This is a genomic window from Rubrobacter marinus, from assembly GCF_011492965.1.
Taxonomy (GTDB): domain Bacteria; phylum Actinomycetota; class Rubrobacteria; order Rubrobacterales; family Rubrobacteraceae; genus Rubrobacter_F; species Rubrobacter_F marinus.
Genome location: NZ_CP045121.1, coordinates 675,937 through 732,025 on the forward strand (window position 1 = coordinate 675,937; position 56,089 = coordinate 732,025).

Annotated in this window: 60 protein-coding genes and 1 pseudogene (2 of these 61 running past the window's edge); 41 read left to right on the plus strand and 20 right to left on the minus strand. The window is 68.7% G+C overall.

What is annotated here, in order from left to right:
- Window positions 1-599, minus strand: the beginning of a protein-coding gene (locus GBA65_RS03385; protein ID WP_166395378.1) for a glycoside hydrolase family 31 protein. Its footprint begins 1,519 nt before the window's first position; only the first 599 of its 2,118 coding nucleotides appear in the window; its start codon is at window positions 597-599; its stop codon lies beyond the left edge, outside the window.
- Between the two features lie 212 nt (window positions 600-811).
- Here GBA65_RS03385 and GBA65_RS03390 point away from each other — a divergent pair, with 212 nt between their 5' ends.
- From GBA65_RS03390 to wecB, 7 genes are all read left to right on the plus strand, one after another.
- Window positions 812-2,023 carry a lipopolysaccharide biosynthesis protein gene (locus GBA65_RS03390; protein WP_166395379.1) on the plus strand — a complete coding sequence of 404 codons (1,212 nt, stop codon included), beginning with the start codon at window positions 812-814 and terminating at the stop codon, window positions 2,021-2,023.
- A complete protein-coding gene (locus tag GBA65_RS03395) occupies window positions 2,020-3,192 on the plus strand; it encodes a glycosyltransferase (protein WP_166395380.1) in 1,173 nt (390 codons plus the stop codon). Before GBA65_RS03390 ends, GBA65_RS03395 begins: the two co-directional genes overlap by 4 nt.
- A gap of 79 nt (window positions 3,193-3,271) precedes the next feature.
- Complete coding sequence (locus tag GBA65_RS03400; protein ID WP_166395381.1) at window positions 3,272-4,231, plus strand: NAD-dependent epimerase/dehydratase family protein; 960 nt, start codon at window positions 3,272-3,274, stop codon at window positions 4,229-4,231.
- A gap of 10 nt (window positions 4,232-4,241) precedes the next feature.
- Entirely contained in the window at window positions 4,242-5,471 is a 1,230-nt protein-coding gene (locus GBA65_RS03405; RefSeq protein WP_166395382.1) for a glycosyltransferase family 4 protein, read from the plus strand.
- 2 nt (window positions 5,472-5,473) lie between these two features.
- Window positions 5,474-6,442 carry a dTDP-4-dehydrorhamnose reductase family protein gene (locus tag GBA65_RS03410; protein ID WP_207956116.1) on the plus strand — a complete coding sequence of 323 codons (969 nt, stop codon included), beginning with the start codon at window positions 5,474-5,476 and terminating at the stop codon, window positions 6,440-6,442.
- A complete protein-coding gene (locus tag GBA65_RS03415; RefSeq protein ID WP_166398313.1) occupies window positions 6,351-7,415 on the plus strand; it encodes a polysaccharide biosynthesis protein in 1,065 nt (354 codons plus the stop codon). The genes GBA65_RS03410 and GBA65_RS03415 overlap by 92 nt, the downstream gene beginning before the upstream one ends.
- An 8-nt stretch (window positions 7,416-7,423) precedes the next feature.
- Window positions 7,424-8,539 carry a non-hydrolyzing UDP-N-acetylglucosamine 2-epimerase gene (wecB, locus tag GBA65_RS03420; protein WP_166395383.1) on the plus strand — a complete coding sequence of 372 codons (1,116 nt, stop codon included), beginning with the start codon at window positions 7,424-7,426 and terminating at the stop codon, window positions 8,537-8,539.
- 326 nt (window positions 8,540-8,865) lie between these two features.
- Here the strand turns inward: wecB and GBA65_RS03425 are convergent, their stop codons facing one another.
- Complete coding sequence (locus tag GBA65_RS03425) at window positions 8,866-9,996, minus strand: S8 family peptidase (RefSeq protein ID WP_166395384.1); 1,131 nt, start codon at window positions 9,994-9,996, stop codon at window positions 8,866-8,868.
- Between the two features lie 389 nt (window positions 9,997-10,385).
- Window positions 10,386-11,135 (minus strand): phosphoadenylyl-sulfate reductase, encoded by a 750-nt coding sequence (locus tag GBA65_RS03430; protein WP_207956118.1) that lies wholly within the window; start codon window positions 11,133-11,135, stop codon window positions 10,386-10,388.
- A 412-nt stretch (window positions 11,136-11,547) separates the two neighbouring features.
- Here GBA65_RS03430 and GBA65_RS03435 point away from each other — a divergent pair, with 412 nt between their 5' ends.
- From GBA65_RS03435 to GBA65_RS03450, 4 genes are read left to right on the plus strand one after another with little or no spacing between them, the layout of a single operon-like run.
- The gene (locus GBA65_RS03435; RefSeq protein ID WP_166395385.1) at window positions 11,548-12,513 is read left to right on the plus strand and encodes a UDP-glucose 4-epimerase family protein; all 966 of its coding nucleotides are present in this window, start codon (window positions 11,548-11,550) and stop codon (window positions 12,511-12,513) included.
- Between the two features lie 9 nt (window positions 12,514-12,522).
- Entirely contained in the window at window positions 12,523-13,092 is a 570-nt protein-coding gene (locus GBA65_RS03440) for an MraY family glycosyltransferase (protein ID WP_166395386.1), read from the plus strand.
- Complete coding sequence (locus tag GBA65_RS26050) at window positions 13,053-13,547, plus strand: MraY family glycosyltransferase (protein WP_166395387.1); 495 nt, start codon at window positions 13,053-13,055, stop codon at window positions 13,545-13,547. Before GBA65_RS03440 ends, GBA65_RS26050 begins: the two co-directional genes overlap by 40 nt.
- A complete protein-coding gene (locus GBA65_RS03450; protein ID WP_166395388.1) occupies window positions 13,544-15,454 on the plus strand; it encodes a polysaccharide biosynthesis protein in 1,911 nt (636 codons plus the stop codon). The genes GBA65_RS26050 and GBA65_RS03450 overlap by 4 nt, the downstream gene beginning before the upstream one ends.
- 142 nt (window positions 15,455-15,596) lie before the next feature.
- Here the strand turns inward: GBA65_RS03450 and GBA65_RS03455 are convergent, their stop codons facing one another.
- Entirely contained in the window at window positions 15,597-15,791 is a 195-nt protein-coding gene (locus GBA65_RS03455; protein ID WP_166395389.1) for a hypothetical protein, read from the minus strand.
- 163 nt (window positions 15,792-15,954) lie between these two features.
- On the opposite strand from GBA65_RS03455, the gene GBA65_RS03460 reads away from it, so the two are divergent.
- From GBA65_RS03460 to GBA65_RS03505, 10 genes are all read left to right on the plus strand, one after another.
- Window positions 15,955-17,070: a proton-conducting membrane transporter gene (locus tag GBA65_RS03460; RefSeq protein ID WP_166395390.1), complete on the plus strand. Its 1,116-nt coding sequence runs from the start codon at window positions 15,955-15,957 to the stop codon at window positions 17,068-17,070.
- 667 nt (window positions 17,071-17,737) lie between these two features.
- Window positions 17,738-19,834, plus strand: a complete 2,097-nt coding sequence (locus GBA65_RS03465) for a sensor histidine kinase (protein WP_166395391.1) — start codon at window positions 17,738-17,740, stop codon at window positions 19,832-19,834.
- Window positions 19,827-20,489 (plus strand): response regulator transcription factor, encoded by a 663-nt coding sequence (locus GBA65_RS03470; protein WP_166395392.1) that lies wholly within the window; start codon window positions 19,827-19,829, stop codon window positions 20,487-20,489. The genes GBA65_RS03465 and GBA65_RS03470 overlap by 8 nt, the downstream gene beginning before the upstream one ends.
- Window positions 20,490-20,762: 273 nt before the next feature.
- Complete coding sequence (locus tag GBA65_RS03475) at window positions 20,763-21,260, plus strand: PAS domain S-box protein (protein ID WP_166395393.1); 498 nt, start codon at window positions 20,763-20,765, stop codon at window positions 21,258-21,260.
- Window positions 21,261-21,413: 153 nt separating this feature from the next.
- Window positions 21,414-22,106, plus strand: coding sequence for a calcium-binding protein (locus GBA65_RS25750; protein WP_166395394.1), 693 nt, complete (start codon window positions 21,414-21,416; stop codon window positions 22,104-22,106).
- Window positions 22,103-22,369 carry a hypothetical protein gene (locus GBA65_RS03485; RefSeq protein WP_166395395.1) on the plus strand — a complete coding sequence of 89 codons (267 nt, stop codon included), beginning with the start codon at window positions 22,103-22,105 and terminating at the stop codon, window positions 22,367-22,369. Before GBA65_RS25750 ends, GBA65_RS03485 begins: the two co-directional genes overlap by 4 nt.
- 32 nt (window positions 22,370-22,401) lie before the next feature.
- Entirely contained in the window at window positions 22,402-24,153 is a 1,752-nt protein-coding gene (locus GBA65_RS03490) for a S8 family serine peptidase (RefSeq protein ID WP_166395396.1), read from the plus strand.
- A 61-nt stretch (window positions 24,154-24,214) separates the two neighbouring features.
- Entirely contained in the window at window positions 24,215-25,129 is a 915-nt protein-coding gene (locus GBA65_RS03495) for a calcium-binding protein (protein WP_166395397.1), read from the plus strand.
- A gap of 65 nt (window positions 25,130-25,194) precedes the next feature.
- On the plus strand, window positions 25,195-25,860 hold the full coding sequence (locus GBA65_RS03500; protein WP_166395398.1) for a hypothetical protein: 666 nt from the start codon (window positions 25,195-25,197) through the stop codon (window positions 25,858-25,860).
- 148 nt (window positions 25,861-26,008) lie between these two features.
- A complete protein-coding gene (locus GBA65_RS03505; RefSeq protein WP_166395399.1) occupies window positions 26,009-26,938 on the plus strand; it encodes a hypothetical protein in 930 nt (309 codons plus the stop codon).
- Window positions 26,939-26,941: 3 nt separating this feature from the next.
- On the opposite strand, the gene GBA65_RS03510 is transcribed toward GBA65_RS03505, so the two are convergent.
- Entirely contained in the window at window positions 26,942-27,616 is a 675-nt protein-coding gene (locus GBA65_RS03510) for a hypothetical protein (RefSeq protein WP_166395400.1), read from the minus strand.
- Window positions 27,617-27,800: 184 nt separating this feature from the next.
- On the opposite strand from GBA65_RS03510, the gene GBA65_RS03515 reads away from it, so the two are divergent.
- Window positions 27,801-28,247 carry an Ig-like domain-containing protein gene (locus tag GBA65_RS03515; protein ID WP_166395401.1) on the plus strand — a complete coding sequence of 149 codons (447 nt, stop codon included), beginning with the start codon at window positions 27,801-27,803 and terminating at the stop codon, window positions 28,245-28,247.
- Between the two features lie 93 nt (window positions 28,248-28,340).
- Here the strand turns inward: GBA65_RS03515 and GBA65_RS03520 are convergent, their stop codons facing one another.
- From GBA65_RS03520 to GBA65_RS26055, 3 genes are all read right to left on the minus strand, one after another.
- Window positions 28,341-28,682 (minus strand): hypothetical protein, encoded by a 342-nt coding sequence (locus tag GBA65_RS03520; RefSeq protein WP_166395402.1) that lies wholly within the window; start codon window positions 28,680-28,682, stop codon window positions 28,341-28,343.
- Complete coding sequence (locus tag GBA65_RS03525; protein WP_166395403.1) at window positions 28,679-29,521, minus strand: ACP S-malonyltransferase; 843 nt, start codon at window positions 29,519-29,521, stop codon at window positions 28,679-28,681. The genes GBA65_RS03520 and GBA65_RS03525 overlap by 4 nt, the downstream gene beginning before the upstream one ends.
- Window positions 29,522-29,830: 309 nt before the next feature.
- A complete protein-coding gene (locus GBA65_RS26055; RefSeq protein WP_407691037.1) occupies window positions 29,831-30,040 on the minus strand; it encodes a diacylglycerol/lipid kinase family protein in 210 nt (69 codons plus the stop codon).
- Between the two features lie 955 nt (window positions 30,041-30,995).
- Between GBA65_RS26055 and GBA65_RS03535 the strand changes: the two genes are divergently transcribed.
- Window positions 30,996-31,511: a hypothetical protein gene (locus GBA65_RS03535; protein ID WP_166395405.1), complete on the plus strand. Its 516-nt coding sequence runs from the start codon at window positions 30,996-30,998 to the stop codon at window positions 31,509-31,511.
- Window positions 31,512-31,675: 164 nt separating this feature from the next.
- On the opposite strand, the gene thpR is transcribed toward GBA65_RS03535, so the two are convergent.
- Both thpR and larB read right to left on the minus strand, forming a co-directional pair.
- A complete protein-coding gene (thpR, locus tag GBA65_RS03540; protein WP_407691038.1) occupies window positions 31,676-32,203 on the minus strand; it encodes an RNA 2',3'-cyclic phosphodiesterase in 528 nt (175 codons plus the stop codon).
- A 49-nt stretch (window positions 32,204-32,252) separates the two neighbouring features.
- A complete protein-coding gene (gene larB, locus GBA65_RS03545) occupies window positions 32,253-33,059 on the minus strand; it encodes a nickel pincer cofactor biosynthesis protein LarB (RefSeq protein WP_166395407.1) in 807 nt (268 codons plus the stop codon).
- A gap of 99 nt (window positions 33,060-33,158) precedes the next feature.
- Between larB and GBA65_RS03550 the strand changes: the two genes are divergently transcribed.
- Window positions 33,159-34,181 (plus strand): sodium:calcium antiporter, encoded by a 1,023-nt coding sequence (locus GBA65_RS03550; protein WP_166395408.1) that lies wholly within the window; start codon window positions 33,159-33,161, stop codon window positions 34,179-34,181.
- Between the two features lie 15 nt (window positions 34,182-34,196).
- On the opposite strand, the gene GBA65_RS03555 is transcribed toward GBA65_RS03550, so the two are convergent.
- From GBA65_RS03555 to GBA65_RS03565, 3 genes are all read right to left on the minus strand, one after another.
- Window positions 34,197-34,631: a hypothetical protein gene (locus tag GBA65_RS03555; RefSeq protein WP_166395409.1), complete on the minus strand. Its 435-nt coding sequence runs from the start codon at window positions 34,629-34,631 to the stop codon at window positions 34,197-34,199.
- Window positions 34,632-34,637: 6 nt separating this feature from the next.
- A complete protein-coding gene (locus GBA65_RS03560; RefSeq protein WP_166395410.1) occupies window positions 34,638-34,874 on the minus strand; it encodes a heavy-metal-associated domain-containing protein in 237 nt (78 codons plus the stop codon).
- Between the two features lie 113 nt (window positions 34,875-34,987).
- Window positions 34,988-35,998, minus strand: coding sequence for a S1C family serine protease (locus GBA65_RS03565; protein ID WP_166395411.1), 1,011 nt, complete (start codon window positions 35,996-35,998; stop codon window positions 34,988-34,990).
- A gap of 260 nt (window positions 35,999-36,258) precedes the next feature.
- On the opposite strand from GBA65_RS03565, the gene GBA65_RS03570 reads away from it, so the two are divergent.
- Window positions 36,259-37,416 carry a DEAD/DEAH box helicase gene (locus GBA65_RS03570; RefSeq protein WP_166395412.1) on the plus strand — a complete coding sequence of 386 codons (1,158 nt, stop codon included), beginning with the start codon at window positions 36,259-36,261 and terminating at the stop codon, window positions 37,414-37,416.
- 58 nt (window positions 37,417-37,474) lie between these two features.
- Entirely contained in the window at window positions 37,475-38,893 is a 1,419-nt protein-coding gene (locus tag GBA65_RS03575; protein ID WP_166395413.1) for a Mur ligase family protein, read from the plus strand.
- 31 nt (window positions 38,894-38,924) lie between these two features.
- On the opposite strand, the gene GBA65_RS03580 is transcribed toward GBA65_RS03575, so the two are convergent.
- Together GBA65_RS03580 and GBA65_RS03585 are read right to left on the minus strand one after the other, a co-directional pair.
- A complete protein-coding gene (locus GBA65_RS03580) occupies window positions 38,925-39,335 on the minus strand; it encodes a hypothetical protein (protein WP_166395414.1) in 411 nt (136 codons plus the stop codon).
- A gap of 217 nt (window positions 39,336-39,552) precedes the next feature.
- Window positions 39,553-39,987, minus strand: coding sequence for a hypothetical protein (locus GBA65_RS03585; RefSeq protein WP_166395415.1), 435 nt, complete (start codon window positions 39,985-39,987; stop codon window positions 39,553-39,555).
- A 160-nt stretch (window positions 39,988-40,147) separates the two neighbouring features.
- Between GBA65_RS03585 and GBA65_RS03590 the strand changes: the two genes are divergently transcribed.
- Complete coding sequence (locus GBA65_RS03590; protein ID WP_228281650.1) at window positions 40,148-40,921, plus strand: type 1 glutamine amidotransferase; 774 nt, start codon at window positions 40,148-40,150, stop codon at window positions 40,919-40,921.
- On the opposite strand, the gene GBA65_RS03595 is transcribed toward GBA65_RS03590, so the two are convergent.
- The 5 genes from GBA65_RS03595 to fmdA all read right to left on the minus strand — a co-directional run bounded on the left by GBA65_RS03595 (window position 40,918) and on the right by fmdA (window position 44,891).
- The gene (locus GBA65_RS03595; protein WP_166395416.1) at window positions 40,918-41,661 is read right to left on the minus strand and encodes an alpha/beta fold hydrolase; all 744 of its coding nucleotides are present in this window, start codon (window positions 41,659-41,661) and stop codon (window positions 40,918-40,920) included. The two genes, GBA65_RS03590 and GBA65_RS03595, sit on opposite strands and share 4 nt — an antisense overlap.
- Before the next feature lie 50 nt (window positions 41,662-41,711).
- Entirely contained in the window at window positions 41,712-42,425 is a 714-nt protein-coding gene (locus tag GBA65_RS03600; RefSeq protein WP_166395417.1) for an SDR family NAD(P)-dependent oxidoreductase, read from the minus strand.
- Window positions 42,422-42,952, minus strand: a complete 531-nt coding sequence (locus GBA65_RS03605; protein ID WP_228281855.1) for a DsbA family oxidoreductase — start codon at window positions 42,950-42,952, stop codon at window positions 42,422-42,424. The genes GBA65_RS03600 and GBA65_RS03605 overlap by 4 nt, the downstream gene beginning before the upstream one ends.
- A 304-nt stretch (window positions 42,953-43,256) precedes the next feature.
- Window positions 43,257-43,637, minus strand: a complete 381-nt coding sequence (crcB, locus tag GBA65_RS03610) for a fluoride efflux transporter CrcB (RefSeq protein ID WP_166395418.1) — start codon at window positions 43,635-43,637, stop codon at window positions 43,257-43,259.
- A gap of 3 nt (window positions 43,638-43,640) precedes the next feature.
- On the minus strand, window positions 43,641-44,891 hold the full coding sequence (fmdA, locus tag GBA65_RS03615; protein ID WP_166395419.1) for a formamidase: 1,251 nt from the start codon (window positions 44,889-44,891) through the stop codon (window positions 43,641-43,643).
- Between the two features lie 224 nt (window positions 44,892-45,115).
- Here fmdA and GBA65_RS03620 point away from each other — a divergent pair, with 224 nt between their 5' ends.
- The 14 genes and pseudogenes from GBA65_RS03620 to GBA65_RS03680 form a co-directional block, all read left to right on the plus strand.
- Window positions 45,116-45,391 (plus strand): FmdB family zinc ribbon protein, encoded by a 276-nt coding sequence (locus tag GBA65_RS03620; protein WP_166395420.1) that lies wholly within the window; start codon window positions 45,116-45,118, stop codon window positions 45,389-45,391.
- A 52-nt stretch (window positions 45,392-45,443) separates the two neighbouring features.
- A complete protein-coding gene (locus tag GBA65_RS03625; protein ID WP_166395421.1) occupies window positions 45,444-46,457 on the plus strand; it encodes an alpha/beta fold hydrolase in 1,014 nt (337 codons plus the stop codon).
- Between the two features lie 14 nt (window positions 46,458-46,471).
- On the plus strand, window positions 46,472-46,597 hold the full coding sequence (locus GBA65_RS24960; RefSeq protein WP_266096539.1) for a hypothetical protein: 126 nt from the start codon (window positions 46,472-46,474) through the stop codon (window positions 46,595-46,597).
- A gap of 134 nt (window positions 46,598-46,731) precedes the next feature.
- The gene (locus GBA65_RS03630) at window positions 46,732-48,627 is read left to right on the plus strand and encodes a primary-amine oxidase (protein WP_407691058.1); all 1,896 of its coding nucleotides are present in this window, start codon (window positions 46,732-46,734) and stop codon (window positions 48,625-48,627) included.
- A gap of 91 nt (window positions 48,628-48,718) precedes the next feature.
- Window positions 48,719-48,907 carry a rhodanese-like domain-containing protein gene (locus GBA65_RS03635; protein WP_166395423.1) on the plus strand — a complete coding sequence of 63 codons (189 nt, stop codon included), beginning with the start codon at window positions 48,719-48,721 and terminating at the stop codon, window positions 48,905-48,907.
- 179 nt (window positions 48,908-49,086) lie between these two features.
- Window positions 49,087-49,389, plus strand: coding sequence for an urease subunit gamma (locus GBA65_RS03640; protein ID WP_166395424.1), 303 nt, complete (start codon window positions 49,087-49,089; stop codon window positions 49,387-49,389).
- Between the two features lie 19 nt (window positions 49,390-49,408).
- The gene (gene cynS / locus GBA65_RS03645; RefSeq protein WP_166395425.1) at window positions 49,409-49,852 is read left to right on the plus strand and encodes a cyanase; all 444 of its coding nucleotides are present in this window, start codon (window positions 49,409-49,411) and stop codon (window positions 49,850-49,852) included.
- Between the two features lie 7 nt (window positions 49,853-49,859).
- Window positions 49,860-50,225, plus strand: a complete 366-nt coding sequence (locus tag GBA65_RS03650; RefSeq protein WP_166395426.1) for an urease subunit beta — start codon at window positions 49,860-49,862, stop codon at window positions 50,223-50,225.
- A 29-nt stretch (window positions 50,226-50,254) separates the two neighbouring features.
- Window positions 50,255-51,923 (plus strand): annotated as a pseudogene (ureC, locus tag GBA65_RS03655) (urease subunit alpha).
- The gene (locus tag GBA65_RS03660) at window positions 51,923-52,600 is read left to right on the plus strand and encodes an urease accessory protein UreF (protein ID WP_166395427.1); all 678 of its coding nucleotides are present in this window, start codon (window positions 51,923-51,925) and stop codon (window positions 52,598-52,600) included. The pseudogene ureC and the gene GBA65_RS03660 overlap by 1 nt, the downstream one beginning before the upstream one ends.
- Window positions 52,601-52,654: 54 nt before the next feature.
- Window positions 52,655-53,335: an urease accessory protein UreG gene (gene ureG, locus GBA65_RS03665; protein WP_166395428.1), complete on the plus strand. Its 681-nt coding sequence runs from the start codon at window positions 52,655-52,657 to the stop codon at window positions 53,333-53,335.
- Window positions 53,336-53,432: 97 nt separating this feature from the next.
- On the plus strand, window positions 53,433-54,125 hold the full coding sequence (locus GBA65_RS03670) for an urease accessory protein UreD (protein ID WP_166395429.1): 693 nt from the start codon (window positions 53,433-53,435) through the stop codon (window positions 54,123-54,125).
- A gap of 35 nt (window positions 54,126-54,160) precedes the next feature.
- Entirely contained in the window at window positions 54,161-55,420 is a 1,260-nt protein-coding gene (locus GBA65_RS03675) for a molybdopterin molybdotransferase MoeA (RefSeq protein WP_166395430.1), read from the plus strand.
- A 65-nt stretch (window positions 55,421-55,485) separates the two neighbouring features.
- On the plus strand, window positions 55,486-56,089 hold the 5' portion of the coding sequence (locus GBA65_RS03680) for a helix-hairpin-helix domain-containing protein (protein ID WP_166395431.1). 440 nt of this gene lie beyond the right edge of the window; the window shows 604 of its 1,044 coding nt (coding positions 1-604); it begins with the start codon at window positions 55,486-55,488; its stop codon lies off the right edge, out of view.

Consider the following 56,089-nt stretch of genomic DNA (forward strand, 5'->3'; position numbering starts at 1 on the left):
TAGATGGAGGGGTCGAAGCTCTTACCGCGGCGCACCTCACCCGCGCTGAGCGGCCAGGGCTGCTCCAGGGGCTCCACCTCACCGTAGCCGTACCAGTGGCCCGAGGGACGCAGGTCGTAAACCATCCCTATCTGGTCCGCCGTGCCCGTGCCGCGTATGGACCATGTCGTGCGGTAACGGCCGGGCTCCGGTGTGATCGCGTAAGAAATTCCGTAACCCGGCGACGTGGTCGCGAGGTCCAGGCGCAGCACCTTGCCGTCCCAGCCGAAGCCCCTGACCTTCGTGGACCCGTACCACGAGCCGCGCATCTGGAAGCGGGCAGGTCCGGGGGACGACGCGAGCACGTTCGTCCCGCCGCGCGTCGTCGTCACCCGGAAGGGCTCGCGGGCGACCTTGACCTCGTAGCCGGGGCTGCCGCTCGCCGGCGGCACGGAGAGGATGATCTGCCCGTTCTTCTGGTAGACGCCGGCCGCGGGAGGCAGAGTTTCCCACTCCCGCGTTCCCCAGGATGCGACCAGGCCGACCCCTACGAGAAGGCCTACGAGCAGGACGCACCCGGAGAGGATGCTTGAGCGGTGCCTGCGGCTCTTGGAGCCCATCTACCCCTCCCGGGCTCGTCGACCTGGAACAGGCATGATTATGCCGGCGATCGAGCTCCCTCACAACCTTGCCGGGTCTTGCGTAGCGGCTTTGCTATCATACGCGGGTGTTTAAGTCCGGGAAGTTCGAGGAGTCTCGTACACGAGGGCGCTCCGCACCCGGAAGCCTCTCCGCCTCGCTCTCCCTCCGCAAGAATCTGCTCTGGACCTTTATGGGTTACGCGGTCTACGTCGGCTGCCAGTGGGGGATGCTTGTCGTGCTCGCCAAGCTCGGGAGCCCGGAGATGGTCGGCAGGTTCGCGCTGGGGCTTGCGATCACAGCCCCGATCATCCTCTTCGCCAACCTGGGTCTGCGCCCCTACCAGGCGACGGACGCCGAGCGCCGCTACGACTTCGGCGAGTACCTCGCCCTGCGCCTACTCTCCACGACGGCGGCGCTCCTCGCGGTCCTCTGCGTCGTACTCCTCACGGGTTACGGACCGGAGACCGCGCTGGCGGTGGCCCTGGTAGGTGTGGCGAAGGGCTTCGAGGCCGTGAGCGACATCTTCTACGGGCTTCTCCAGCAGCGCGAACGGATGGACCGGGTCGCGAAGTCGATGATCTTCAAGGGCCTACTCTCGCTCGCGGGTCTCGCCGTAGCGGTCTACCTCACCGGGAGCCTGGTCTGGGGCGTGGTGGCCCTCGCGGCGGCCTGGGCCCTGGTCCTGTGCTTCTACGACCTGCGTAGCGGCGTCGCGATGCTCGGAGGCTCTTTCCCGCGTCCGCGATGGGGAGCGGGGAGGCTCGGGACCCTGGCGCTCACGACCTTGCCCCTCGGTCTCGCCGTGGTGATGACCTCGCTGAACGCCAACGTACCCCGGTACGTGGTCGAGGGTTACCTCGGCACGCGGGAACTGGGCATCTTCGCGGCTATGGCCTACCCGGTCGCGGCGGGGGCGACCGTGGTGGGGGCTCTCGGACAGTCCGCGAGCCCCCGTCTCGCAAAGCACTACGCTAGCGGCGACCTTCGGGCCTTCCGCGCGCTCCTGATAAAGCTGTTGGGGGTGGGCGCGGCCCTGGGGGGGGTGGGGCTGCTCGTGGCGGCGGTGGCCGGGCGGGAGATCCTGAGCCTTGTTTATACGCCGGAGTACGCCGATCATGCGAACGTCTTCGTCTGGCTGATGGGGGCTGCGGGGATCACCTACATGGCTTCCTTCGTGGGTTTCGGGATGATAGCCGCCCGTAAGCTCCGGGCGCAGGTCCCGCTGTTCGTCGGGGTGATCGGGGTCACGGCCGTTTCTTGCCTGTTCCTCGTGCCGAGCCTTGGCCTCGTCGGGGCGGCCGTGGGGACGATGCTCGGGGTGGTTTCCCAACTCGTTGGAGGGGGCAGCGTGATCCTGCGCGCGCTCGCCGCTTCGCGGGGCGGGGAGGGGACGGCGGGGTGAGGATACTGTTCGTGCTCCCGGCCTACTACCCCGCCTTCGATTTCGGTGGGCCGATACCGGTGGCCCAGGACCTCGCCAAGCGCTTCACCGCCCGTGGCCACGAGGTGACGATCCTGACGACGAACCTCCTAACGGGGAGGTCCAAGCTCGGCAAGAAGACAGAGGAGCGCGAGGTCGAGGGCATAAGAGTGGTCTACCTCAACAGCGTCGCCCGCTACCACTGGGTCGGGATCACCCCCGGCGTCTACGGCTTTCTCCGCCGCGAGCTGCCCGGCTTCGATGTAGTGCACCTCTACGGCTTCCGGGAGTTCATCAACCTCGCGGTGGCGAGGCGGGCGCGTGCCACGGGCAAACCCTACGTCCTCCAGGCCCTCGGTACCACCACCCGACAGAAGCGCAGCCTGGTCAAGAAGCTCGTCTACGACACCCTATTCGGCTCGTCCGTCCTCAAGAACGCAGCTTCGCTTATCGCCAAGAGCGAGGTCGAGCGGAGGCAGTACGAGGGGGCGGGGATCTCGCCGGAGAAGATCTCCCTGATCCCGAACGGCATGGAGATCCCCGAGGAGGCCCGCCGTGTAATCCCCGGCAGCTTCCGCAAGGCGTACGGGATAGGCGCAGACGAGACTCTGCTCCTGTTCCTCGGCAGGATCGACCCCATAAAAGGTCTGGATCTCCTGATCAAGGCGTTCGCCCGCACGAAGGGCGCGAGGAGCATCAAGCTCGCTGTCGTGGGGCCGGACGAGGGGCGAAAAGGCGAGTTCGAGAAGCTGGCGCGGGAGAGGGGGGTGGGGGACTCGGTGGTGTTCACGGGAGGGCTCTACGGCGCCGGCAAGTGGGAGGCCTACACCGACGCCGACGCCTACGTACTTCCCTCGGTCTTCGAGAACTTCCCCCGCACGGTGCTGGAAGCGATGGGCTGCCACACGCCCGTCATCATCACCGACCGCTGCGGCATCGCACCCCAGATAAAGGACCGCGCGGGCCTGGTCGTCCCCTACGACGAGGACGCTCTGACGGAGGCGATCGGCAGCCTCGTGGAAGATCCCGCGTTGCGCGAAAAGCTCGCCGAGGGCGGACGGCGCGTGCTCGAAGAAGAGTTCTCCTGGGAGCCGGTGGTCGCCGAGCTCGAGGCCCTGTACGCCCGCGCGGCAGGCGGAGACGCAAAGTAGCGCGAGGGCTTCGAATTCGGCCCCGATATGGAGTAAGGTAACGCCCCGAGTTTTCGGCTGAGATTTTAGGAGTGCGCAAATGAAGTGTCTGATTACGGGCGGAGCCGGTTTTATAGGGAGTACCGTGGTGCGGCACCTCCTCGAACGTGGCCACGATGTTACGGTCCTGGACAACTTCTCGACCGGCTACGAGGCTAACCTGGAACCGTACTCGGAGGCCAGGCTCGTACGGGGGGACATCCGGGACGCCGAGGCGGTGAGCGGGGCGGTCGCGGGCAACGAGGCCGTCTTCCATCTCGCCGCCAGCGTCGGCAACAAGAAGTCCATAGACGAGCCGGTCTACGACGCGAGCCACAACGTGCTCGGCACGATCAACGTGCTGGAAGCGATGCGTGCGCACGACGTGGGCAACATCGTCTACTCCTCCTCGGCCGGCATTTTCGGCGAGCCGCAGTACCAGCCGGTAGACGAGAAGCACCCGGTCGAGCCGGACTCCCCGTACGGGGCGACGAAGCTCTGCGGCGAGAAGCTCGTGCTCTCGTACATGAAGCTCTACGGGATCAAGGCGGCGTGCCTGAGGTACTTCAACGTGTATGGCGAGAACCAGCGCTTCGACGCCTACGGCAACGTCATCCCGATCTTCGCCGCCAGGATCGCGCGCGGCGAGAACATCAACATCTTCGGCGACGGCGAGCAGACCCGCGACTTCATCGACGTCGCGGACGTGGCCGCGGCGAACGTCGCGGCGGCCGAGAACCCCGACGCGGGGGGCACGTTCAACATCGGTACCGGCACGGAGATAACGATAAATCGGCTGGTGGAGATCCTGCGCGGGGTGACGGGGGAGGACTTCGAGGCGGTGTACGGGCCGCCCCGTCCCGGAGACGTGCGGCACTGCACGGCCGACTCGACGCGGCTGCACAACGTCCTGAAGATCTCCCCGAGCACGGACGTCGCCGGCAACCTGGAGCGCTACTACGCCTGGATGGTTCGGGATCCCATCTCCATCGAGAACGTGCTCTCCGTGGGGACCTCCTGAGCCCCTCGATTTGAACGTACTCATAGTCTCGCAGTACTTCTGGCCTGAAACCTTCCGCATAAACGACCTCGCGGAGGGCCTCATGGAGCGTGGGCACAGCGTCACGGTGCTTACCGGAAAGCCCAACTATCCGGGTGGCGCGCTCTTCCCCGGCTACGGCCTCTTCCGGCCGGTGCGCCAGGAGTACAAGGGGGCGAAGGTGATCCGGGTGCCTCTGGTGACGCGGGGGAACGGTCGTGGCAGGCGCCTCGCGCTGAACTACCTCTCCTTCGCGGCCTTCGCGAGCTTGCTCGGTCCAGTGTTGCTTCGGGGTAAGGTCGATGTGGTCTTCGTCTTCGAGCCCTCGCCCGTAACCGTCGGGCTCCCGGGCATCGTTATGAAGAGAGTAAAGCGCGCCCCGCTCATGTTCTGGGTGCAGGACCTCTGGCCCGAGAGCATCGCCGCGGCCAGCACCATGGACTCCGAGAAGGTGCTGGCTTGGGTGGGACGCGTGGTGCGCTACATCTACCGCCGGTCCGATAAGGTGCTCGTTCAGTCCAGGGGATTCATCAACAGCGTCGAGAAGTGGGGGGCTCGGCCCGACGACGTGCTGTACTACCCGAATTGGGCCGAGGCCCTCTACAAGCCCGCGAGACCAGAAGAGGACGCTCCGGAGCGTCGCGAGTTGCCGGACGGCTTCCGCGTGGTGTTCGCCGGCAACATCGGCGCCGCCCAGAGCTTCGAGACGATCCTCGCCGCCGCCCGAAAGCTCCAGGATCGGCCCGAGATACACTGGGTCATCCTCGGCGAGGGACGACAGCGCAAGTGGGTCCAGGAGCAGATCGGGAAGCTCGGTTTGGAAGGTCGGGTGCACCTGCTCGGCAGGCGGCCCGTGGAGGATATGCCGCGCTACTTCGCCCTCGCCGACGCCCTGCTGGTGTCGCTGAAGCGCGATCTGATCTTCTCTCTCACGATCCCCGGCAAGGTTCAGTCCTACCTCGCCTGTGGCCGGCCCGTGATCGCCGCCATCGACGGAGAGGGCGCCCGCGTGGTCGAGGAGGCAGGCTGCGGGAACACCGCCGCCGCGGAGGACGCGGATGCCCTGGCGAACGCGGTACTCGACATGTACGAGGCCGAGCCCGAGGAGCGCGAGGAGATGGGGCGCAGGGCACGAGCTTACTTCGAGGAGCACTTCGAGCGGGAGAAGCTGTTCGACAGGCTGGAGGAATGGATGGACGAGCTGATCGGAGGTAAACGCTAGCCTTGCGTATCTTGATCCTCGGCGGGGACGGCATGCTCGGCCACCGCCTCCTCGAACACCTGCGAGGGAACCACGACGTCCGCGTCACGCTCCGACGCGGCCCCACCGATTACGAGCGGTACGGGCTCTTCGACGAGGGTAACTCCTACTACGGCGTCGAGGTCCTCGACCACGACAAGCTTACGGAGGTGTTCGCGGACTTCAAGCCCGAGGCGGTCGTAAACGCCGTAGGTATCGTCAAGCAGCGGGGAGCCGCTAAAGAGGCGATTCCGAGCCTGGAGGTCAACTCGCTCCTGCCGCACCGCCTCGCCCTCCTCTGCCGCGCTGCCGGCGCCCGCCTCGTCCACGTCTCGACCGATTGCGTCTTCTCGGGGAGGAGGGGCGGCTACACGGAGGAGGACATCCCCGACGCCGAGGATCTCTACGGGAGGACGAAGCTGCTCGGCGAGGTCGCGGAGCCGGGCGCGGTGACGCTGCGAACCTCGATAATCGGGCTTGAACTCTCGCGCAAGACCGGGCTCATAGAATGGTTTCTTGCTCAGAGGGGCGGGATCCGGGGCTTCCGGCGTGCAACCTACACCGGCCTGACCACGGCCGAGTTGAGCCGTGTGATAGAACGCGTCCTCACCGAGCACCCGGACCTCTACGGCGTCTGGCAGGTCGCTTCCGAGCCCATAAACAAGTACGACCTTCTTGTTCGGTTCGCGGAGATCCTGGGTCGCGACGACGTGGAAATCTCGCCGGACGACGCGGTGAAGATAGACCGGAGCCTCTCGGGGTCGCCTTCTCGGGGGCGACGGGCTATCATGCGCCGGGTTGGAACGAAATGTTGCAGGAGCTGGGCGCCGAGGTGCGCGAGAGGCAGGGTAAGAACGTTTGATGGAGAAGGTTCTCGAAGGCAAGAGGGTGATGGTGACGGGGGGGACGGGCTCCCTGGGCAAGCCGCTCGTGCGGCGCATCTTGAGCGGTGACCTCGGCAACCCGGCGAGCGTGACGGTCTTCTCGCGTGACGAGGGCAAGCACCACCAGATGAAGGCGGACTGGCGCAACGAGGCCTCCGCGACCAACGACATCTTCTACCACAACTTCGAGGAGCTCCTCGAGTTCCGCCTCGGAGACGTGCGCGACTACCAGGCGCTCGTCCCAGCGGTGAGGAACGCCGAGATCATCTTCCACGCCGCCGCCCTCAAGCAGGTCCCCTCCTGCGAGTACTTCCCCTACGAGGCCGTCCGGACGAACGTCGAGGGGGCGAACAACCTCGTTCGCGCGATCCGCTCGAACGACACCCCAGTCGAGAAGGTCGTCGGCATCTCCACCGATAAGGCCTGCAAGCCGGTGAACGTCATGGGGATGAGCAAGGCCATCCAGGAGCGGGTGCTGCTGGAGGGGAACATCGGGCAGAAGGACGTGGATTTTACTTGTGTTCGCTATGGAAACGTCGTTTCTAGCAGAGGCTCGGCGCTGCCGTTCTTCCGCGACCAGATCAAGCACGGCGGCCCCGTCACGCTCACGACGAGGGAGATGACGCGCTTCCTCATCACCCTCGAGCAGGCGGTGGACGTGGTCTTCGATTCCCTGCTCCACTCCAAGCGCGGCGAAATCCTGGTCCCGCATCTGCCGGCCGTCCGCATGGAGGACGTGGCGCACGCCATGATCGGGGACCGGAACATAGAGGTAAAGGAGATCGGCATCCGCCCCGGCGAGAAGGTCCACGAGCTCATGGTCTCCTTCGAGGAGTCTGCCCGCACCGTCGAGCGCAGGGGGACGTTCCGCGAGAGCTACTACGCGATCGCCCCGATCCTCCCTGAGATCCACGACGGCGCCGTCGAGGAAGCCGCCATCGCCGGCGAGTACTCCTCGCACCATGAGGTCATGGACTTCGAGGGCGTCGTCGAGCTCCTGAAGGAGTCCGGCTTTATCGAGAAGGTCGGGAAGGTGGCCTAGAGGCCAGCATGAAGGTCCTCACCATCCTCGGCACGCGGCCGGAGATCATCCGCCTCAGCCTGATCATCGGCAAGCTGGATAAACTAACCGACCATACCCTGCTCCACACGGGCCAGAACTACGCCCCCGAGCTCGACCGGGTTTTCTTCGAGAACATGAAGATCCGCGACCCCGACGTCTACCTCGACTCGCGTTCGGAGACCACCTTCCGCCAGGTCGGCAAGATCCTGGAGGGCGCCGAGAAGTGGGTCGCCGAGGTCGAGCCGGACGCGTGCCTGATCCTGGGCGACACCTACAGCGGCCTCTCGGCGATGGTCGCCGAGAAGGCGAACGTCCCCGTCTTCCACATGGAGGCCGGCAACCGCTGCTTCGACCCGCGCGTCCCCGAGGAGCGGAACCGCAAGATCATCGACCACACGAGCTCCTGGCTCCTCCCGTACGTCCCGAACTCCCGCCAGAACCTCTTGAACGAGGGCTTCGACAAGGAGCGGATCTTCGTCTCCGGCAACCCGATCTTCGAGGTCATAAAGCACTACGAGGAGGACATAGAGGCCAGCGACATCCTCGACCGCCTGGGCGTCGAAGCGGGCCGCTTCTTCCTCGTCACCGCCCACCGCGCCGAGAACGTGGACGTCCCCGTGCGCCTCGCCGGCATCGTCTCCGCCCTGAACCGCCTCACCCGCGAGCACGACGCGCCGGTGGTGTGGAGCGTCCACCCGAGGACGCGCCAGAAGATAGAGGCCTCGGGCCTCGAGGTGGACGAGCGCGTCCTCCTCCTGAAGCCCTTCGACCTCTTCGACTTCGTGAAGCTTGAGGAGAACGCCTTCTGCGTGATCACGGACTCCGGCACGGTGCAGGAGGAGGCCTGCATCTTCCGCGTCCCTTCCGTCACCATAAGGGACACCACCGAGCGCCCCGAGACGGTCGAGTGCGGCAGCAACGTCCTCGCCGGCTGTAGAGCCGACCGCATCGTCGAGGCCGCGAACCTCGTCACCTCGACCGGCTTCGACTGGGAGATGCCCGAGGGCTACACCGACCCCCACGTCTCGGACAAGGTGATCCGCTACATCCTCGGCAACATCGGGCGCCGCCCGCTCCTAGACTGGCCACAGCTCCGGGCCTGATCCCTACCGTCGAGGGACGCAGGGGAGCGCTGCCCTCCCGTAGTCGGGCCGGCGGAGCACGCGGAGGCCTGTTTCTGCCCTGAGCGGCGCTCGTCTAGAGCCAGGTGATGGCGGCGAGCACGGCCGAAACGACCAGGAGCACGACGCCGAGCGAGATGAGGATACGATCTATACTCATAGCCCTAGTATAGCCAAACCGACCCCGCGCTACCTCGTCGCGATGGATACCTACTTGTCGGCGCTACTAGCCTTCCCCGGCTGAGGCCAGCGCCACCGCGAGCCGAGGGCTAACTCCGAGGAGGGTCTGCGCCTTCTCCCGAAGAGCCTTAGTTCAGGACTGCCCGCGCCGCGTCTATTCGTCCGGCGCCATAGTAGGGGTCCTTGCCGGCGGCGCCGAGGTCTACCGCCGTGCTCTGCATGCGGGAGATTATGGTCGCCCGCGTCTTCCCCTGATTTCTCAGGAGGGCGGCGAGCGAGGAGACGTGCGGCGTGGCCATGCTGGTCCCGCTGTAGCGGGCGTAGCCGCCGGGCACGGTGGACATGATGTTTACCCCGGGGGCGGCGACGTCGACGGAGCTCCCGTAGTTGGAGAACGAGGCGCGCCGGTCGGAGCTGTCGGTGGCCGCCACGGACACGACGTTAGGGTAAGCCGCCGGGTACTCCGGCACGTTCGAGTTGGCGTTCCCCGCGGCAGCGACGGTCACCACGCCCTTATTGGCCGCGTACGTGACGGCGTCCTGCTCGGCTTGCACGTAGCCTGGCGCGCCGAAGGACATGTTTATGACGTGAGAGCCGTTGTTCACGGCCCACACGATGGCGTCTATCTCGTTTGCGACAGTGCCGCTGCCGTCGGCTCCTATGAACTTGCCGATCACGAGACTGCTGGCGAAGGCGCCGCTAGCCACGCCGGTCCCGTTGCCCGTGCTCGCGCCTATGGTCCCCGCCACGTGGGTACCGTGGCCGTCGGGGTCTTCGGCGGTGGCGTCGTCGGCGACGAAGTCTCTCTGGACCGCGATCCTGCCACGGAACTCGGGGTGCCCGGCCTGTATGCCGCTGTCGAGCACGGCTACCCTTATGCTCTTACCCCGGACGCGATCCCACGCCCTCGGGAAGCCGGGCTTCGTGAGCCCGTACTGCGGCGCGCTGCGGAAGTAGGGATCGTTTGGCGTCAAACTCTTACGGCGCAGGTAGTTGTAGTCCACGGACTCGACGATGGGCAGCCGCTCCAGCGCCTGCCTCTGCCTCTCCAGGGCCTGCTCCCGGTTTTCCCGCACCCTCTCATTCTTTATCTCCGGGAAGGAGACGAGCCTCGTTTCGAGCTCGCCTATCCTCTTCGTCGTGCGTGCCCGGACCCTCTCGATGGCCGCGTCTTTGTCCCTACTGGATGCGTCGGGGGCGAAGGAGACTATCAACTCTCCCGCGACGTGGGGCGGGCGCCCCGGAGACTCGTCTACCATGCTCTCCGGCGTCTGCCCCCGTCCCTCCGAGGCGAACGCTAGGGAGACGAAAACTCCGAGGAGCATCGCTAGCGTGAGCGCAGCCCACGTGTGTAACCCGTTCCTCGTATTGCTCATCGTCTTCTACCCCCCGTATGCACTCGTGCTCTCGAAATCTCGCACGGTCGTCTCAATTCTTCCCACATTCTCGTCGCTTCGAACTTCGTTTCTGTAAGGGTGATCCCTATTCTCGTCCGAACCGCCGCCCCGTACTGCGGGTTCTACATGGTCGCTCGCGGAAGTGGTCACTCACCGGCGGGGCCCGTTAGCAGCCGCGCGCCGGGCTGATCGACGAACGGCGCGTCGCCGATAAGAGCGCTCAGCCCCGAAAGGCGAGCCCTTTGGCCCCTTCAGCCGCTTCGGGAGGCCGCCGACGAAGTGCAGCCCGCACTCGGTCTTCTCGGTCCCGGACCAGCGGCCGGAGCGGGGTCCTCGCCCTCGGCGACCGGGCGCGTGCACGGCTCGCAGCCGATGCTCTTGTACCCCTGCTCGAGTAGCGGATTGAGGGGGACGTCGTGCTTCTTAGCGTAGCCGCGCACCTGCTCCACGCTCCAGGAGACGAGCGGCGCCACCTTGGCGACCCCGAAGCGGCCCTCCCAGCCGACCACCGGCGTCCGGGCCCTCTGCGGCGTCTGATCCCTGCGGATGCCCGTGATCCAACCGCCGTAGCCCCTGAGCGCCCGCTCCTGCGGCTCCACCTTGCGCATCCGGCAGCAGAGGTCCGGCTGGCGCTCGTACAGCCCCTCGCCGTAGCGCCCGGCCTGCTCGGCGACCGTCAGCTTCGGGCGCACGACCTCGATGGGGAGCCCGTAGCGCTCGGTGGCCTCCTCGCGCAGGCGCACGGTCTCCTCGAACATAAAGCCCGTGTCCAGGGTGAAGACGCGCGCCTCGTCGCCGCCGTCGAGCCGCGAGAGCATGTCGAGGAGGACCATCCCCTCGGCGTTCCCGAAGGAGACCGAGAGCGTGAGGCCATTCCCGTACCTGCCGACCGCCCAGCCCAGGATCTCCTGCGGCGAAGCGCCCTCGAGCCGCGTCGAGATACGGGCCAGCTCCCCAGGATCCTGGGTGGTGCCCCGCCCCGCCTCCAGCGCCTCCGCCACTTCTCTCCTCTCCGGGCCCCTACGCCTCGATGGCTACAAACGCGCCCGGATTATTCCAGCGAAGGGGTGCCTAGTCAACCAACTCCTTAACCCCGCACAAAATTGCTTAACATTCGGCTCCGCGCAGAAAGCCCTGTATCCGTCCCTTGAGATCTCGGCCGGCCGCACGGTTCTCCTTAAAGAGCGCTCTCCAGCCGCAAAAGGCGCTTTATAGCGGGCAGCGCTAGCCTGCGTCTGCTAGTTTTAGCGCGATGGACGAGAAGGCCTGTTCGAGCTTGCCCGCAAGAAGCCTCGAGATGGGGAGTCCCTCCCCGTACCCCGCTCGTAGATTGCCCCCTCGACCGCCCGCCGCTCGCATCGAGGTGGCGTCCGCGAGGTCCTGTGCTACCCGTCGGGAGAGGCGGGCTGCGTCTTGACGCGGCGCGTGCTCGTGACCGGAGCTACCGGGTTCGTCGGGGGCCATCTGTGCCCCGAGCTTCTGGACGAGGGCTGGACCGTTCGGGCCGTAGTGAGGAGCCGCGAGGCGGCTGCGGGGCTGCCGCGGGGCGTCGAGCCCTTCTACGTCCCGGACATCGGGCCGGAGACGGACTGGGAGGGCGGCCTCGAGGGGGTCGACGTCGTGGCGCACCTCGCGGGCCGGGCGCACGTGACGCAGGAGGAGTCCGCGAACCCTCTGGACGCGTACCGCGAGATCAACGTCGGGGGGACGAGGAGGCTCGCGGAGGCTTGCGCCGCGGCCGGGGTGAGGCGGCTGGTCTTCGTCAGCTCGGTGAAGGCCGTCGGCGAGGGGGCGCCGGTCGCCTACGACGAGGAGACGCCGCGCCGGCCCGAGGACGCCTACGGGGTGAGCAAGATGGAGGCGGAGGACGCGCTGGCGGAGGTCTCGGCGCGCACCGGGCTCGAGGCCGTGACCCTGCGGCCCCCGCTCGTCTACGGGCCGGGCGTCAAGGCCAACTTCCGCATGCTCATGGGGCTCGTGAGGAAGGGGATGCCCCTTCCTCTCGGGCTGGTGAGGAACGAGCGCAGCATGGTCTACGTCCGCAACCTGACCGCCACGATCTCCCACTGCCTCCAACACCCGGCAGCGGCCGGCCATGACTTCTTCGTCGCCGACGGGGAGTCGCCGTCCACGCGGGAGCTCGTGACGAGGATGGGGCGTCTGATGAAGCGTCCCGCACGGCTCGTGCCCGTGCCCGTGCCCCTGCTCAGGCTCGGGGGGCGCGCGACGGGGCGCTCGGGGCAGGTCGACCGGCTCGTCGGCTCGCTCACCGTCTCGACCGCCAAGATACGGCGCCTCCTCGGCTGGACGCCGCGGTTCTCCCTGGACGACGGGCTGCGGGAGACGGTGGACTGGTACGTCTCCCGTACGGAGGGTTAGCCGGTACCGGTGGACGACGTTCGCTTGATCTCCATCGCCGTACCGTTCGTGGCCGCGCTCGCCCTCGTCCCCGCGCTGGTGCGCTTCGCCATCGGGAGGAACCTCCTCGACGTCCCCAACGCCCGCAGCTCGCACGAGATCCCGACCCCGAGGCTCGGCGGGCTCGCCGTGATCCTGGGCGCCTGGGCCGTCTCGCCGGCCCTGGGCGGGGGCTTGATCTTCCTTGTCGCCGCGACGGCGGCCGGGGCGGTCGGCCTCCTCGACGACCTCGTGGACCTGCCGTTCTGGGCGAAGGCGCTGGGGCAGGCGGTCGTCGCCTTCTGCCTGCTCTTCCTCTCCCCGCCCGCGCTCTTCGAGGCCGCGGGGCCCTTCTGGCCCCTGGCGCTCCTGTTCTGCGTACTGTGGGTCACGGCGGTGGTGAACGCGTACAACTTCATGGACGGCATCGACGGCATCGCCGGGGGCACGGCCGTCCTCAACGCCCTGTTTCTCGTGCCCTGCTCGCCGGCTTCTCCGGGCTCGCGACGGGGCTTACGGCGATGGCGGCGGCGACCGCGGGGTTTCTCGCCTGGAACCTGAGCCCCGCCCGGATCTTCCTGGGCGACTCGGGAGCCACTTCGTGGGGTTCTTCCTGGGGGCGGCGGCGCTGTACACGGACCCGGTGGGGGGAGCCCGATCCTCTCTTTCGTCGTCGCGGCGGTGGTGTTCACGCCCTTCCTGTTCGACACGGCGTTTACGCTCGTCCGCCGGGCGAGGGCGCGCAAGAACGTCTTCAGCGCCCACCGGGAGCACGTCTACCAGAGGATCACGCCCGACCCGCCAAACACCGCCAGGTCACGAACGTCTACCTGGGCCTCGCCGCGCTCTCGGGCCTCGCGGCCTCGTTCGGCGCCACGGGGACGGTGGCCGGGTTCGTCGCCGGCGGCGCGCTCGTCTTCGCGTGCTGCCTCTTCATGGCATTTCTGCCCTCATCTCCAGAAAGACGGGCTACGGATAGTCTTGTGCCTGCCCAAGCATTAGAATGGGCCGAATGAGACGCATAGGACGCGGGGGGGCGCCGGCGAGGGCGCTTGTCAGGTTGCGACGGGGCTTCGTCGGGGAGATGTCTCCCACGGTCCGGCGCGCGGCGGCGATGCTCGTGGATGCGCTCATAGTCGTGGAAGCTTTCGTGCTGGCCCTGCTCTTCCGGTTCGACGGGTCGGTGCCGGACAGGTACTGGGTCAACTTCTGGCCCTTCACCGCCTTCGCGATCGTCGTCTTCCTGGTGCTCCTCTACGAGAGCGGCGTCTACAGGAGCGTCCTGCGCTACACGGGCGTGTACCAGGGTGTAAGGGTGGCGAGCGCGACCGCCATCGCCACGGGCGTGCTGTTCCTAGCCGACTTCGTCGTCGAGCTCCTGTACAGGCGACCCATGCCGCTCTCGGTCCTGCTCGTGGGAGCGGTGTTGGCGTACGTGCAGCTCGTCGCGGTCAGGCTCTATCCGCGCATCTTCTACGAGCTCTCCCTGCGGGAGGTCGGGCAGCGGGACCGGGCGCTCATCGTGGGCGCGGGCGAGGCCGGGGTCACGCTCGCCAGGCAGCTCTGGCGGACGCCGGACGCGGACCTCAAGCCCGTCGGCTTCGTGGACGAGGACGAGAGGCTGCGCGGGGAGCAGATAGAGAGCATTCCGGTACTCGGGGGCGTGGAGGACATAGAGAAGATCGTGGAGGAGCGGGGGGTGGAGCAGATCCTCATCGCTCTGCCCGAGGCGTCCTCGGAGGAGATGGACCGGGTCTGGCGCGAGTGCGTCAAGACCGGGGTCGGGGTCAAGGTCGTCCCGAAGCTCGCGGAGTTTCTGGAGCGGGGGACGATCGAGCTTCGGGAGCTCCAGATCCAGGACCTCCTCGGCCGCCAGCCCGTCGAGATCGACCTCGACGCCCTCACGGAGTTCGTGAACGGCAAGCGCGTCCTCGTCACGGGGGCGGGGGGGAGCATCGGGAGCGAGCTCTCCCGCCAGATCTCGCGCCTCGGTCCCGCCCACCTCGTCTGCCTCGACCGCGACGAGAGCGCCCTCTTCTACCTCCTCGAGGAGCTCGCCCGCAAGGGCCTCCCCGTCGCCGAGCCCGTCGTCGGCGACGTGACGAACGCCGATAAGATCCGGGCCCTCTTCGAGAGGGTCAAACCCGAGCTGGTCTTCCACGCCGCCGCCTACAAGCACGTCCCGCTCATGGAGGTCCACGCCTCGGAGGCCGTCGCGAACAACGTCGGGGGGACGCTGAACGTCGCCCGGTGCGCCGGCGAGCACGGGGCCGAGAAGTTCGTCAACATCTCCACGGACAAGGCGGTGAGTCCCGCGAACGTGATGGGGGCGACGAAGCGGCTCTCGGAGAACATCGTCCGCTCGTGCGCTGGCGAGTACCCCGAGACGGTCTACGCCTCGGTGCGTTTCGGCAACGTGCTGGGGAGCCGCGGGAGCGTCGTGCCGACGTTCCGGCGCCAGATCGAGGCGGGTGGGCCCGTCACCGTCACGCACCCCGAGATGACGCGCTACTTCATGATGATCCCCGAGGCCGTCTCCCTCGTGCTGCAGGCCGGCGCCCTCGCGGACACCTACGGCACCTACGTCCTGGAGATGGGCAACCCCGTCAAGATCGTGGACCTCGCGCGGAAGATGCTCGAGATCATGGACGCCGACGGCGTCGAGATCCGCTACATCGGCCTCCGCCCCGGCGAGAAGCTCCACGAGATCCTCTCCGAGGAGGACGAGCGGCGCGTCCCGACGGACCACCCCATGGTCGCCCGCCTCGTCCCCGGCGCCCCCGCCCCCTCCGACCTGCTTGAGACGGTCGAGGAGATGACGTACCTCGCCCGCGAGGGCCACGACGCCAAGGCCCTGACGCTCCTCCGGAGCACCGTGCCGAGCTACCCGGCCACCCTGGAGAGCCTCGCCAAGGGCTCGTAGCCCCTCTGCCTCCCCAGGCCCACGGCGGGCACGGAACGCCCTCGCCCTACCCCTGATCACGACAACCCGCAATGCCATACGCAGGCGCACAGGTAGACGGGCCGGGGGGCACCTGACTTCGGTTTCGGTGAGGTTACGTAGCTTAGATGCTCTGGCGGGAGGCCCTGCGGCCCTTGACGCCGAGGTAGGTGAGGTAGGCGCCTATGCCGAGCGAGATCAGGACTATGGGGAAGTGTATGAGCGCTGCGTAGGGGTTCGCTTGCAGGTCGTTCGCGTACCACGTGTACAGGCGCGTCGTCCACGTGAAGAGCATGTAGACGCCTATAACGAGGAGCACGGTAGCCGTTCGCCTGGTCAGCTTCATGGTTCCCGCGAGTATAGCAGACGTATGTGCGGACACTAGCAACATTAAGACGCCATAGGTATACTTTGTGCAAGGAAACGGAGGGGTTTGCAACAGCAAGCACCTTTTCAGGGCGATAGACGGAGGGTTAGAAGCTGTGGCGGAGCTTAAGCAGCGTACGCTAGACGAGGTCAAGGCGCTAAGCAGGGACGAAGCCGTCGAGATCATGCGACAGGCGGGCATCGTAGGCGCGGGGGGCGGCGGCTTCCCGACGTACTTCAAGTGGAAGAACCCTCAGCCGAACCTGATCGTGAACTGCACCGAGTCGGAGCCCGGTTACTGGGGCGACAAGGTGGTGCACAAGGAGTACTTCGACGAGTTTCTGGAGCTCTTCGACGCGATGAAGTCGATCTTCGGGGTCGAGCGCGTCATCATGGGCGTCCACTTCAAGGACGAGGAGTGGTTCTCCCGCTACAAGGAGCACGCGAACGGTCTCTACGACGTGAGCCTCGTGCCGGACAAGTACTCGATGGGCGAGGAGAAGACGCTCATCAAGAACATCTTCAACGAGGACAAGGAGAAGTGGGTGCCGCGCCGGGTGGAGATGCCCGACGGCTCCAAGCGCCCGGGCCTGCCCCTGGACGCCGGGCACATCGTCAACAACTCAGAGACCCTCCTCAACATCTACAACGCCCTCTTCCACGGCAAGCCCGTGACCACGAAGTTCCTCAACGTCTTCGGCCCCGACCTGGAGCTCAAGATGTTCGACGCGCCTCTCGGCGCCTCGGCCACCGAGCTTATAAAGCTGGCCGGCCTCGACGTCGAGGCGAACGCGGGCAAGTACTCCGTCATCGACGGCGGCCCGTACCTCAACGAGATGGGGATAGAGTCCCTCGGCGAGGGCGACGCCTACGTGCGCCGGACCACCAACGGCTTCCTCGTCATCCCCAAGGGGGTCGCGAGCAAGGAGTACGCCGACATCAAGACCAAGCAGCCCGAGGAGATCATCTCCCTCGCCGGCAAGGTCTCCGGCGTGAACCTCCCGCTCGGCGGCCGCTTCCTCAAGCCGGCCACGCCCCTCATCTCCGAGGGCGACGAGGTCTCCTTCGGGCAGAAGATCGGGGAGCCGGTGGACAACGGCTTCAGCATTGGCGTCTGGTCGAGCATGGACGGCACCGTCTCCTCGCTGGAGGACGACATCGTCGTGATCGGGGGCGGCGAGGACTTCAAGCAGGCCGCGAAGGCCGAGACCGAGGCCGAAGCCGCGAGGTAACCTTCGGACTGCCATGGATCTTCGACGGGGGGCCGGGCGTTTTCGCCCGGCCCCCCGTCCCTCGTTCTCGCCGCTTCGGCCCTGATCCCGTCGAGGGAGCACGCAAGCTACGGGCCCCGACACTATCGGTATCGCGGATCGCCTGCGCGGCGAACCGTTGGCTTGCACATTGGGGAGGAGCCGTCGGACCGCTTTCGCCGCGGTTGTTCCGAGCGAAGACCGGGGACCCGGTCGAGTGCCGGCGCGTGATCGATCCGACGGCGAAGTCCTTCTCCGGCATATGTGACCTCCGCTATTTGCTGGCTTCTTTGTCCTTGACGCTTGGTAGTTCATCTGTTGATAATCGTATAGAACGTAAATAAAAGTACGAGCGCGGAGAGAAGAGGAGCCCGCGTGGGGCACGAACACACGGATGCGGGCTTCGCGGAGGCGGACGAGCCGTCGGGTCGATCACGCACCAGAGGGGACCAGCGGCTTGGGGCGAGGGGGAGGGCACTCCGGCTTCGACGGGAAGCATCTCCGCCTACCTCGGTGCTATGGCATCGCGGTGGGGTACGGGGGTGAAGGATCGACGGTGGCGGCTGAGGCGGGCGATCGGCGTGGTAGAACCGTCGCGGCCGTGAGGGAGGGGTTCTTAACGGGCCCCGAGGCCGGGGTACGGCGGGGTATGCGTCTTCGCGCCTCCCGGCTGGCGTGGCTTCTGTGCGGGGTCTCCCTTACGCTGACGGCGCTCGGGACGGTCTTTATGTTTCTGGACTCGTCCTTCTCGGTCGGGCACGTCTTCAATTACTGGGTAGACGTAGCGGTAATGTCGGTCGCTTTCTCGACCGTCGGCGCCGTGATCGCCTCGCGTCGCCCGGGGATCTCTATCGGTTGGATCATGTGTGCCGTGGGCATCCTTAGCGGGTTGCGCGGGCTCCGCATACAGTACGTTATTTACGCCTTTGTGACGGCGCCCGGGGCCTTGCCGGGCGCCGAGACGCTCGCCCTGGTGACCGCTTGGGACTGGGTGCCTTACGTGGCCCTGCTGGTCTTCCTCGGGTTGCTGTTCCCCGACGGCCGGCTCCCCGGTAGGCGCTGGCGGCTTTTTGCGTGGTCCGCCGGGGCCGTGACCTCCGCGTCGATCGTCGCCCTTGCGATACTACCCCAACCGTTCCTCTCGATTGGGAGTACGCGGCGCAACCCTATCGGCGTCGAGAGCATCGATTCCTTCGCCGTGGGCGGCTCGGTCCAGGCCGCGATGTACAGCCTCGCGCTCGTGTCGGCGGCCTCCCTCTTCGTGCGGCTGCGTCGCGCGAGCGGGGTCGAGCGCCGGCAGCTTGAGTGGGTCACGTCCGCGGGCGCGGTCGCCGCCGTCGGGGCCATGAGCAACCGCGCCGTGTACCCGGTCGTCGAGGCCGGTTGGGTCTGGTGGTCGAGCTACGTCCTGATGATGGCCGGCCTCGTAGGTATCCCGGTCGCCATGGGCGTCGCGATCCTCAAGCACCGCCTCTTCGACATCGACCTCGTCATCAACCGCACCCTCGTCTACGCGGCGCTCACCGCCTGCGTCGTGGGGCTCCACGCCCTCGTGGTCGGTGGGTTCGGCGCGCTCTTCCACGCCCGGGGCGGCCCCGGCCTCTCGCTGTTCGCCACGGGCCTCGTCGCGGTCTCTTTCGCCCCCCTGCGCTACCGCCTGCAGCGCGGCGTCGACCGCCTGATGTACGGCGAGCGCGACGAGCCCTACCGCGTGCTCTCCCGCCTCGGGCGGCGCCTCGAGGCCGCGCTCGCCCCCGACGCGGCGCTCTCGACCATCGTCGAGACCGTCGCCCAGGCGCTCAAGCTGCCCCACGCCGCGATCTCCCTGAAGCAAGGCGACGAGTTTGCAACGGTGGCCGAGTACGGGACGGCCCCTCGTGCGGGCGAGCCCGTCGTGCTGTCGCTGATGCACGGGGGCGAGGAGGTGGGGCGGCTGCTACTCTCGCCCCGGGCGCCGGGGGAGGTTTTCTCCCCCTCGGACCAGGGGCTTTTGGAAGACCTGGCGCGCCAGGCCGGGGCGACCGTGCAAGCCGTGCGCCTCACCGCGGACCTGCAACGCTCGCGCGAGAAGCTCGTGACGGCGCGTGAGGAGGAGAGGCGTCGCCTGAGGCGCGACCTGCACGACGATTTGGGGCCGCGGCTCGCCTCGCTGACCCTCAAGCAGGACGCCGCCCGCAGGCTCCTGGTCTTCTGCGGGGATACGGCGGCCGCCGCGGCGTTGATGGCGGAGCTCAAGGGGCAGACGCGGGACGCCGTGGCCGACATCCGGCGCCTGGCCTACGAGCTGAGGCCCCCCACCCTCGACGAGATGGGGCTGGTCCCCGCCATCCGCGAAGGGGCGGCCAAGCACGAGGCATCCTCCGCGGCCGTCTTCTCCGTCGAGGCGCCCGACGCGATGCCGCCGCTCTCGGCCGCCTCGGAGGTGGCGCTCTACAGGATCGCCCAGGAAGCCATGATCAACGTGGTGCGCCACGCCCGCGCGAAGAGTTGCGCCGTCCGCCTCACCTTGCGGGGAGGGGAGTTGGAGCTGGAGGTCCTCGACGACGGGGACGGGATTCCCAACGGCCGCCGCGCCGGCATCGGCCTCTCCTCCATGCGCGAGCGCGCCGCCGAGCTCGGCGGGACCTGCACGGTGACGCCAGCGGAGCCCTCGGGAAGCGGTACGCTCGTACGCGCCCGCCTGCCCCTCGAAACCTCCGGCGCCGGGGCGCAGGCGCCCCCGGGGGGCGGAGGAGCCGATGCCTGAGAGGCCCGGGGTACGCATCCTCGTGGCCGACGACCATGCAGTATTCCGCGAGGGGCTGCGGATCCTGATGAGCTCGATCCCCGACGCAGAGATCGTCGGCGAGGCGGCATCCGGAGAGGAGGCCGTGAGGCTGGCCGGGGAGCTCTCGCCGGATGTGGTCCTCATGGACATACAGATGCCGGGGGTCAACGGCATCGAGGCGACGCGAAGGATCGTCGGACGCAACCCCCGGGCCGGCGTGGTCGTCGTGACCATGTTCGAGGACGACGACTCCGTCTTCGCCGCCATGCGCGCGGGCGCCAGGGGGTACGTGCTCAAGGGGGCAGATCCCGAAGAGATACTCGAGGTCGTGCGCTCGGTGACGGGCGGATCGGCCCACTTCGGGCCTGAGATCGCCCGGCGCCTGATGAGCTTCTTCTCGTCACCGACACCGTCCTCTCCCGGGGAGGCCCTCCCGGAGCTCACCGCCCGCGAGCGCGAGGTCCTCGACCTCATCGCTCGGGGCCGCGCCAACGCCGAGATCGCCCGCAAGCTCTTCCTCAGCCCGAAGACGGTGCGCAACCACATCTCCAGCATCTTCGCCAAGCTGCAGGTCGCCGATCGCGCCCAGGCCATAGTACGCGCCCGCGAGGCCGGCCTGGGCCTGAACGAGTAACCGGAACTAGAGCCTCTACCCTCGAGCTAACGGACCTTTTGGGACCGAATTGGGACCCTGCTCCCATGCCTTCGGGACGCCACTCCTCGTAGGGTCGAACAAGAGGTAGTCGGAGAAAGGAGCGGGCCTCTCATGGAGCACGCGGACCCCGAGGGATGGGCTATTGGTCTCGAGGCGGGTAGTTTCGACGCCTCGCCGGCGATGGCGTGCGGTACCGGCCGGTCGCGACGCTCGGAGCGCTGGCGCTCCTCTGGGCAGGGGGAGGCGTGAGGGATGAAGGAGGATCCTCCTAGCGGGCGGTGGTGCGAGCTCGAGGACCGCGAGCCAGATGCGCGCGTCAGAGCGCTCGAGGCGCGCCTCGCCGCCGCGCTGCACGAGCTCGGGGAGAAAGAGCGGGAGCTCGGCGAGAGCGAGGAGCGCTTCCGAGTTACCTTCGAGAAGGCCCCCGTGGGCATGGCCCACGTTGCGCCCGACGGGCGGTGGCTCAGGGTCAACGACAAGCTCTGCGAGATCGTCGGCTACGGGCGGGACGAGCTCCTCGGGCTCACCTTCCAGGACATAACCCACCCCCGCGACCTCGGCAAAGACCTGCGCAACATAGACCGGGTGCTCAAGGGGGAGATCGGGAGCTACTTCCTCGAGAAGCGTTGCATCAGGAAGGACTACCGCAGAATCTGGATCAGCCTCGGCTTCTCCCTCGTCCGCACGACTGCGGCCCCGGCGAGAACGCGGTCCGCGTCGACGGGGACGGAGCCGAGACCGACACCGTGACCAACTGCGAGACCGTCGAGTACGAGGACTTCCCGCGGTGAAACCCGACGGAGGGGTGTCCGCACGAGGGCGCCCTTCCCCATCAAGAAGAAGCGGAGGTAGACGGTGAAGGGCATGTCGAAGAAGGGTGGGAAGAGGGGACGAACGGTTCTCTTGCTGACGGCGGTTCTCGCTGCGGTTCTCACGGCGAGTGGGGCGGCGCTGGCCGCAACGTTTAACGGCACCAACGGCCCCGACAAGCTCACCGGCACCAACGCCCCCGACACCATCAACGGCTACGGCGCCAACGACACCATCTACGGCCTCGCCGCCATCGACAAGATCGACGGCGGCCACGGCTCGGACACCATCAACGGCGGCTACGGCAACGACTCGATGAGCGGCGGAGCCGGCGGCGAGGCCGACCACATGTACGGCGCCGGCAACGACGACAACATGCGCGGCCTCTACGGCGACGACAAGATGTACGGCGGGACCGGGGCCGACACGATGGGCGGAGGCGGCAACAACGACACCATGAAGGGCGAGGACCAGGACGACACGCTCTACGGCTACTACGGCGACGACAAGCTGTACGGCGGTGCCGGGATGGACAAGCTCTACGGCGAGATCGGCAACGACACGTTAGACGGCGGCACGGCCCCGAGCACGTCGGGCCGCCAGGAGCTCGACGGCGGCGACGGGGACGACACCGTCGTCGGCGGGATCACCAACAAGGCCAACCTCAACAGCCAGAGGATCCACGGCGGGAACGGTAACGACACGCTAAAGGCTCTCCCGGCTCCTCTGACACCTCCGGGGGTGGCGACAATGGTAGCCAGGACTACATCAACAGCGTCTACATGAGCGGCGATGCGGGCGACGACAAGATTTACGGCTCGGATGGCGCGGAGTACATAGCCGACCATAACGGCAACGATCGTCTTTATGGCAACGGCCGGGACGACATTATCAGCGCGAACGACGGCTCCGCGTCCGACTTCGTCGATTGCGGCTCCGGCGTCAACGATAGCGCGACGGTCGACAAGTACGTCGAGATAAACCCGGACGGCTCGACGCTCATGAGATCCGACACCGTAGTGAACTGCGAGAACATCTTCTACTTGTGACGCCGAGGCAGGGCTGAGAGAAAGGCGAAGAAGTGACGAACAGCAGAAGACAGATGTGGATGGTGCTCATCGCCCTGATCGGGGCGGTGCTCCTCCTGCTCGGCCCGACCGTGCAGGCCCAGGACCGGGACGCCCCGTCGGACGAGGGCTCCTCCGGAAAGAAGCCCGCGTTGCCCGAGGACAGAGCCAGAGAGTTGGAGGAGAAGGCGGCGGAGCGCGCCAGGGAGAGGGAGGGTGATGGACCGCTGGACCTCAGGGTGGACGAGGACCCCGAGGGCAACCGCATCATCCGTGGTGAGTTGACCATCGATTACGAAGAGCGGGCCTCTGCCGCCGCCGAGGACGCGGTGCTCCGGAGGGTCGAAGCGCGCACCGAGGAAGAGCTCCCGGAGATCGACGCCGAAGTGGTCTCCTTTCCGGAGATAAAGAACGAGCGGGATCGCGAGGCCCGGGAGGAGGCGCTGGAGCGCAAGAAGCGAACCCTCGAGGGGGACCCGAGCGTGGAAAGCGTTAGCTACAGTTACGTGCAGGAGCCGATGCAGGCCGAGCCGCAGCGGTCGTTCAACGACCCGATGTTCGGCCAGCAGTGGGGCCTGCCGAGGATCCGGGCCAACGGGGCCTGGGACACGGCGACGGGCACGAGCCCGACGCGGGGACCCAGCGTGATCGCCGTAATAGACAGCGGCATCCACAACGACCACCCCGATATCACCAGCAGCTCCATAGCGGACGAGTGGGATTACCTCGGCAACGACCCCGTGGCCCAAGAAGACCTCGGGCACGGCACGCACGTGGCCGGGATAGCGGCCGCGCTCACGAACAACGGGACCGGGATTTCTGGTACCTCCCCGGACGCCGTGCTCTTCGATTACAAGGTCTGCGGCATCGTCGGGGGCGAGGCCTCTTGCCCCAACCCGGCCACCAACGCCGCCATAATAGACGCCGCCAACTTCGGCGCGGACGTGATCAACCTCTCTCTCGGCGGACCCGGCCACGACCCCGCGCAGCAGCAGGCCATCGACTACGCCTGGAGCAAGGGCGTGGTGGTCGTGGCCTCCGCCGGTAATTTCTTTATGTCGGGCAACCCGGTCATGTACCCCGCGGCCTACCCCAACGCCATGGCCGTGGGCGCCACCAATCGATCCAACGTCAAGTCCGACTTCTCCGAGGTCCACCCCTACGTGGACGTGGCGGCGCCCGGCGGCCAAAGGAATTTGCCCTCCGAAGCCGAACAGATACTCTCCAGCGTCCTGCCTCATTGCATCATGTGCGACCACCCCAACCCCGAACGCGAGTACGTGGGTTGGCCGGGCACGAGCATGGCGGCGCCGTTCGTCGCGGGCCTGGCGGCCAACCTCGCCGGCCAGGACCTCCTCGCGTCGGAGATACGGCGCAGGATAGAGGCGACCGCCACCGACCTCGGGGCGGCGGGCAAGGACAGCGCCTACGGCTGGGGGCTCATAAACGCCCACGCCGCCGTCACGGAGGACACCCGCCCCTGGGTCAAGTACCCGGCGCCCGCCCAAAGCGCCGTGACCTACGACCGCACCCCTACCATCGGGGCGAACGTGGGGGACGCCCAGGGGAGGCTGGCGCGGAGCGGCGTACAGATGTTCGTCGATGGGCGCAAGATCACGACCTTCTCCTACACCTCCCTCAGCAGCACCACCGGGCGCGTGGGCTACACCCCGAGCCTGGCGCCCGGCTTCCACAAGGTCAGGATCTACGCGACCGACCCGCAAGGGATGACGACCTCCGGCGGCTGGGGCTTCACGGTCAAGTAGAGAAGCACGCGCGGAGCGCGCACCAGGGCGCCCCGCCTCCGAAAGAAAGGACGCGGGAACGATGAGACGAACGGTTCTCCTGATCGCGGCGGTCTTCGCGGCTGTCTTCGCGGTCGGCGGGGTCGCCCTGGCGGCGACGCTCAATGGCACCAACGGTGCCGACTTCCTCGTAGGCACCGACTCGCGCGACACCATCAGCGGCCTCGGCGGTAACGACACCGTCTACGGCAAGGCCGCCCTCGACCTCGTGTACGGGGGCGCCGGGAACGACCGGATGAACGGCGGGGGCGGCGACGACCAGATGAACGGCCAGGACGGCAACGACGGCCTCTACGGCTCGTGGGACGAAGACGTGCTCGTCGGGGCCAACGGCGACGACACCGTGTACGGCTACTACGGCGACGACAACATGGGTGGAGGAAATGGGACTGACAAACTCTACGGCGAGGCCGGCAACGATACCCTCACCGACCCGTCCAGCCCACGAAGATCGATCGGCAGATACGATATTAACCGAAGCCCTGGCACCGAGATGCACGGCGGCGACGGGAACGACACCATCGCCGCCGGGTACGGGACCGAGCGGGTGCAAGGCGGGAACGGGAACGACACCCTCAAAGCCTTCACCAACTCCTCCGCAAATTCCGGCGGCGCCGCCGAAAATTGGCCTTGTCTTGATTCTCCCTTTCCCGGTTCGCCCGATTCTTATTTCTGCTGGGACGGTATGGAAGGCGGCCCTGGCGATGACAAAATCTACGGCTCCGACAGCCCGGATGACAGTACAAGCGGCGGCACCGGCGCCGACCGCATCTACGGCAACGGCGGAGGCGACTCCCTCGACGCGGTCGACGGGGCCACGACCGACTTCGTCGACTGCGGCCCCGGCGAGGACGCGGTCCGCGTCGACGGGGACGGAGCCGAGACCGACACCGTGACCAACTGCGAGACCGTCGAGTACACGGACGTCCAACGGTGAGGCCCCAGGGGGAGGGACGTCCGCGAGAAGGCGCCCCTTCCCCCAACAAGAACGAGGAGCGAGAGATGGTTAAGGGCATTTGTAAGATGCTGATGTGGGTGGGGAGGGGGGCGATCTTCTCCGTGGGCCTGGCGGTGGTGCTGGCCCTCACGGTGGGGCTCGCCTCCACGGCCCTGGCGGGCACGGGGGTCGGGGCGGTCTTCAACCTCGGTCAACTCAACTCCGTCAACGCCCAGAGCGCGCTCAAGGGCGCCACCTCGGCGGCGTTGCTGAAGCTGGAGAACGCTGCGGGGCCGGCGCTCAACCTGGCCGTTCCTTCGGGCAAGACGCCGATGTACGTGAGCCCGGGGGCGGCGAAGGTCTCGAACCTCGACGCCGACAAGGTAGACGGTAAGGACTCCAGTGCCTTCCAGGGCAAGGTCCTGTGGGCGGAGGTCAACGCCGATGGGACCCTAAGCAGCGCGAGTGACCCCCGCACGACCTCGCACAAGGGCACGGAAGGCTCCCAAATCGGCGGCCCTATGACGGGACTCTACACCGTCCGTTTTCCCCACGAGGTGAGGTCGTGTGCCCGCCTCGCGACGCTCAGGGGCTCTTTTGCTCCGGAAGATCGATTCGGCGACATCGCGACAAGGGGAGCTAGTATCGTCGGCGAAGGCGTGGAGGTATTCACGGCCGACACCTCCGGCGCCTACAAAGACCGTGCCTTTCAGGTAGCCGTAATTTGCTGAAGCCGACGGGCACCGCGGCCTGCGGGACGGTTGGCTCGATGGATCTTCTTGCGCTTGGCGGAGAGTTAACGTCTCCCTGGCCTCAAGGTCAGGGAGGTATAGGGGAGCCGACGCGACGACGGGAAGGGTACCGAACGAGGAGTACGAGATGGACGCAAGAACGCTTGAAGCGGCGCGGAGTACGGGAGCGAAGCTAGCCGTTGCGGCGGGGCTGGCCCTGCTGGTCTTCCTGGGGTTGGGGCTCCTCCTGTTCGCGGGACCAGCGGGAGCGGAGACCTGCAACGCCGAGTGCCCGGGGGACGGCGGCGACGGTGGAGCCGGCGACGGCGGAATTGGCGGCGGTGGTAGCACCACCAACAACCAGTGGATCACTTTCACCGTCACCAACACGAACGACTCCGGAGACGGCTCACTGCGGCAAGCGCTCGAGGTCGCCAACTTGTATTCCCCCTCGTGCATCGGGATCACCATAGGTTTCAACATCCCGGGTGAGGGGGTGCATACCATAAGGCCGGCGTCGGACCTGCCGCCGATCCCCGCCTGCGTGACCGTCGACGGCTACAGCCAACCCGGCGCGAAGGCGAACACGCTCAGGCAAGGCAACGACGCGGTGCTCAAGATCGAGCTCAACGGCGAGAACGCGGGGAGCAGAGCGAGCGGCCTAAGGATGGACGGCACCGACAGCGCGGTGCGTGGGCTGGCGATCAACCGCTTCGCTTATTACGGCGTCTTCTTGCATGGCGGTCGCGCCGATTACTGTGACGTGCAGGGCAACTATATAGGTACCGACGCCACCGGCACCCGGGATCTGGGCAACAAGACCGCGGGCGTGTTCATCGCCGGAGACAGCAACACCATTGGGGGCACGGAACCCGCTGCGCGCAACGTCTTATCCGGCAACGGCACCGGTGTCCTCATCAACGGTTCCAACAACAACGTGGAAGGCAACTATATCGGCACGAAAGCCAGCGGAGATGAACCATTGGGCAACGACTGGGTGGGCGTGAGCACCCCACCAACGGTTTCAGTAGGGGAAATACCATCGGAGGAGCGGTGCCCGCGGCGGGCAACCTCATAGCCTTCAATACTTCTGGGGAGTAGCCGTCCATGACCCGAAGACCACCATTCTCTCGAACAGCGTCCACTCCAACGGCGGGTTGGGGATAGACTTGGCCGCCGGTCTTGCCGACGCTGGAGTCACCCCAACGATTCGGGTGACGGTGATACCGGCCCCAACGGCTTGCAGAATTACCCGGAGATCACGTCGGTCACCACCGGCTCGGGAAACCTGAGCAGTATGGAGGGCAGGCTCAACGGTACCCCCAACACGAAGTTCACCGTCCAGCTCTTCACCGGCGACGAGCCCGATCCCTCCGGTTACGGCGAGGGGCGGCTTCACGGGGAGCCCGACAACCTGGTCAGCAATTGGCCGGTGACCACGGACGCCAACGGCCACGCCGACCTCCACGGCGTCTGGCCCCCGGGCGTGCGCATGGCCGGCAAGTGGCTGACCGCCACCGCCACCGGTCCGGACGGCACCTCGGAGTTCTCCAAGGCCGTCAGGATCAGGGACCGCAACGACCCCGCCCCGAGACGACCGTCGATAGCGGCCCTCCGGCCCCACGAGGGAGAGCACGGCCGCCTTTGCCTTCTCCTCCAGCGAGGCGAACTCCGCCTTCCAGTGCAGGCTCGACGGCGCCGAGTTCGCCGACTGCGCCTCCCGAAGGAGTACCCCGCTCTCGTCGATGGGGATCACACCTTCGAGGTCAGGGCGATAGACGACGCGGGCAACCCCGACCCCACCCCCGAGACCCGCGCCTTCACGGTCGACACCGTCCCGCCGAACACGAGCATCTCCTCCGGTCCCGCCCGGGCAGCACCACGAGGAGCACCTCGGCGAGCTTCGGCTTCGTCCCCTCCGAGCCCGTCTCGCGGTTCGAGTGCAGCCTCGACTACGCCGCCTTCTCCCCTGCGCCTCCCCGAAGGCCTACTCCGGGCTGACCAACCGCGTCCACACCTTCCGGGTGCGGGCCGTGGACCGGGCCGGCAACGTAGACCCTGCCCCGTCGGCGCGCACCTGGACGGTCGACACGACCCTGCCGGCGATCGCCTCCCCTAGCCCCGCCCCGTCTTCGGCCACCCAGGACCGCACGCCGACCGTACGAGCGACCGTCAGGGATACGCAAACGGACCTGGCGAAGACCGGCGTGCAGCTGTACGTGGATGGGATCAGGAGGACGACCTTCTCCTACGACCGGGCCACCGACAGGCTCTCGTACACGCCGGCGACCAACCTCTCCTACGCCCGTCACACGGCGAAGGTGGTCGCCAGGGACGCGGCGGGCAACACCACGACCAAGTCGTGGAGCTTTGGCGTTACTCGATAGTCGATTTGCGCAGAGGGGGCAGGCACACGGCCCGTCCCCTCTGGTCCTCCGATCCTGACGCAAGCGCGAAACCTCGACCGAGACGGAACCCGGTTACCTGTCGAGCTTCTCGGCCACCCTCCAGAGCTCGCGGTCCTCCGGGTCGCCCTTAAAGGGCGGCACCACGTAGCCGCCGTGGTGCTCGGCGAAGTCCCGCTGATCGTCCACGACGTAGTCCACGATCACGGGCGGCGGAGGGTTCTTGGACCAGCACCCGAGGACGAGATCCTCCACGCCGAGGACCCTCGCCGCCTCCGCGGCGTAGCCCGCCCCGGCGCTGGACCACAGGTAAACGTCGTGCCCCCGGGCCGCGAGCTCCAGAAAGACCTCGCGGACGCACGGGCGCGGGACGCCCCCCGCGAGGAGCGTCCCCTGCACGTCGAAGAAGACGTTCAAGGGGTCTTGTCGGCGGGTCCGTCCGGGTCGGTCTCCCCTTCTCCCTCCGCGGGAGCGCCCGCGATGGGGAGGAGGTTCTGGGCACCTTCGTAGAGGCGGGAGCGGAGGTCCTCGAAGGTCACGCCCTTGAGGGAGGGGAGCTCGAAGTCGCGGAGCATCCTGGTGAGGACGCCGCCGCCGCCGAGCTCCACCCACTCCTCGACGCGCATCCTCGCGAGGGTCTCGACGACCTTGACCCACCGCACCGGCGCCACCATCTGGCCCTTGAGCGCCTCCCTGACCCCCTCGGCGCTCACGAGGACGCTCCCGTCCACGGCGCTCACGATCGGGAACTCCGGCACCCTGAACTCGACCCCGTCGAGGACCCCGCGCATCTTCTCGTTCGCCGCGGCGACGTAGGGGGAGTGGGCCGCGAAGGAGACGTTCAGCCGGACGGCGCGCCCGCGTATCCTGGAGACCGTGTCGCCCAGGGCGTCCCGGAGGCCGGAGATCACCGTCTGGCGCGGGCTGTTGTAGTTGGCGACCACCGAGCCCTCCGACTCGCCGAGGGCCCTCTCGACCTCCTCGGGGTCGGCCTTGAGGATGGCGACCATCCCGCCCGGGGCCTCCTCTGCGGCCTCGGCCAGAAAGCGGTCGCGCTGGGCTACGAGCCAGATCCCGGTCTCCAGGTCGAAGCAGCCCGCGGCGTAGGCGGCGCCGTACTCCCCGAGGGAGTGCCCGGCGACGACGTCCGGCCTGAGGTGGAGCTCCCTGCTCTCGTCGGCGTCCCTGGCCGCGCGGACGAAGACCTTTACCTGATCCGGTATGCGGTCCCCCACGACTTCGCGGATGGCCGGCAACTGCCGGGCCTCCGGCTCGGTTACGGTCCCTCCCTGACCCGGAAATACGAACGCTTTCATGGCTCCCTGCCGACCCTCCGTAGCACTACACGACCTAGCGTCTCCCGCGCCCCGAAGGGACCGGGGGAGACGAGTACTTTTACCACAATGTAACGATGTTGTAGATACCCGGCAGGCCCCCCTCCCTACTCGGGGTACCCCTGGTCCCGGCGCATCCCCTCGTACTCCTCACGCCAGATCCCGCCGAGCTCTCACTCCCGCGAGATGGGGCCGAAGCGTGAGGGCGCCTCTCCCGAACGCTCCGGCGGGCTACGGGACCAGCACGCGCAGGGCGCCGGGGAGCACCCGCGCCCGGAACTCGCGGGTGGGGGGAAGCATCTCCCCGTCCACATGGGCCGGCACCGGTTCGGCGAGGGTGACCTCGACCTCGCGCGCGCGGGCGAAGTGGACCTTCGGGTGCGAGAGGTGCGTGCCGCGGAGCACGGCCGGCACGAGGCGCAGGACCTCCGCCCGGTCCACCTCCTCGCTCCAGACGACGTCGAAGGCCCCGTCCGAGAGGCTCGCCCCGGGGCGAGCTTGAAGCGGGCCCCGTAGGTGGTGCCCAGGGCCGCCGCCACGAGGATGGTCTTCGTCTCGACGACGCCACCGCCCCCGAGCCTTATGCTCGCGCGGTGGCACTTCATGCCCACAACAGGCGGCCGACCGACCAGAGGTACCCCCCGAACCCCCGAGGGCCTTCGGCGCCTCCGCGACCCCCTCGGCGACCTCCGCGTCGAAGCCAATGCCGAGGCCGTTGTTGAACGGGATGCCGTTGACTTCGCCCGCGTCGACGGCGCGCACCCTGCCCCGACCACGACCTCCAGGGCGCGTTCGAGGCGCGTGCCGATCCCGAGCGCCTTGACGTAGTCGTTCCCGCTCCCGAGCGGCAGGACGCCCATGACCCGCCCCGTCTCGACGCACGCCGCCGCGACCTCGTGCACCGTCCCGTCCCCCCGATCGCGACCGCAGGGCCCTCGCCCCGCAGCCCGTGGACGATCTGCTCGGCGTGTCCCCGCCCCTCCGTCACGTGCCACTCCGCCTCGATGCCGCGCCCCGCGAGGTAAGCGCCGACGAGCTTCTGCCGGGCCTCCGCCCTGCCCCTGTCTGCCGTCGGGTTTAACACGAGGTGCGCCACGCGCCGTTCCCCATCCATGGCGCGGATGGTACAGCCCCGGAACACGCAGTGCATACGCGCGGTACCTCGACCTGAACTTCAACCGTACTCGTACAGCCGTATTCGCCCCGGTCGCGCGCCGTCCGGCTCCGGTGCTGCGGCGTTTACGGGTCTCGGGCCCGGCATGGCGGCGGGGACTGGCCCGTCGGCGGCGTAAGGTTGCGGTGCAAGTGGAGGTCTTCTTCAGCTTGGGGGCGAGGCCCGCCTGGGGCGGGATAGAGTACAATGGGCGACCTGATGGGGATCGGTTCGGAGAATTGCTTGCATCTCGGGGGTTTGCGGGCCACGACGGGCTCGGAGTTCCTCTGCCCGGCCTGCGGGGCGCGTCTCGGCCTCGAGGGGGTCGAGCGCTGGGTGCGCGAGGCCGAGGACGCGCGCGACGAGTCTTACGCTCTGGTAGAGGTAGACGAATTCTCCGAGATCGTGCGCGAGGAGCGCCAGCGGGAGGTCTACCGGCGCCGGAAGGTGCTGTACGAGTTGCGCAGCGTGCCTCGGGGGCTGAGCGCGCGGCCGGAGATGATCCTGGTCTCCTACGACCCCGAGGGCGACGCGTACGACTGCAGGATCTTCTATAAGGAGCCGCGGCCGGCGGGCGGGCTGGAGCGGGTCAGCGTCGAGGCGAACCTCGACCCCATCCTCGAGCTCAAGTCGCACCCCGACCCGAACGTGCGCCTCGCCTCCGGCAAGGTCGAGGAGTTCCACGCCCTGCGCCAGGAGGGCGTCCGGGAGGACCAGCCGCCCCTGCTGCGCCGCGTCTTCTACTCCAACGAGCTGTAAGAGCGAGCGCATGCGTAGCGCGCGGAGCGGGGATACAATGCGCAGGGACTCCAACCACGGGCGAAAGGCACGGTCGGCTTGAGCGGGAACAACTTTATAATGATCACCTTCATGATCCTGATACTGCTCTTCGTGCTCATGAACGTCGGGCCGCTTATCGGCCTCTACCTGGAATAGTCCCCCTCTTCGCCGTTGAGGGCGAAGGCTTCCACGATCTCGTAGACCGACCCTCCCGGGGTCAGGGTGCTCTTCGTGAGCTCGGCGCTCGCTACCCGAAAGAGCGGCGAATCCAGCACGTCAGTCTTCGACAGGTCGACGCCGACCGAGCGTCCTCTGGCGCGCCCGAGGGTCGCGTGGGGCATGTAGGGACGTCCCTCGCGCCGGAAGCCCAGGGGCTCCAGCGCGGCCTCGACGCTCGCGGCGAGGGAGGTCGTCTCCTCGGAGCCCCTGTCCACGCCGGCCCAGATCACCCTGGCCCGCCGCGGCGAGGGGAAGGCCCCCAGGCCCTTCAGCCGGGCGTCGAACGGGGCGTGCGCGGAGCAGGCCCTCCTCAGCGCGCCGCAGATGCCCTCCAGGGACTCCTCGAACACCTCGCCCAGAAACTTCAGGGTAAGGTGGATGTTCTCCTGCTTTGTCCACCGGATCCCGCCGCCAAGCTCCCGCGCCGCCTCGCGCGCCGCTGCAAGCGCCACGCGCCGTACCTCCGGCGGCGGGGTCACGGCGACGAAGACGCGCACGACCTCAGGAGACGCCCGCGCCGGGCGCCTGGCCGTTGCTCTCTGTGTCGTTGCGGTAGAGGGCGGCGCGGTTGGCGATGAGGGCGGCCGTCGCGCCCGCGCCGACGCCGTTGTCCACGTTCACGACCGAGAGGCCCGGGGAGCAGCTCTGGAGCATCCCGAGGATGGCGGCGGTGCCGTCCCCGCCGAGGCCGTAGCCCACCGAGGTCGGGAGGCCCACCACCGGGACCGCGACGAGGCCCGAGACGAGGGTCGGGAGCGCGCCCTCCATGCCGGCGGCGACGATCACGCAGTCCGGGTCGAAGGCGCGGAGCTCCTCGAGGGGGCCGCGGAGGCGGTGGAGGCCGGCGACGCCCACGTCGTGGGTGGTCTTTACCGCGACGCCCATCTCGCGGGCGACCGCCACGGCCTCCTCGAGGACCGGCAGATCCGAGGTGCCGGCGCCGATGGCATACAGCCGCCCGCCGGTGGGGGCGGGCTCCCCGGCCCCGACGACGAGGGCGCGGCCGGCATCTCTTACGGGGACGTCCGGGAGGGCCTGGCGGACGAGGCGCTCGTGCTCCCCGGAGGGCCCGCTGACGATGACGCGCTCCGTGCCTTCCAGCATGGCGGCGCAGATTCTCGCGACCTGCTCCGGGGTCTTGCCGGGGGCGTAGACGATCTCGGGGACGCCCTTGCGGGCGGCACGGCCGAGGTCGAGGGCGGCGACGTCCAGGTAGCGGACCTCGCCCTGGCTCAGGCGTCCGGCCGCCTCTCGGGGAGAGATGGCGCCGCGGGCGACGGCGTCGAGGGTCTCTTCGAGCTTGTTCAATGCGTCCCGGCTTTCGTCGTCTCGGTTGTTACTCGGTGTCAGGGGGTAGATAGTACATCGTCGCTGCACGGAGACACCAACTTAGGAGGTAAGGCGCAGGTGACGGTGCTAGAGCTCGTGATCGCGCTGGTCGCCATTCTTGGGGCCGCGGTGCTGTTCACTAACGCTATCGAGATCGTCGGCGAGAGGTTGAACCTCGGGCAGGGGGCGGTCGGGAGCGTGCTGGCGGCGGTGGGCACTGCCCTGCCGGAGACCATGATACCGGTGGTCGCCCTCATAGGGGCGGCCCTCGCGGGCGAGGGCCGCGGCGGGAGCGCCGGGGAGATCGGCATCGGCGCGATCCTCGGGGCACCGTTCCTGCTCGCCACGCTCGCGATGTTCGTCGTCGGGGCCGCGGCCCTGGGCTTCCGCGGGCGCCGGAGGAACGGGGACGAGGTCATCGTCGACCGCACCGTAGCCCGGCGCGACATCGGCTTCTTCCTCCCGTTCTTCGCCATCGCCGCGGCGGCCGGGATCGTGCAACTGCCGATCTTCGTCAAGGTGATCATCGCCATCGTGCTGCTCATCGCGTATGGCGTGCACGTCCTGCAGACGATCAGGGCGGGTGGGGAGAGCCTCTCGGATACCCCGGACAAGCTGACGCTCTGGCCCGGTGGTTCCCCGGCGCCGAACTGGGCGGTCTACGGGCAGGTCTTCGGGTCGCTGGCGGTGATGGCCTACGGTGCCCACCTCTTCGTCGGGGGCGTCGAGCACCTCTCCGAGTCCGCGGGCATCCCCGCGAGCCTGATCGCCCTCGTCCTCGCCCCGCTGGCCACGGAGCTGCCGGAGAAGTTCAACTCCGTGATCTGGCTCAGGGACGACAAGGACACGCTCGCCTTCGGGAACATCACGGGGGCGATGGTCTTCCAGAGCACGGTGCCCGTCTCCCTTGGCCTCCTGTTCACCCCGTGGGAGCTGGACTTCCTCACCGCCTTCTCGGCGATCCTGGCGCTCGCCTCCGGCACGGTCCTCTTCACCCTGCTCCTCCGCAAGACCCGCCTGACGTCGACGGTGATGATGGGAGCGGGGAGCCTCTACGCGGTGTTCGTCGCGGTCGCGATCTACCAGGTCGTCACGAGGTAACGCCCGGCCGTCCCCCTAGCGGTCCAGCAGCCGGGCGAGAATCCCGCGGGATCTCAGCCGGTGAAGCTCCGCCTCGGCCTCCTCGAGCTCGGCCTCGATCCCGGCGATGCGCTCGATGCGCTCCATGAGCATCAGCCGCTCCTCGGCCGCCGCCCGGAGCTCCAGCACCTCGTCCGTGAGGCGCCGCCGCTCCCCGACTCCGGCCTTGAGCTCGTCCCGGAGCCTGAGGTTCGTCGCGCGGACCTCCTTGAGCTGGCCGGCGAGCCCGCCGGCCTCCTCCCGGGCGCGCGCCAGCTCGCGCGCCAGCTCCAGCACCGCCGCCCCTGTCCTCCTCAGCAGCGCCTCCGGGGGGACGCCCCCGTCCGGGCCAGCTAGGCTCCGCGCCTCCTCCTCCGGGATCCCGAGCAGGAGAGCCGCCTCGGCGGGTGGGATGGAGGGTTCCTCGCTCATCCCGGTCTAGCCCCCGGCGTTCTCGGCGCCCGGCGTGGGCTCGGGCTCGAAGCCGGCCTCCTTTACGGCGCCCTCGATCCGGGTGAGCTCCGCCTCCCCGCCCTCGTAGGAGACGGCGAGGAGGCCCTTCTCGGCGTCCACGTTCGCCGCCCGTACCTCGCCGATGCGCTCGATCGCGGTTTGCAGGCGCTCGGCCTCCCCGGGATCGGCGAGGCCGCGCACCACCAGCGTTACGTCGGGCATTTTCCTCCCTCTGCTCGGAAGCTTCCAGCGCCGCCTTCGGCGGCTCTCGGCCGTCAGCTTATCGCTTGCGGACCCGGCGTGTTCCCGGGCCCGCCTTCCCCGACGGCCGAGGGCTACTCCTCCGGCTGTTCCCCGGGCCTGGTGGTGAGGGCGAGCTCCCTTCCGCCGCGCATCACCTTCAGGGCGACGTCCCGGCCTATCGAGGGGCCGTCGAGGCGGTTGAGGAGGTCGTCCGTGGAGCGGATGGAGGCGTCGCCGAAGCCCACGATCAGGTCTCCCGGCCGCAGCCCCGCCCTCTCGGCCGGGCTGTTGGGGGCGACGCTCTCGACCTGCGCGCCCGCGCCGCCGGAGCCGTCCTGGACGGCGCGGGTGACGACGCCGACCCCGAGAAAGGCCCGCCGGACCCGCCCCTCCGTCACCAGCGCGAAGACCACGCGCCGGAAGGCCGCCGAGACGGGGACGGCGAAGCCTATGCCCTGGGCGCCGCCGATGATCGCGGTGTTTATGCCGACAACCCTGCCGGAGGCGTCGGAGAGGGGGCCGCCGGAGTTGCCCGGGTTGATGGCCGCGTCGGTCTGGATGACGTTCTCTATGAGGCGCCCCCGCCGACCCCCCTCGCCCTGGCTGCGGATGGAGCGCCCAAGAGCGCTGACCACGCCCGCGGTAACGGTCCGCTGGAACCCCAGAGGGCTCCCGATCGCCACGACGAGCTGCCCCACGACGAGGTTCTGCGCCTCGCCCAGCGGGGCCACGGTGATGCCCTCGGCCGGCGCATTGAAGCGCACCACGCCGAGGTCGCTCGCCGGGTCGTCCCCGAGCACCTCGGCGTCGACCGTCGTCCCGTCCACGGTCGTCACCGTGAGGTTGCCGGACGCCTCGCCGCCCCGTCCCTGCGCCTCGGCCCTGCGCAGGCCGCGCACGACGTGGCTGTTCGTGACGGCGGTCGCGGTGCCCTCGTGGGAGCCGAGGATCACGCCGCTCCCGCCCCCGCGCCCGGAGTTCGTCCCGATCGAGACGACCGCCGGTCCGAGCCGGTCCGTCACGTCGCGCACCGTCCGCGAGTAGACGTCCAGCTCGTCCCTCTCCAACCTGGAACTTGCCTGAAGGTTCTCGAAAATCTCCATGTACCGTTCATACCGTATCCGGGGGAGAAAGACACCCGGAAGAAGGTCTAGCCCGGCGCGGCGGGGCTGGAGGCCCGGTTGGTGGTACACTCTCATGGCTACACGATAAGAATTTACGTCCACGATCTGCGAGATGCCGGCCGTTCTCTGAGCATCTCTTTTTTGTGCCCGTGTCCTCCCTCGGTCGCCGAGTGGCCACCCCAGACGTACGGTTTTTGTGGTGGCGCTTGTTGCGAACAGCGAGAGAGAGGAACATCAAGATGGTAGAAACCTACGCTCCGAACGAGGCCCGCGGGGCCTCCTTCACCGACCTACCCGTCTCCGACGGTATCCGTAAGGCAGTATCGGATCAGGGCTGGGAGACCCCGACGCCCATCCAGGCGCTGGCGCTGCCCGCGCTCCTCGACGGCGAGGACGTCGTCGGCATGGCCCAGACCGGCAGCGGCAAGACCGCCGCGTTCTCGATCCCCCTCATAGAGGCCGTCGGGCCGAAGGCGCGCGGCGTCCGGGCGCTCGTGCTGCTGCCGACGCGCGAGCTCGCCGCTCAGGCGGCCCGGGAGATCGAGAGCCTGTCCAAGTACGCCCCGGTGCGCCCGATCGTCCTGTGCGGCGGCGTCTCGATAGGGCCCCAGATCAAGGCGCTCAAGAGCCGCTCCAACTCGGTGGTCGTCGGGACGCCCGGGCGCATCCTCGACCATTTGAACAGGGGCACGCTCGACCTGAAGGCGGTGAGCTACCTCGTGCTCGACGAGGCCGACAGGATGCTCGACATGGGCTTCGCCCCCGACGTCGGCCGCATCCTCTCGCACACCCCCAAGGACCGCCAGACCGCCCTGTTCTCGGCGACGATGCCGAAGGAGATCCGGGGCATCGTCGGGCGCCACATGCGCTCCCCGCGCTGGCTCAAGGTCGAGTCCGAGACGACGACCGTGGACACGGTCGAGCAGGTCTACTACCGGGTCGGCGGCCGCGACAAGACGCGCGTCCTCAGGGCCCTCCTCGACGCCGAGGAGAAGCCGCTGGCGATTGTGTTCCGCCGCACGAAGCACGGGGCGACGAAGCTGCACCGCCAGCTCGAGCGCGAGGGCTACAGGGCGGGCCTCCTGCACGGCGGCAAGTCCCAGTCGCAGCGCGACAAGACGCTCGCCGCCTTCTCCAAGGGGCGGACGGAGATCCTCGTGGCCACGAACGTGGCCGCGCGCGGCCTCGACGTCCCGAACGTCTCCCACGTCTTCAACTACGACCTCCCGGAGGACCTGGAGACCTACGTGCACCGCATCGGCCGCACGGCGCGGGCGGGCAAGGACGGGATCGCGGCGACGCTCGTCGGCGACGCCGAGGTGAGGGACTTCGAGAAGATCCGGCGCGCCCTCCCCGTCGAGGTGCGAGAGAGCGAGCCGCCCCTCTCCGCGGCCTAGCGAGCGGCGCCTTGGAGACGCCCGGTGCCGCCGGGCGTCTGCTCTATAATCGTGCCCCATGAGCCCGCTCCTGGATAGAGCCCTCCTCCCGGCGGCCGTCGTGGCCGCCAGGGCGGCGGGGCTGGCGAGCCGGACGCTCAGGCGCGGGGGAGGCTCCACGATGCCGGGCGTGGTCGCCCGGAGGGTCTACCCGAAGGTCCTCTCGCGCCTCTCCGGGGGGCTGCCGCGCGGCTCGGCCGCCGTCACCGGCACGAACGGCAAGACGACCACGACCCGCATGGTCGCCAAGATCCTGCAGACCGCCGGCATCAGGGCGGTGAACAACTCGACCGGGGCGAACCTCGTCACCGGCGTGACCGCGGCCCTCGTCGCCGACTCCTCGCTCTTCGGCAAGCCTCGCTCGGAGATGGGCCTCTTCGAGGTCGACGAGGCGAACGTGCCGAAGGTGGCCTCCGAGGCCGCGCTCTCGCTGCTCGCCGTCCTCAACCTCTTTCGCGACCAGCTCGACCGCTACGGCGAGCTCGCGTACACCGCGAAGGTCATCGCCTCGTCCTTTCCGGACCTGCCCGAGAACGGCTCCGTCGTCCTGAACGCCGACGACCCGCTCGTCGCGAGCCTCGGGCACTCCGCCGCGAGGCCCGTCTACTTCGGCGTCGACGAGCCCTCGCTGAACACCGGCACCCTCCAGCACATCGCCGACTCCAAGGACTGCCCGGTCTGCGGGACGGCCCTCTCGTACGCGGCGGTCTACTTCGGGCATGTGGGCCTCTACCGGTGCCCCAACTGCGGCTTCGAGCGACCGGAGCCCCTCTACAGGGCGACGCGGGTCAGGATGGATGGGCCGCGGGGGACGGACTTCCTCCTGACGACGCCGCACGGCGGGGTCGGGGTGAGGATATCCCTCCCCGGGCTCTACAACGTCTACAACGCCCTGGCGGCCGCGACCGTGGCGGGGGAGATGGGGGTCCGTCCGGCCGAGATCGCGCGCGGGTTGAGGGCGTTCGGCGGCGCCTTCGGGAGGGTCGAGCGGGTGAAGGCGGACGACAAAGAGGTCTTCCTGCTCCTCATAAAGAACCCCGTGGGCTTCAACGAGATCCTCCGGACCTTTCTCGCCGGCCCCGACGGGCGCTCGTCCGGTCCGCGCAACGTCCTTATAGCCATAAACGACAACGACGCCGACGGCCGGGACGTCTCCTGGCTCTGGGACGTCGACTTCGAGATGCTCTCCGGGTCCGACGCGGAGACGAACTTCTTTGTCACCGGCATCCGGGCCGAGGACATGGCCGTGCGCCTAAAGTACGCCGAGCTCCCCGTCCGGTGGGCCGTCCCGGACCGCAAGCAGGCCCTGAAACGCGCCCTCGAAGCCACCCCGCCCGGCGAGACCCTCTACGTCCTGCCGACCTACACCTCCATGCTGGAGCTCCGCCGGACCCTGAGCGACCTCGGCCACACGCACCCGTTCTGGGAGGACAAATAGGTCGAGGGTGAGGGCCGCCGGGCGGGGCTCGCTACCGGCGTCCGGGGGCGTTGCCCGGGTGCCACTCGGGGAGCGCCCAGCCGACGTGCGTTCGCACGGGGAGGTCCGTCGGCTCCTCCACGAGGTAGAAGCCGCCCTCGGGCGGGTTGTCGAAGTCGAGCGTCCGGCCCGCGTGGGTGTGGACCTCCAGGCGGCGCAGGTGGTAGGTACCGGGTTTCGGGTCGTCGGGGGGATCTCCGGGCTGCTTGAGCAGCGCCGTCTGCAGGCGGGCGTCCCGCGCCTTCTCCTTCTTCTCCACCTCGCCCTCGAGGACCACCTCGTACCCGGACTCCTCGGCGACGAAGACGGCGAGGACCGTGCGCACGTTCGCCTTGCAGGTGAACTGGACGATGTACATGATCGGGTCTCCGGGCACGAAGGTAGGGCCGACCTCGCTGCTCACCCGTTCCTCCTTCCGAGCCTCACCCCGTAATGGTAGCCGCCCTGCGTCGATCTCGTCGGGAACCGACGCCTGAAGGCTCGTCCGAATCGGCCCGGACCATCCTCCCCTACGGGGCGCCGAGCGCGCCCGAGGACGGGGAGGAGCGCAGGGTCCGGCGGCCGAGGTCCGGTCTCGTGTGTGGCGCGGCGGGGGTGGTCGCCGGGGGGCTTTGGTAGCGCTACCGCTGACCGCCGTTCGGGTCCGTCGCGCGGAACGATCTCACCGTCCGCTGCGCGAACGTCCGGCTCTCGAAGTCCCCCTCCCGCAGCCAGGCGTGCACCTCCTCGAAGCTCCAGTACGCCGGGTGCTCGGGCGTCGTGGAGCCCGGCGTCCTCGTGGCCGGCAGCGCCGTGCGGCCGGAGCCCTCGGCCCTGCGCCGCAGCCAGGCCAGGCCCGCCTGGGCCGCCAGGGTCGCCACGCCCACCGCCAGCGCCCTGCCGACGGGCTTGAGCTCGTCGGGCAGCAGGGCCCGGAGCGGCGCCGGCGGGCCGTTCTCCGGCCGGCGGGCGAGCTGCTCGCCCACGGTCAGGGACGTGCCGCAGGCCCCGCAGAAGCGGTTCTCGGGCGGGTTGCCGCTCCGGCACTCCGGGCAGGGGGTGGTGCGCTCCTCCATCGCCTCGTCCTTTCCTCTCGCTCCTTTGCCGGCCTTTATACCAGCCCTCGGACCTGCGGCCGGTCGGGGACGCGGCACCTCGAAGCTCGTCTGCGGCGTGAGCGCAAGGTGAAGGGAGGTTATCCTTAGGGTCCAGACGCGAGCACGAAGGGGCCATGCATTGGAACGACTCAGGCTTACGATCCAGCACCTCTACGCGGACATGATGAACCTCTACGGGGACCGCGGGAACGTCATCTCGATCAAGAAGCGTTGCGAGTGGCGCGGGATCGAGGTAGAGGTCGTGGACGTCGGGCTCGGGGAGCCCATCCGTCCGACGGGGTGCGACGTCTTCCTCTTCGGCGGAGGACAGGACCGCGAGCAGACCCTGCTCGTCGACGACCTCTCGGGGGCGAAGGGGAGGGAGCTGAAGGCCATCGCCGAGGACGGCGGCGTGATCCTCGGGGTCTGCGGCGGCTACCAGCTTATGGGGCACTACTACGAGACGCCGGAGGGTGAGAAGCTGCCGGGGGTCGGCATCTTCGACATGCACACGCGCCCGCGCAGGCCGGACGAGCCGCGTCTGATCGGCAACGTCCTCGCCAGGGTGCGCCCCCTAGAAGGCGAGGCGGACGCGACGCCCCGCGAGATCGTCGGCTTCGAGAACCACGGCGGGCGCACCGAGCTCGGGGGCGGCACCGAGCCCCTCGCCGACGTGATCTCGGGCTACGGCAACAACGGCCGGGACGGCACCGAGGGCGCCCGCCGGCTCAACTCCTACGGCACCTACCTCCACGGCTCCTTGCTGCCGAAGAACCCCTGGCTCACCGACCAGTTGATCCTGAACGCCCTGCGTCGCACGGACGACTCGTTCGAGCTCGAACCGCTCGACGACGCAGCGGAGAAGGCCGCCTTCGCCTCCGTGGCCGGGAGGGTGCGGGCCGGAAAGGGCTAGCCTCGCAAGGTCTCGCCCCTCCCGAGCCAGCGGCCAAGAAGCCGGACGTACCCCTCGAAGTCCTCCCGGTGGACGCTGTGCCCGGCCTCGAACGTCTCCACGACGCCGTGCTTCAGCGCCCCGGCGACGGCGCTGCGCTCGGGGTCGAGCATGTACGAGCCCCTGTCCGGGCTGCCGAGCACGAGCAGGGTGGGCATCTCGAGGGCCCCGATCTTGGCCGGCAGGTCGAGCCCGCGCAGGCCGCCCCGCACCAGCGCGGCCACGGGCCCGGCGTCGCAGGCGAGGCCGCCCGCCACGCTGTTCGCCACGTCCTCGTCGCTCCAAGAGGGGTTCTCGGCGCGGGCGTCGCGGAGAGCGGCTCCGGGATCTTCCTTCGTGCGCGCGATGCCTTCCTCTACCTCCCGCGTCACCCCTTCGAAGCCGGTGGCGCCGCCCTTGGAGTCGGGCGGCTCCTCTAGCACGAGACTGCGCACGAGGCCGGGGCGCTCGGCGCAGAGCCCCAGGGCCGTCAGCGCGCCGAGGGAGTGGCCGAGCAGCACGTCTATGTGCTCGCCGGGGGCCAGGAGCGGCGCGACCGTCTCGTGGACGTCGGCGGCGAGGTCCGCGAGCCCCTCGCCGCCGGACATCCGGGGGCTCTCGCCGTGCCCGCGCAGGTCGACCGCGACGGCGCGCCAGCCCCGCTCGGCGAACCAGGGCCCGACGCGCCAGAAGGTGGCGGACGAGGCGGTGACGCCGTGCACGAGGACGGCGAGCGGGCGACCCTCCTCGCCCCAGCCCCGGGTCGCGAGCCTCAGAAGCTCTCCACGGACGGCCGGAGGTCGAGCTCCAGCGTCCAGGCCGTCGGGTCCTGGCGGTGGAGCTGCCAGTAGGCTTCGGCGATGGCGTCGGGGGAGAGCATCGTGCTCTCGTCGCGGTCCGGCGACATGCCGCGCACCCTCGGCGTGTCGATCTGCCCGTCTATCACCGTGTGGGCGACGTGGATGCCCTGCGGCCCGAACTCCCGGGCCATGGATTGCGCGAGCGCCCTCAGGGCGAATTTGCCCGTCGCGAGCGCCGCGAAGTTCGCCGAGCCGCGCAGGGCGGCCGTGGCGCCCGTGAGGATGATCGTCCCGCGCCCGCGCTCCACCATCGCGAGCAGCACCTGCTGGGCGGCGTAGAAGGCGCCCGCGCAGTTGGCCTTGAGGCAATTATCGAAGTCGGCGGGGCTTACGTCGAGGATGCCGCCCATCCTGAACGCGCCCGCGTTGTAGACGAAGACCTCCGGGTCGCCGAGGGAGCCGCGGACGCGCTCGAAGGCTCGTGCCACGGAGGACGCGTCCGTCGCGTCGGCCTCGACCGCGAGCGCCTCGCCGCCGGAGCGTTCGATCTCCTCGCGCACGGGGGCGGTGCTCTCCTCGCTGCGGGCCAGGAGGGCCACCCCGAAGCCCTCGTGGGCGAAGCGGCGCGAGATCGCCGCCCCGAGCCCGGGTCCAACGCCCAGCACCGCCGCAACCCTCTCGCTCATCCCATCTCCTCCTGGATCTTCTTCAAGCCGTCGCGCAGGGCCTCGTAGGGCTGCGCCCCGACGATCCCGTAGCGGCCCTCGACCACGAACGTCGGCGTCCCGGTGATGCCGTACTCCCGCGCCCGGCGCATCGCGTTCTCGATCCGGTCCTCGTAGTCCCCGCCGTCGAGCACGCGCATCGCCTCGTCCGGGTCGAGCCCGGCTTCCTCGGCCAGCTCGCGCAGCACCTGGTCCTCGCCGAGGTTCCGATCGTCGGCGAAGTACGCCTCGAAGGCGGGCAGATGCAGGCGATCGAAGACCCCGTTGTCCCGGGCGTACTCGGCCAGGCGCAGGACCTTGTTCGAGTTGGACATGACGCTCGGGACGTCGCCCATCGGCAGCCCGAGCTCCTCGACCCTCTGCTTCAAGCCCCGGTAGGACTCCTCGAACTGCGACGGGTCGCGCCCGAAGTACTCGTGCAGGGGGATGCCCTCGGGCGGGGTGTCCGGGTGCAGCTCGAACGGCGTCCAGGTTATCTCGAGGTCCAGGTCCGGCTCGCTCTCAAGCTTCTCGACGAGACCCTCGCCGACGTAGCAGTAGGGTCATATGTAGTCCGAGAAAATCTCCACCCTCATCTTCGCTCTCCTCCCGTTCGCGGACCCCGCGATGCTACCATGCACCGCCGGCCCCTCCTTCGAATCCGTACGCCTACCCTTACCCGTCTGGAACGGTTCGCTCCGGAGCGGACCTCGCCGCGCTCTCCCCCGTCGGGGGACCGCTAGACAAGGAGAAGTCCGGGTCGGCCCCCCGGATCGCCCGTGCATCGTGGACGCCCGAGGGATTCTCCAGACCTCAGGCGCCCTTGGCGCCGGTGACCAGGGACATGCCCGCGTAGACGGCTGCGAGGCCGAGGGCCACCTGGGCGAGGGAGTAGAAGAGGGCGGGCGCGTAGCTCCCCTTCGAGATCAGGGCGAGGGTCTCGTAGGAGAAGCTGGAGAAGGTCGTGTAGCCGCCGAGCACGCCGATGGCGAGGAGGGGACGGGCGCCCGCGGGGAGCCCGCCTATCTCCACGAGCCCGAATACCACCCCGATCAGGAACGACCCCGAGACGTTTACGAGGAACGTCCCCCAGGGGAAGCCCGGGCCGAGAAGGGCCAGGACCCAGGCTCCCAGGAGGTGGCGGGAGGCGGCGCCGAGGGCGCCCCCGCCCGCCACGAGCAGGAGGTTGTACAACGGCTAGCCGGTCGTGCTGGCCTGGCGGCCGAGGTCTCGGGTCACCAGGTCGGCGTCGGACGGGTAGACGTCGAAGTCGAAGATCTCGGTCGGTATGCCGACGGTCGCGCAGCAGTTGGGGATGTCGACGATGCCCCCGATCCTGCCCTCCACCGGCGCCGCGCCGAGCAGCAGGTACGCCTGCTCGCCGGTGTAGCCGAGCGTCTTGAGGTACTCGATGGCGTTGAGGCAGGCCCGCCGGTAGGCGACGGTGGCGTCCATGTAGCGGTTCGTCCCGTCTTCTTCCACCGAGATGCCCTCGAACATCAGGAACTCGGAGTAGCGGGGCTCGACGGGGCCGGGCTTGAAGATCGGGTTCGTCATCGCGTACTTGGCGACGCCGCCCTTTATGAGGTCCACCCCGAGGTCGATAAAGCCGCCCATCTCGATGGCGCCGCAGAACGTGATCTCCCCGTCCCCCTGCGAGAAGTGGAGGTCGCCCAGCGACAGCTTCGCCCCCTCGACGTAGACGGGGAAGTAGATCCGGGTCCCGCGGGAGAGGTTCTTTATGTCCACGTTCCCGCCGTGCTCGCGCGGCGGTACGGTCCGGCACGCCTCGGCGGCGACCCTGTCGAACTCGCTCTGAGGCAACGTTCCGAGGAGCGCGTTCTCCGGGTTCGGCGGCAGGGCGAGCGCCGGGACGCGGTCCGGGTCGGTCTGTATGAGGGCGCGCTCGCGGCGGTTCCACTCGGCGAGGAGGTCGGCCGAGGGGGCGCAGCCTATGAGGCCGGGGTGGGAGAGGCCGGCGAAGCGGACGCCGGGGACGTGGCGGGAGGTGGCGAAGATGCCCTTGAAGTCCCAGATCGCCTTGTGGGCGTCCGGGTAGTGGTCGGTGAGGAAGCCGCCGCCGTTCGTCTTGTCGAAGATGCCGGTGTAGCCCCACGAGGCCCCGGCGAGCTCGTCGGGGGCGGTCCCGGGCAGGTGCGGGCCGAGGTCGAGGATGTCCACGACGAGGACGTCGCCGGGCTCGGCCCCCTCGACGTAGACCGGCCCCGAGAGGACGTGGCAGCGCATCAGGTCCACGTCGCGCACGTCGTTGGCGTCGTCGGAGTTCTTGATCTGGCCGTCCGTCCACTCGCGGCAGTCCATCCGGAAGTCGTCGCCGGGCCGGACGGTCGCTATCTCGGGAATCTCGGGGTGCCAGCGGTTGTGCCCCGGGGTCTCCTGCTCGAACATGCTCTTGGTCTGGTCTATCGGAAAGACGTTCTGCGGCATCTTCCGTTACGCCCCTTTCTCGTCCGGGTGCTCACCGGACGCTCTCCCTTTCGGCGACATCTTAGCAACGATAGTACCCACATGTATCCTGAGTCTTTGGCCCCGTGCGCCAGATTTCCGGCCGCGCGGCCGGAGGGGTTCGGCCACCCTCTTCTTACGCGAGCCCCTGGCGTGGGATAAGCTGCCGACCGTACGGCGTGAACGCGTGGGAACGGAGACCCTGGTTGCCCCTGTACGAGTTCTGCTGCGAGGCGTGCGGCCCCTTCGAGAAGTTCCTCTCTTTCGGCGAGGCGGGCGGGTCCCGGGGGTGTCCGGCCTGCGGAGCCGAGGCGCCCCGCGTGTACTCGATGCCCGGCGTGGTCTCGGTCTCCGCCGCCGAGAGGAAGGCCCGGCTCATCAACGAGAGGGGCTCGGAGCCGAAGGTGGTAAAGAAGACCGGGGAGGCGGCCCGGCCCGGTCCCGCGCGCGGCGGCGGCAGGCCTTGGCAGATCGGACACTAGGCCCGCACCGAGCGGCGACGGGCGCTACCCCATCCAAGAAGGAGGCCATGCGGTGAACGACCACGAGGTGTTCGAGCTCGGCGACGTCGTCCTCCAGAGGGGGGCTACGCTCCGTGACGCGAAGCTCGCCTACAAGACCTACGGCACGCTGAACGCCGAGAAGAGCAACGCCATCGTCTACCCGACGTGGTACTCCGGGCGGCACTGGGAGAACGAGTGGCTGATCGGGCCCGGCATGGCCCTCGACCCGGAGCGGTACTTCATCATCGTCCCGAACATGCTCGGGAACGGCCTGTCCAGCTCCCCGAGCAACACCCCGCCGCCCTACGACAAGGCCCGCTTCCCCCGCGTCACCGTCCACGACAACGTCTCCGTCCAGCACAGGCTCGTCACCGAGGTCTTCGGCATCGAGCATCTGGCCCTCGTTACCGGCTGGTCGATGGGCGCGGGCCAGACCTACCAGTGGGCGATGAGCTTCCCGGAGATGGTCCCGAAGATCGCGCCTTTCTGCGGCTCGGCGAAGACCAGCGAGCACAACATCGTGTTTCTGGAGGGCGTGAAGGCCGCGCTGACGGCGGACGCGGCGTGGAACCACGGCTGGTACGACGAGCAGCCCACGAAGGGCCTGCGCGCGATGGCCCGCGTCTACGCCGGCTGGGGATTCTCCCAGGCCTTCTACTGGGACCGGGTCTACGGGGAGATGGGCTACTCCTCCCTGGAGGACTTCCTGGTCGGCTTCTGGGAGGGCTTCTTCCTCGACGGGCGCGACGCCAACAACCTCCTGACGATGCTCTGGACCTGGCAGCACGGGGACATAAGCGCGACCCCTGGGTTCGGGGGCGGCTACGACGAGGCGCTCGCCTCCATAGAGGCCCGGGCGATCGTCATGCCCGCCGAGAAGGACCTGTACTTCCCGCCGGAGGACGAGGAGTACGCCGTCCGGCGCATGAAGAACGCCGAGCTGCGCGTGATCCCGGGCGTCTGGGGCCACTTCGCCGGCGGCGGCCAGAACCCCGTCGACGCCAAGTTCATCGACGAAGCCCTCAAGGAGCTCCTGGCCACCTAGCGCGGCCCCTCATCGTGGCGACCTGCACCTACCACGAGACGGAGATCTGCTCCCTCTGCTGCGCCCTGGAGAAGGACCGCGAGGACGAGTGCAAGAAGCCCATCGCGCTCGGCCGCAAGCCGGGGACCGCGCCGGCGTAGCGGGAGGACGTGTACCTTTTGTTGCGTAGGGACGCCGCCAGCCGCAGAATGCTCGTGGTGATGGACGGTGCGCGGGACACGCGCCGACCCGACGAGAGGAGGGTTTCGTGTCCGAGACGAAGAAGACCACGGCCATGCATCCGCTGGAGCCGTTGAGCGCCGAGGAGATCTCGGCCGCAGCGGAGGTCTTGCGCCGGGAGGGCTACGTCGGCGAGGGGTGGCGCTTTGCGGGGATCGTGCTGAGGGAGCCCCACAAGGAGAACGTGCTGAGGTTCGAGGCCGGCGGTAGGGATTTCGACCGCGAGGCGGACGTGGTGGCGATGGACCCCGACGGGGAGACCTACGAGGCGGTGGTCTCGCTCTCCGAGGGGAGCGTCACCTCGTGGGAGCACGTGCCCGGGGTGCAGCCGGGGGTCCTGCTCGACGAGTTCGACGAGAGCGAGCGGGCGTGCAAGGAGGACCCGTCGTTCAAGGAAGCGATGGCGAAGCGCGGCATCGAGGATCTCGAGCTCGTCTGCGTAGATCCCTGGTCGGCCGGCTACTACGGCGAGGACGCCGAGGGGCGGCGTCTGATCCGCGCCCTCGTCTACGTTAAGCTCGACCCGGACGACAACCCGTACGCGCACCCCGTGGACAACGTCGTGGTCGTGATGGACCTCAACGAGATGAAGGTCGTGCGCGTCGAGGACTACGGCGTCGTCCCCGTGCCGCAGAAGAGGGGCAACTACTCGCCCGAGGACGTCGGTGCCCTTCGCGAGGACCTGAAGCCGATCGAGATCACGCAGCCAGAGGGCCCGAGCTTCGGGCTGGACGGCCACGAGGTCCGCTGGCAGAAGTGGCGCTTCCGCCTCGGCTACACCCCGCGCGAGGGGCTCGTGCTGCACAACGTGACGTACAACGACCGCGGCAGGGAGCGTTCGATCCTCTACCGCGCCTCGATCTCGGAGATGGTCGTGCCCTACGGCGACCCGTCCCCCGTGCAGTACCGCAAGAACGCCTTCGACGCCGGGGAGTACAACATCGGGGTCCTGGCGAACGCGCTCGAGCTCGGGTGCGATTGTCTCGGCGAGATCCGCTACCTCGACGCCGTCGTCTCCGACGGCCACGGCAACCCGGTGACGATGAAGAACGCCGTCTGCCTGCACGAAGAGGACTTCGGGATGCTCTGGAAGCACACCGACTTCCGCACGGAGAAGGCCGAGGTCCGCCGCTCGCGCCGCTTCGTCGCCTCGTTTATCGCGACGGTCGCCAACTACGAGTACGGCTTCTACTGGTACTTCTACCTCGACGGCAAGATCGAGTTCGAGGTCAAGCTCACCGGCATCGTCTCGACCGGCGCTCTCCAGCCCGGAGAGAAGCGGAAGTACGGCCAGACCCTCAACGACGACGGCCTCTACGCCCCCATCCACCAGCACCTCTTCAACCTCCGCCTCGACATGGACGTGGACGGCCCCACGAACTCCCTCTACGAGGTGCACACGGAGGCCGAGACGGGAGAGGACAACCCGCACGGCAACGCCTTCTTCGCCAGGAGCACCCTGCTCGAGAGCGAGAAGGAGGCCCAGCAGATCGTCGACCCGATGTCGGCGCGCTACTGGAAGGTCGTCAACCACTCCTCCCTCAACGCCGTCGGCGAGCCCGTGGCCTACAAGCTCGTCCCGCACACGAACGTCCTGCCGTTCGCCCTCCCCGAGGCCTACGTCATGGCGAGGGCAGCCTTTACCACGAAGCACCTATGGGCCACCCCGTACGAGCCCTCCGAGATGCACGCCGCCGGCGACTACCCCAACCAGCACGAGGGCGGCGCGGGGCTGCCCGAGTACACGAAGGACGACCGCTCGATACGGGATACCGACGTCGTCCTCTGGTACACCCTCGGGTCCCACCACACGGCACGGCTCGAGGACTGGCCCGTCATGCCGGCCCAGTACGCCGGCTTCGCCCTGCAACCGGCCGGCTTCTTCGACGAGAACCCGGCGCTCGACGTGCCGCCACCCGGAGGGAGCGGTCACTGCCACCACCACGGTTAGAGGGGAGCGGGGGCGCGCGTCTCGGCGCCCCCGTGGTCCAGACAAGGGCTGATACGGGGACCTTACCGAGGTCGAGAAGATGCTCGAGTAGATGGGCGTGGCCAGGGACAAGCCCACGATCCTCTACTGCCTCAAAGGCGCCCGTACCTCGAACACCTACCTCGCCATAAAAATGCTCGGCTACGACAACGTCCGGACCTGCTTCGGCTCCCGGAACGGGTGGTCGCGCGCCGGTGACCTGCCCATGGAGAGGGGCGCGCCGCAAAAGGTAGCGAGCTAGCCCCAAGGGGCGCGGAGGGGCCGCCCCCGCCTCCGCGCCCCGTTGTACGGATGTCCAGGAGATGCGGCGCCGGAGAGCCGTCCCATTTAGCCCGCGGGCCGGAGACGGCACGAGGTGCCAGGTCCTAAGATGCTCCGAGCCTCCGTAGGAGGGGTGCAGGCGACGCCGGAGGAGGGGCCGTGAAGCTCTCGCCCATGGAGCAGGAGAAGCTGATGATCTTCACGGCCGCCGAGGTGGCCCGTCGGCGGCGCGACCGCGGTCTCAAGCTCAACTACCCCGAGGCGGTCGCACTCATAAGCGCCGAGCTTCTGGAGGGCGCCCGCGACGGCCGGAGCGTGGCCGACCTGATGAGCTTCGGGGCGACGATCCTGGGCCGCGACGACGTTATGGATGGGGTGCCGGAGATGGTCCACGAGGTCCAGATCGAGGCCACCTTCCCGGACGGCACGAAGCTAGTCGCAGTTCACGACCCGATAATTTGAGGGAGAAGGGGAGGACCGCTTGATCCGCGAAGACGTGACCGAGCTTATTCTGGAATCCAGGCGCGAGAAGGGCCTCACCTTCGCCGCCATCGCCGGGAAGCTCGGCAAGCCCAAGGTCTGGACGACCGCCGCCCTCCTCGGCCAGCATCCGATGGACGCCGGGACGGCCGAGACCGTGGTGGACCTCATGGACCTGCCCTCGGAAGCCGCGCCGGTCTTGCAGGAGGTCCCGATGCGCGGCTCGCTGGACACCGACGTGCCGACCGACCCCACGATCTACCGCATCCACGAGATCACGCAGGTCTACGGCACGACCATCAAGGCCCTCATCCACGAGGAGTTCGGCGACGGCATCATGAGCGCCATCAACTTCAACATGGAGATCGAGCGCGTCGAGCACGAGGGGGGAGACCGCGTAAAGATCACCTACGAGGGAAAATTCCTCCCATACCAGTGGAGCTGAAGGGCCGATGATCCCCGGCGAGATGCTCCCGAACGAGGGCGAGGTCGAGATCAACGTCGGCCGCGAGACGACGACCCTCACGGTCGCCAACACGGGCGACCGCCCGATCCAGGTCGGCAGCCACTTTCACTTTTTCGAGACGAACAGGGCTCTGCGCTTCGACCGCGAGCGCGCGTACGGGGCGCGCCTCGCCATCCCGGCCGGCACGAGCACGCGCTTCGAGCCGGGCGACGAGAGGGAGGTGGAGATCGTCCCCATCGGCGGGCGCCGAATCGTGCGCGGCTTCAACGGCCTCGTCGAGGGCGCTTTGGACGATCCGGGGGTGCGCGAGGCGGCGCTGGAGCGGGCGCGCGAGAGGGGGTTCGCGGGTTGAGCGGGCTCTCGAGGAGGCGCTACGGGGGAATGTTCGGGCCCGCGGCCGGGGATCGGGTGCGCCTCGCGGACACCTCGCTCGTCGTGGAGGTGGAGCGGGACCTCACGCTCGCGGGGGAGGAGGCCGTCTTCGGGGCGGCAAGTCCGTGCGCGACGGGATGGCGCAGGGGACGGCGACGCGCGCGGAGGGGGCGATGGACCTCGTCGTCTCCAACGCGCTCGTGATGGACCACTCCGGCATCTACAAGGCGGACGTGGGGTGAGGGACGGCCGGATCTCCGCCATCGGCAAGGCCGGCAACCCGGACACGATGGACGGGGTGACGGTGGAGATCGGGGCTTCGACCGAGATCCTCGCCGGCGAGGGCAGGCTCCTCACCGCCGGCGCCATCGACGCCCACATCCACTTCATCTCCCCCAGCAGGCCGACCACGCGATCGCGAGCGGCGTGACCACCATGATCGGGGCGGTACCGGCCCGGCCACCGGCACCAACGCCACGACCTGCACCCCGGCGCCTGGAACCTCGCGCGCATGCTCGGCGCCGTGGAGAACCTGCCCCTGAACTTCGGCTTCCTCGGCAAGGGCAACTCCTCGAACCCGGAGGCCCTGCGCGAGCAGGTCCTCGCCGGGGCGTGCGGCCTCAAGCTGCACGAGGACTGGGGGACGACGCCGCAGGCCATCCGTACCTGCCTCGGCGTCGCCGACGAGACGGACGTGCAGGTCGCCATCCACACCGACACCCTCAACGAGTCGGGGTTCGTGGAGGACACGAAGGCGGCCTTCGAGGGGCGCACGATCCACACCTACCACACCGAGGGCGCCGGCGGCGGCCACGCCCCGGACATCATCGAGCTCTCGGGCGAGGCGAACGTCCTGCCGAGCTCGACCAACCCGACCCGCCCCTACACCGCCAACACCGTCGACGAGCACCTCGACATGCTCATGGTCTGCCACCACCTCAGCCGCGACGTGCCCGAGGACGTCGCCTTCGCCGAGAGCCGGATCAGGGCCGAGACCATCGCCGCCGAGGACGTGCTGCACGACATAGGGGCGCTCAGCATGATCTCGTCGGACTCGCAGGCGATGGGGCGGGTCGGGGAGGTCTGGATCCGCACGCTCCAGACCGCGAGCAAGATGAAGGCGCAGCGCGGCCCCTTGCCCGAGGACTCCGAGCGCAGCGACAACCACCGCGTCAAGCGCTACCTCGCCAAGCTCACGATCAACCCGGCCGTAACCCACGGGGTCGCCGAGCACGTCGGCTCCGTCGAGGTGGGCAAGCTCGCGGACCTCGTCCTCTGGAGCCCGGCGTTCTTCGGCGTCAAGCCGGACCTCGTCCTCAAGGGCGGCTTTATCGCCCACGCCCAGATGGGCGACCCGAACGCCTCCATCCCGACCCCCGAGCCCGTCTTCGGACGCCCCATGTTCGGCGCTCTCGGGGCCGCCCCGTCGCAGACCAGCCTCACCTTCGTCTCCGGGGCCGCCACGGAGAACGGCCTGGCGAAACTACTCGGCCTGAGGAAAACGCTCGTCCCCGTGCGGAACACCCGAACATTGAAGAAGACCGACATGGTCCACAACGCCCTCCTGCCGGACATACAGGTAAACCCCGAGACCTACGAGGTACGGGTGGACGGGCAGGTCCTGACCTCGGAGCCCGCCGCCGAGCTCCCCCTGGCCCAACGGTACTTCCTGTTCTGATGCGCGGCGCCCCCCTACTGCGCGCCCTCCAGGTCTCCGACACCGCCTTCCCGACCGGCGCCTTCTCGCACTCGATGGGCCTCGAAGCCTTCTACGAAGCGGGGGAGCTGGCCGGCGCAGAGGACCTCGACCGCCTCGCGCGGCTCCACCTCTCCTCGCTCGCCACCTCGGACTGCGTCGCCCTGCGGGCTGCGTACGCCGCCGATCTCGAAGAGTTGTTCCGGGTAGACGCTCTCCTTTCGGCGACCAAGCTCACCCGCGAGCTCCGCGCGGCGAGCTCCTCCACGGGACGCCGCTTCCTCGCGAGCGTGGTAGCCCTAGGCGTCGAGGACGGGACGCTCCTCGCCCTAACGCGGGCCGCGCGCGCCGGGGAGACGCCGGGGAATGCGGCGGTCGGCTACGGGGCAGCCGCGCCCGCGCTCGGCATGGGGGCGGACGAGGCCGTGCTCGCCTACCTCTACGCGAGCGCCGCCTCGCTCGTGGCGGCGGGGCAGAAGCTCATTCCCCTGGGCGGAGGCGCGGCGCAGAGGATCCTGTTCGGGCTCGCGGAGGCGCTTCTGAAGGCCTCGGAGGAGAGCGCCGGGCTGGAGGCGGACGACATGTACGCCTTCGCCCCGGCGGTGGACGTCCGCTCCATGCTGCACGAGCGCCAGCGGACGCGGTTGTACATCTCGTGAGAGCCCGAGTCGCGCGGCTCCTCACGTTCCGGTTACGTATCGAGGAGGACAAGGATGCTTAGAAGAGAAGGACCCCTGAGGCTCGGAGTCGGCGGGCCGGTCGGCTCCGGCAAGACCGCGCTCGTCGCCGAGCTCTGCCGCCGGCTGGGCGGCGAGCTCGAGCTCGCCGCCGTCACCAACGACATCTACACCCGCGAGGACGCCGAGTTCTTGCAGAGGGCCGCGGTCCTCCCGGAGGGCCGGGTGGCGGCCGTCGAGACCGGGGGGTGCCCTCATACCGCCATCCGCGACGACGTCTCCATGAACCTCGAGGCCGTCGAGGCCTTGGAGCGCGACTTCGCGCCCCTCGACCTCGTCTTCGTCGAGAGCGGCGGCGACAACCTCGCCGCCTCCTTCAGCCCGGAGCTCGTGCACGCCTCCATCTACGTGATCGACGTAGCCGGCGGCGACAAGGTGCCGCGCAAGGGGGGCCCCGGTGTCACCCGCTCCGAGCTCTTGATCGTCAACAAGACTGACCTTGCCCCCCTCGTAGGCGCCGACCTCTCGGTCATGGACCGCGACGCGAGAGCCCTGCGTGGCGAGGCCCCTACCCTCTTCGCCTCCGTCCTCCACGGCGACGGCATGGAGGACGTCGTCGGCTGGGTCCGGGCGGCCGTCGAGCACCGCGAGTGGGTCCCCGCCACCTCCACCGCCCGGGCCGACCACCATCACGGCGACGGCGCGCACGCTCACTAGGCGAGCGGGCCAGCGCGGGCTCCTCCGGCTCTCCTTCGAGGAGCGCGGCGGGAAGACCGTCCTGGCCGGCCGCTACGCCGGGGCGCCGTTCGGGTCGGTGCGCGCGGGCTACGGGGACGGCTCCGGCGCCGCCGAGGTCCAGGTCACCAACCCCTCCGGCGGCATCCTCGGCGGGGACGAGCTGGGGATGGAGGTCTCCCTCGCCCCCGGCTCCTCTGCCACGGTCCTCACCCAGGCGGCGAACAAGGCCTACGGGGGGCCCGAGGCCCGTCAGGACGCGGCCTTCGAGGTGGGGGAGGGCGCCGCGCTGGAGTACATGCCCCACCACCTGATCCCCTACGCCTCCTCGAACTACCGCCAGGAGACGAGGATACGCCTCGCGAAGGGCGCGATCCTCCTCACCTGGGACGCCGGCCGCGTCGCGCGCGGCGAGAGGTTCGCCTACGCACGCCTCTCCTCCCGGACGCGCATCATGCGAGACGGCCTCCCCGAGGTCGTCGACGGCTTCGACCTCCCCGCGGGCGGCGAGCCCTTCGGCGGCTACTCCTACCTCGCCGGGCTCTACGTCCTCGCCCCTTTGGACCTCGCGCCGCTCGCGGACGAGCTGCACCATGCCCTCCTCCCCGGCGCCCCACGCGTCCTCGCCTCCGCGAGCGCCCCCTCGTCCGGGCTCTGCGCGGTCCGCGTCCTCGCGCGCGACGCCACCGCTCTATATCGGGCGTTAAACGTTTGCCGGGCGCTGTCGAGGGCGCGTCTCGGGCTGGCGCCGCCGGTCAGGGAGGTGTGGTAGCTTGGCGGAAACGAGCGTTAGACAGGGGTAGGGCGATGCAACTCTTCCAGAAGCTGACAGACCACCACGACGCCGTGCGGCTCATCCTGGAGAACGCGCGGAGGCTGCCCGTAGAGATGGTTCCGCTCGTCGAGGCGCGGGGCCTCGCGCTCGCCGAGGACCTGTACGCCCGCTTCGACTCGCCGCCCTTCGACAACTCGGCGGTGGACGGCTACGCCGTTCGGAGCGCCGACGCCGAGGCCGGTCGCGTCTTCGAGGTCGTCGACGAGGCACCGGCGGGGCGTCCGGCCGAGGGGAGCGTCGGAGAGGGGGAGGCGATCAAGATCTTCACCGGCGGCGTCATCCCGGACGGCGCCGACGCGGTCGTCATGGTCGAGAACACCTCGGGATGGGGCGAGAGGTTCGAGCTCAAGAAGGGCGCTCCCGCCGGCAACAACGTCCGCGAGCGCGGCGGCGACGTCCACGAGGGCGACCTCATCCTGGCCGCCGGGACGGAGGTAGGCGTGCCCGAGATCGCGCTCGCCGCCACGCAGGGCTACGGCGAGCTCCCCGTCTACCGGCGCCCGAAGGTAGTAGTCCTCGCGACCGGCACCGAGCTCGTCGAGCCGGGCGCTCGCGAGCTCGCGCCCGGCGAGATCTTCGACTCGAACTCCTACGCCCTCGTTGCGCAGGCCCTCGAAGCCGGCGCCGACGCCCGCCGCGTCTCCGCCGCCTCCGACGACGCGGACGTCCTGCGCGCCGCCGTGGAGGAGGCCCTGGAGGACGCCGACGTCGTGGTCACGAGCGGCGGGGTCTCGGTGGGAGAGAAGGACCTCGTCAAGAGCACGCTGCTGGACCTCGGGGTGAGCCAGGTCTTCTGGGGCGTCAAGCTCAAGCCCGGCAAGCCCGTGTTCTTCGGCGCCCGCGACGACGCCGAGGGCTCGGCCCGCTTCTTCGGCCTCCCCGGCAACCCCGTCTCCGCGATGGTCTGCTTCGAGCTCTTCGTCCGGCCCGCCCTCATGGCGATGACCGGCCGCGAGGACCGGCGCCGCCCCCGCGTGAGCGTCTACTTCGACGACGACGTCGAGAACAAGTTCGGCAGGATGCACGCTATGCGCGTGACCCTGACGCGGACGGAGAAGGGGCTTCGGGCCGAGTCCGTCGGCGCCCAGGGCTCCGGGCTCGTCAGCTCCTTGACGAAGGCCGACGCCCTGGCACTCATCGGGCCGGAGTCCGAGGGCGTGCGCGCCGGGGAGCCCGTCGAGGCCATCGTCCTGCGCGAAGACGTGCTGCTCGGGGCTGTCCCGGGGTTCTAGGCCAGGGCCTTCGCCGGGCACCCGTGGGCGGGAAGCATGGTCGTCGGTGGTAGAATCGAGTTCTAATGATCGGGTCTGATTTCGAGGACAACATCTTCCGCCGTCGGATGATGAAGGAGGTCGCGCCGGGGCTCCCGGTTCACTTCTCCTTCTATTCCCCGACCGTCAAGGTGCAGGTCCAGGCCGCCGCCGAGCACCTGCCGGGGGCCAACGGCCGCTACATCGGCAACGGGGTGACGATAGAGTTCGTCCCCGAGGACGCCGCGGCGGTCGAGCGGGTGCGCGAGTTTATCTGGCACTGGGAGGAGAACAGCCCGTTCACCGGAGCCCGCAAGATCAACCACCTCAGGCGCGGCGTGGACCCCGAGAGCGTGAACGGCATGCTGGAGATGGTGCGCGGCGTGGACAAGAGGGCCGCGGCGAAGGCGGCCGACGCCGCCGAACCCGACGAGCTTCGCGAGATGATCGAGGCCGAGGACGCCAAGGCCCTCGCCCGCCTGCCCGGCATCGGCGAGAAGCGGGCCCTGGCGGTGGTCGAGTTCTACAAGAACGAGAGGAGCCCGCGCCGCTTCCTCCACGCGGCCAACCGCAACGACCGCTTTCGCGGCGCGCCGGTCCAGACGGAGCTGGACCTCTCCGGCGACCTCGAGGCCCAGGTCGAGGAGCACG

What these genes read in the sequence shown, in the direction of transcription:
- GBA65_RS03675 (WP_166395430.1), top strand. Translation starts at nt 54,161, where the DNA reads ATGCAACTCTTCCAGAAGCTGACAGACCACCACGACGCCGTGCGGCTC.
- GBA65_RS03565 (WP_166395411.1), bottom strand. Translation starts at nt 35,998, where the DNA reads ATGGAGATTTTCGAGAACCTTCAGGCAAGTTCCAGGTTGGAGAGGGAC.
- GBA65_RS03470 (WP_166395392.1), top strand. Translation starts at nt 19,827, where the DNA reads ATGCCTGAGAGGCCCGGGGTACGCATCCTCGTGGCCGACGACCATGCA.
- GBA65_RS03475 (WP_166395393.1), top strand. Translation starts at nt 20,763, where the DNA reads ATGAAGGAGGATCCTCCTAGCGGGCGGTGGTGCGAGCTCGAGGACCGC.
- GBA65_RS03390 (WP_166395379.1), top strand. Translation starts at nt 812, where the DNA reads ATGGGTTACGCGGTCTACGTCGGCTGCCAGTGGGGGATGCTTGTCGTG.
- GBA65_RS26050 (WP_166395387.1), top strand. Translation starts at nt 13,053, where the DNA reads ATGGCGGCGGCGACCGCGGGGTTTCTCGCCTGGAACCTGAGCCCCGCC.
- GBA65_RS03495 (WP_166395397.1), top strand. Translation starts at nt 24,215, where the DNA reads ATGAGACGAACGGTTCTCCTGATCGCGGCGGTCTTCGCGGCTGTCTTC.
- GBA65_RS03465 (WP_166395391.1), top strand. Translation starts at nt 17,738, where the DNA reads ATGCGTCTTCGCGCCTCCCGGCTGGCGTGGCTTCTGTGCGGGGTCTCC.
- GBA65_RS03415 (WP_166398313.1), top strand. Translation starts at nt 6,351, where the DNA reads ATGGAGAAGGTTCTCGAAGGCAAGAGGGTGATGGTGACGGGGGGGACG.
- GBA65_RS03600 (WP_166395417.1), bottom strand. Translation starts at nt 42,425, where the DNA reads ATGAGCGAGAGGGTTGCGGCGGTGCTGGGCGTTGGACCCGGGCTCGGG.
- GBA65_RS03635 (WP_166395423.1), top strand. Translation starts at nt 48,719, where the DNA reads ATGGGCGTGGCCAGGGACAAGCCCACGATCCTCTACTGCCTCAAAGGC.
- GBA65_RS03555 (WP_166395409.1), bottom strand. Translation starts at nt 34,631, where the DNA reads ATGAGCGAGGAACCCTCCATCCCACCCGCCGAGGCGGCTCTCCTGCTC.
- GBA65_RS03650 (WP_166395426.1), top strand. Translation starts at nt 49,860, where the DNA reads ATGATCCCCGGCGAGATGCTCCCGAACGAGGGCGAGGTCGAGATCAAC.
- wecB (WP_166395383.1), top strand. Translation starts at nt 7,424, where the DNA reads ATGAAGGTCCTCACCATCCTCGGCACGCGGCCGGAGATCATCCGCCTC.
- GBA65_RS03400 (WP_166395381.1), top strand. Translation starts at nt 3,272, where the DNA reads ATGAAGTGTCTGATTACGGGCGGAGCCGGTTTTATAGGGAGTACCGTG.
- GBA65_RS03500 (WP_166395398.1), top strand. Translation starts at nt 25,195, where the DNA reads ATGGTTAAGGGCATTTGTAAGATGCTGATGTGGGTGGGGAGGGGGGCG.
- GBA65_RS03425 (WP_166395384.1), bottom strand. Translation starts at nt 9,996, where the DNA reads ATGGTAGACGAGTCTCCGGGGCGCCCGCCCCACGTCGCGGGAGAGTTG.
- GBA65_RS03450 (WP_166395388.1), top strand. Translation starts at nt 13,544, where the DNA reads ATGAGACGCATAGGACGCGGGGGGGCGCCGGCGAGGGCGCTTGTCAGG.
- ureG (WP_166395428.1), top strand. Translation starts at nt 52,655, where the DNA reads ATGCTTAGAAGAGAAGGACCCCTGAGGCTCGGAGTCGGCGGGCCGGTC.
- fmdA (WP_166395419.1), bottom strand. Translation starts at nt 44,891, where the DNA reads ATGCCGCAGAACGTCTTTCCGATAGACCAGACCAAGAGCATGTTCGAG.
- GBA65_RS03630 (WP_407691058.1), top strand. Translation starts at nt 46,732, where the DNA reads ATGCATCCGCTGGAGCCGTTGAGCGCCGAGGAGATCTCGGCCGCAGCG.
- GBA65_RS03585 (WP_166395415.1), bottom strand. Translation starts at nt 39,987, where the DNA reads ATGGAGGAGCGCACCACCCCCTGCCCGGAGTGCCGGAGCGGCAACCCG.
- GBA65_RS03570 (WP_166395412.1), top strand. Translation starts at nt 36,259, where the DNA reads ATGGTAGAAACCTACGCTCCGAACGAGGCCCGCGGGGCCTCCTTCACC.
- GBA65_RS03560 (WP_166395410.1), bottom strand. Translation starts at nt 34,874, where the DNA reads ATGCCCGACGTAACGCTGGTGGTGCGCGGCCTCGCCGATCCCGGGGAG.
- GBA65_RS03505 (WP_166395399.1), top strand. Translation starts at nt 26,009, where the DNA reads ATGGACGCAAGAACGCTTGAAGCGGCGCGGAGTACGGGAGCGAAGCTA.
- GBA65_RS03660 (WP_166395427.1), top strand. Translation starts at nt 51,923, where the DNA reads ATGCGCGGCGCCCCCCTACTGCGCGCCCTCCAGGTCTCCGACACCGCC.
- GBA65_RS03485 (WP_166395395.1), top strand. Translation starts at nt 22,103, where the DNA reads ATGAGCGGCGATGCGGGCGACGACAAGATTTACGGCTCGGATGGCGCG.
- GBA65_RS03575 (WP_166395413.1), top strand. Translation starts at nt 37,475, where the DNA reads ATGAGCCCGCTCCTGGATAGAGCCCTCCTCCCGGCGGCCGTCGTGGCC.